Annotated in this window: 41 protein-coding genes, 1 tRNA gene, 1 other RNA gene, 27 pseudogenes and 1 other annotated feature (1 of these 71 running past the window's edge); of the genes and pseudogenes, 54 read left to right on the top strand and 16 right to left on the bottom strand. The window is 37.4% G+C overall.

Annotated features, from left to right (window positions below; translation table 11 throughout):
• Together rnpA and rpmH are read right to left on the bottom strand one after the other, a co-directional pair.
• Positions 1-172, bottom strand: a pseudogene (gene rnpA, locus JCM13188_RS11185) (ribonuclease P protein component); it reaches 175 nt to the left of the window's first position.
• Between the two features lie 141 nt (positions 173-313).
• The gene (gene rpmH / locus JCM13188_RS11180) at positions 314-448 is read right to left on the bottom strand and encodes a 50S ribosomal protein L34 (RefSeq protein WP_054754127.1); all 135 of its coding nucleotides are present in this window, start codon (positions 446-448) and stop codon (positions 314-316) included.
• Positions 449-980: 532 nt separating this feature from the next.
• Here rpmH and dnaA point away from each other — a divergent pair.
• The 16 genes and pseudogenes from dnaA (at position 981) to JCM13188_RS11105 (ending at position 17332) form a co-directional block, all read left to right on the top strand.
• Positions 981-2327, top strand: a pseudogene (gene dnaA, locus JCM13188_RS11175) (chromosomal replication initiator protein DnaA).
• Between the two features lie 173 nt (positions 2328-2500).
• Positions 2501-3643 (top strand): DNA polymerase III subunit beta, encoded by a 1143-nt coding sequence (dnaN, locus tag JCM13188_RS11170; protein ID WP_054754125.1) that lies wholly within the window; start codon positions 2501-2503, stop codon positions 3641-3643.
• Positions 3644-3971: 328 nt separating this feature from the next.
• Positions 3972-4195: pseudogene (gene yaaA / locus JCM13188_RS11165) on the top strand (S4 domain-containing protein YaaA).
• Positions 4196-4221: 26 nt separating this feature from the next.
• Positions 4222-5338 (top strand): annotated as a pseudogene (gene recF / locus JCM13188_RS11160) (DNA replication/repair protein RecF).
• Between the two features lie 9 nt (positions 5339-5347).
• Positions 5348-5638: an extracellular matrix regulator RemB gene (gene remB, locus JCM13188_RS11155; protein WP_054754123.1), complete on the top strand. Its 291-nt coding sequence runs from the start codon at positions 5348-5350 to the stop codon at positions 5636-5638.
• Between the two features lie 45 nt (positions 5639-5683).
• Positions 5684-7610, top strand: a pseudogene (gyrB, locus tag JCM13188_RS11150) (DNA topoisomerase (ATP-hydrolyzing) subunit B).
• Positions 7611-7727: 117 nt separating this feature from the next.
• Positions 7728-10187 (top strand): annotated as a pseudogene (gene gyrA, locus JCM13188_RS11145) (DNA gyrase subunit A).
• Between the two features lie 90 nt (positions 10188-10277).
• Entirely contained in the window at positions 10278-10622 is a 345-nt protein-coding gene (locus tag JCM13188_RS11140; protein WP_054754120.1) for a hypothetical protein, read from the top strand.
• A 29-nt stretch (positions 10623-10651) separates the two neighbouring features.
• The gene (locus JCM13188_RS11135; protein WP_054754119.1) at positions 10652-11383 is read left to right on the top strand and encodes an HD-GYP domain-containing protein; all 732 of its coding nucleotides are present in this window, start codon (positions 10652-10654) and stop codon (positions 11381-11383) included.
• A gap of 298 nt (positions 11384-11681) precedes the next feature.
• Positions 11682-12487 (top strand): annotated as a pseudogene (locus JCM13188_RS20975) (D-alanyl-D-alanine carboxypeptidase family protein); the annotation flags it as partial.
• A gap of 51 nt (positions 12488-12538) precedes the next feature.
• Positions 12539-13021, top strand: coding sequence for a hypothetical protein (locus JCM13188_RS20970; protein ID WP_369404970.1), 483 nt, complete (start codon positions 12539-12541; stop codon positions 13019-13021).
• A 26-nt stretch (positions 13022-13047) separates the two neighbouring features.
• Positions 13048-13932, top strand: a complete 885-nt coding sequence (gene pdxS / locus JCM13188_RS11125) for a pyridoxal 5'-phosphate synthase lyase subunit PdxS (RefSeq protein WP_054754116.1) — start codon at positions 13048-13050, stop codon at positions 13930-13932.
• A gap of 12 nt (positions 13933-13944) precedes the next feature.
• Positions 13945-14538, top strand: coding sequence for a pyridoxal 5'-phosphate synthase glutaminase subunit PdxT (gene pdxT / locus JCM13188_RS11120; RefSeq protein WP_054754114.1), 594 nt, complete (start codon positions 13945-13947; stop codon positions 14536-14538).
• A gap of 28 nt (positions 14539-14566) precedes the next feature.
• Positions 14567-14784: a binding site (T-box leader), on the top strand.
• Positions 14785-14831: 47 nt separating this feature from the next.
• Positions 14832-16109 (top strand): annotated as a pseudogene (serS, locus tag JCM13188_RS11115) (serine--tRNA ligase).
• Between the two features lie 139 nt (positions 16110-16248).
• Positions 16249-16341: transfer RNA gene (locus tag JCM13188_RS11110), tRNA-Ser, on the top strand.
• A 373-nt stretch (positions 16342-16714) separates the two neighbouring features.
• The gene (locus JCM13188_RS11105) at positions 16715-17332 is read left to right on the top strand and encodes a M23 family metallopeptidase (RefSeq protein ID WP_054754112.1); all 618 of its coding nucleotides are present in this window, start codon (positions 16715-16717) and stop codon (positions 17330-17332) included.
• Between the two features lie 40 nt (positions 17333-17372).
• On the opposite strand, the pseudogene JCM13188_RS11100 reads toward JCM13188_RS11105, so the two are convergent.
• Positions 17373-18043 (bottom strand): annotated as a pseudogene (locus JCM13188_RS11100) (deoxynucleoside kinase).
• Positions 18040-18686, bottom strand: a pseudogene (locus tag JCM13188_RS11095) (deoxynucleoside kinase). The pseudogenes JCM13188_RS11100 and JCM13188_RS11095 overlap by 4 nt, the downstream one beginning before the upstream one ends.
• A 197-nt stretch (positions 18687-18883) precedes the next feature.
• Here JCM13188_RS11095 and JCM13188_RS11090 point away from each other — a divergent pair.
• The 9 genes and pseudogenes from JCM13188_RS11090 to JCM13188_RS11050 all read left to right on the top strand — a co-directional run bounded on the left by JCM13188_RS11090 (position 18884) and on the right by JCM13188_RS11050 (position 24279).
• Positions 18884-19447 carry a CotY/CotZ family spore coat protein gene (locus JCM13188_RS11090; protein ID WP_279401747.1) on the top strand — a complete coding sequence of 188 codons (564 nt, stop codon included), beginning with the start codon at positions 18884-18886 and terminating at the stop codon, positions 19445-19447.
• Between the two features lie 143 nt (positions 19448-19590).
• Positions 19591-19851, top strand: coding sequence for a metal-sensitive transcriptional regulator (locus JCM13188_RS11085; RefSeq protein ID WP_054754109.1), 261 nt, complete (start codon positions 19591-19593; stop codon positions 19849-19851).
• Positions 19852-19951: 100 nt separating this feature from the next.
• Positions 19952-20179, top strand: a complete 228-nt coding sequence (locus JCM13188_RS11080) for a sulfurtransferase TusA family protein (protein ID WP_054754107.1) — start codon at positions 19952-19954, stop codon at positions 20177-20179.
• A gap of 105 nt (positions 20180-20284) precedes the next feature.
• Positions 20285-20763 (top strand): annotated as a pseudogene (locus JCM13188_RS11075) (DsrE/DsrF/DrsH-like family protein).
• Positions 20764-20780: 17 nt separating this feature from the next.
• A complete protein-coding gene (locus tag JCM13188_RS11070) occupies positions 20781-21080 on the top strand; it encodes a rhodanese-like domain-containing protein (RefSeq protein ID WP_054754105.1) in 300 nt (99 codons plus the stop codon).
• Between the two features lie 18 nt (positions 21081-21098).
• A pseudogene (locus tag JCM13188_RS11065) lies at positions 21099-21666 on the top strand (sulfurtransferase TusA family protein).
• 96 nt (positions 21667-21762) lie between these two features.
• Positions 21763-22891 (top strand): annotated as a pseudogene (locus JCM13188_RS11060) (MBL fold metallo-hydrolase).
• Positions 22892-22986: 95 nt separating this feature from the next.
• Entirely contained in the window at positions 22987-23769 is a 783-nt protein-coding gene (locus JCM13188_RS11055) for a sulfite exporter TauE/SafE family protein (RefSeq protein ID WP_054754103.1), read from the top strand.
• Between the two features lie 87 nt (positions 23770-23856).
• Entirely contained in the window at positions 23857-24279 is a 423-nt protein-coding gene (locus JCM13188_RS11050) for a YidH family protein (RefSeq protein WP_279401746.1), read from the top strand.
• On the opposite strand, the gene JCM13188_RS11045 is transcribed toward JCM13188_RS11050, so the two are convergent.
• The 9 genes and pseudogenes from JCM13188_RS11045 to dppA form a co-directional block, all read right to left on the bottom strand.
• Positions 24234-25244, bottom strand: a complete 1011-nt coding sequence (locus JCM13188_RS11045) for an ABC transporter ATP-binding protein (RefSeq protein WP_054754100.1) — start codon at positions 25242-25244, stop codon at positions 24234-24236. The genes JCM13188_RS11050 and JCM13188_RS11045 overlap by 46 nt on opposite strands.
• Positions 25241-26119 (bottom strand): C40 family peptidase, encoded by an 879-nt coding sequence (locus JCM13188_RS11040; RefSeq protein ID WP_279401745.1) that lies wholly within the window; start codon positions 26117-26119, stop codon positions 25241-25243. Before JCM13188_RS11040 ends, JCM13188_RS11045 begins: the two co-directional genes overlap by 4 nt.
• A gap of 71 nt (positions 26120-26190) precedes the next feature.
• Positions 26191-27281 (bottom strand): annotated as a pseudogene (locus JCM13188_RS11035) (mandelate racemase/muconate lactonizing enzyme family protein).
• Positions 27278-28208: pseudogene (locus JCM13188_RS11030) on the bottom strand (S66 peptidase family protein). The pseudogenes JCM13188_RS11035 and JCM13188_RS11030 overlap by 4 nt, the downstream one beginning before the upstream one ends.
• 63 nt (positions 28209-28271) lie before the next feature.
• Positions 28272-29940 (bottom strand): annotated as a pseudogene (locus JCM13188_RS11025) (peptide ABC transporter substrate-binding protein).
• Positions 29937-30944 carry an ABC transporter ATP-binding protein gene (locus JCM13188_RS11020; protein WP_054754098.1) on the bottom strand — a complete coding sequence of 336 codons (1008 nt, stop codon included), beginning with the start codon at positions 30942-30944 and terminating at the stop codon, positions 29937-29939. The pseudogene JCM13188_RS11025 and the gene JCM13188_RS11020 overlap by 4 nt, the downstream one beginning before the upstream one ends.
• A 13-nt stretch (positions 30945-30957) precedes the next feature.
• A pseudogene (locus tag JCM13188_RS11015) lies at positions 30958-31916 on the bottom strand (ABC transporter permease).
• Position 31917: 1 nt separating this feature from the next.
• Positions 31918-32856 carry an ABC transporter permease gene (locus tag JCM13188_RS11010; protein ID WP_279401744.1) on the bottom strand — a complete coding sequence of 313 codons (939 nt, stop codon included), beginning with the start codon at positions 32854-32856 and terminating at the stop codon, positions 31918-31920.
• A 12-nt stretch (positions 32857-32868) separates the two neighbouring features.
• Positions 32869-33692: pseudogene (gene dppA, locus JCM13188_RS11005) on the bottom strand (D-aminopeptidase DppA).
• 241 nt (positions 33693-33933) lie between these two features.
• Between dppA and acsA the strand changes: the two are divergent.
• The 8 genes and pseudogenes from acsA (at position 33934) to JCM13188_RS19095 (ending at position 39849) form a co-directional block, all read left to right on the top strand.
• Positions 33934-35651: pseudogene (gene acsA / locus JCM13188_RS11000) on the top strand (acetate--CoA ligase).
• Between the two features lie 40 nt (positions 35652-35691).
• Positions 35692-35895 carry a hypothetical protein gene (locus tag JCM13188_RS19100; RefSeq protein ID WP_279401743.1) on the top strand — a complete coding sequence of 68 codons (204 nt, stop codon included), beginning with the start codon at positions 35692-35694 and terminating at the stop codon, positions 35893-35895.
• Positions 35896-35989: 94 nt separating this feature from the next.
• Positions 35990-37039, top strand: a complete 1050-nt coding sequence (locus tag JCM13188_RS10995; RefSeq protein ID WP_279401742.1) for a purine/pyrimidine permease — start codon at positions 35990-35992, stop codon at positions 37037-37039.
• 31 nt (positions 37040-37070) lie between these two features.
• Positions 37071-37841, top strand: a complete 771-nt coding sequence (locus JCM13188_RS20965; RefSeq protein WP_369404962.1) for a SidA/IucD/PvdA family monooxygenase — start codon at positions 37071-37073, stop codon at positions 37839-37841.
• Positions 37842-37881: 40 nt separating this feature from the next.
• Positions 37882-38382, top strand: a pseudogene (locus JCM13188_RS20960) (SidA/IucD/PvdA family monooxygenase); the annotation flags it as partial.
• Between the two features lie 95 nt (positions 38383-38477).
• Entirely contained in the window at positions 38478-38984 is a 507-nt protein-coding gene (locus tag JCM13188_RS10985; protein WP_279401753.1) for a type 1 glutamine amidotransferase domain-containing protein, read from the top strand.
• A 99-nt stretch (positions 38985-39083) separates the two neighbouring features.
• On the top strand, positions 39084-39419 hold the full coding sequence (locus JCM13188_RS10980) for a DUF3891 family protein (protein WP_279401741.1): 336 nt from the start codon (positions 39084-39086) through the stop codon (positions 39417-39419).
• Positions 39400-39849, top strand: a complete 450-nt coding sequence (locus tag JCM13188_RS19095) for a DUF3891 family protein (RefSeq protein WP_369404968.1) — start codon at positions 39400-39402, stop codon at positions 39847-39849. Before JCM13188_RS10980 ends, JCM13188_RS19095 begins: the two co-directional genes overlap by 20 nt.
• Before the next feature lie 59 nt (positions 39850-39908).
• On the opposite strand, the gene JCM13188_RS10970 is transcribed toward JCM13188_RS19095, so the two are convergent.
• Positions 39909-41192, bottom strand: a complete 1284-nt coding sequence (locus tag JCM13188_RS10970; RefSeq protein ID WP_054754091.1) for a glycoside hydrolase family 18 protein — start codon at positions 41190-41192, stop codon at positions 39909-39911.
• Positions 41193-41298: 106 nt separating this feature from the next.
• Between JCM13188_RS10970 and tadA the strand changes: the two genes are divergently transcribed.
• Positions 41299-41748 (top strand): tRNA adenosine(34) deaminase TadA, encoded by a 450-nt coding sequence (gene tadA / locus JCM13188_RS10965; protein WP_279401740.1) that lies wholly within the window; start codon positions 41299-41301, stop codon positions 41746-41748.
• A 28-nt stretch (positions 41749-41776) separates the two neighbouring features.
• On the opposite strand, the gene JCM13188_RS10960 is transcribed toward tadA, so the two are convergent.
• A complete protein-coding gene (locus JCM13188_RS10960) occupies positions 41777-43372 on the bottom strand; it encodes a BCCT family transporter (RefSeq protein WP_279401751.1) in 1596 nt (531 codons plus the stop codon).
• 376 nt (positions 43373-43748) lie between these two features.
• On the opposite strand from JCM13188_RS10960, the gene ffs reads away from it, so the two are divergent.
• From ffs to rsmI, 19 genes and pseudogenes are all read left to right on the top strand, one after another.
• Positions 43749-44016, top strand: an RNA gene (gene ffs / locus JCM13188_RS19090) — signal recognition particle sRNA large type.
• A 167-nt stretch (positions 44017-44183) separates the two neighbouring features.
• The gene (gene dnaX, locus JCM13188_RS10955; RefSeq protein WP_054754087.1) at positions 44184-45875 is read left to right on the top strand and encodes a DNA polymerase III subunit gamma/tau; all 1692 of its coding nucleotides are present in this window, start codon (positions 44184-44186) and stop codon (positions 45873-45875) included.
• A 41-nt stretch (positions 45876-45916) separates the two neighbouring features.
• Positions 45917-46232 (top strand): annotated as a pseudogene (locus JCM13188_RS10950) (YbaB/EbfC family nucleoid-associated protein).
• A gap of 12 nt (positions 46233-46244) precedes the next feature.
• Positions 46245-46840, top strand: a pseudogene (gene recR / locus JCM13188_RS10945) (recombination mediator RecR).
• A gap of 78 nt (positions 46841-46918) precedes the next feature.
• Complete coding sequence (locus JCM13188_RS10940) at positions 46919-47185, top strand: pro-sigmaK processing inhibitor BofA family protein (protein ID WP_054754085.1); 267 nt, start codon at positions 46919-46921, stop codon at positions 47183-47185.
• A gap of 103 nt (positions 47186-47288) precedes the next feature.
• The gene (locus tag JCM13188_RS10935; RefSeq protein WP_054754083.1) at positions 47289-47777 is read left to right on the top strand and encodes a GyrI-like domain-containing protein; all 489 of its coding nucleotides are present in this window, start codon (positions 47289-47291) and stop codon (positions 47775-47777) included.
• A 67-nt stretch (positions 47778-47844) separates the two neighbouring features.
• Positions 47845-48036 carry a sigma factor G inhibitor Gin gene (locus tag JCM13188_RS10930; protein WP_279401739.1) on the top strand — a complete coding sequence of 64 codons (192 nt, stop codon included), beginning with the start codon at positions 47845-47847 and terminating at the stop codon, positions 48034-48036.
• A gap of 201 nt (positions 48037-48237) precedes the next feature.
• Positions 48238-49190: pseudogene (locus JCM13188_RS20955) on the top strand (aminotransferase class I/II-fold pyridoxal phosphate-dependent enzyme); the annotation flags it as partial.
• Positions 49173-49661 carry an Orn/Lys/Arg family decarboxylase gene (locus JCM13188_RS20950; RefSeq protein WP_369404967.1) on the top strand — a complete coding sequence of 163 codons (489 nt, stop codon included), beginning with the start codon at positions 49173-49175 and terminating at the stop codon, positions 49659-49661. The pseudogene JCM13188_RS20955 and the gene JCM13188_RS20950, both read left to right, overlap by 18 nt.
• 13 nt (positions 49662-49674) lie before the next feature.
• The gene (tmk, locus tag JCM13188_RS10915; protein WP_054754075.1) at positions 49675-50298 is read left to right on the top strand and encodes a dTMP kinase; all 624 of its coding nucleotides are present in this window, start codon (positions 49675-49677) and stop codon (positions 50296-50298) included.
• A gap of 85 nt (positions 50299-50383) precedes the next feature.
• Positions 50384-50713, top strand: coding sequence for a cyclic di-AMP receptor DarA (gene darA, locus JCM13188_RS10910; RefSeq protein ID WP_054754073.1), 330 nt, complete (start codon positions 50384-50386; stop codon positions 50711-50713).
• Between the two features lie 15 nt (positions 50714-50728).
• Positions 50729-50986 (top strand): DUF327 family protein, encoded by a 258-nt coding sequence (locus JCM13188_RS10905; protein ID WP_054754072.1) that lies wholly within the window; start codon positions 50729-50731, stop codon positions 50984-50986.
• A 19-nt stretch (positions 50987-51005) separates the two neighbouring features.
• Complete coding sequence (locus JCM13188_RS19085; protein WP_279401737.1) at positions 51006-51167, top strand: DUF327 family protein; 162 nt, start codon at positions 51006-51008, stop codon at positions 51165-51167.
• Between the two features lie 15 nt (positions 51168-51182).
• Positions 51183-51332 (top strand): hypothetical protein, encoded by a 150-nt coding sequence (locus tag JCM13188_RS19080; RefSeq protein WP_279401736.1) that lies wholly within the window; start codon positions 51183-51185, stop codon positions 51330-51332.
• Positions 51329-52173 (top strand): annotated as a pseudogene (locus JCM13188_RS10900) (DNA polymerase III delta subunit-related protein). The gene JCM13188_RS19080 and the pseudogene JCM13188_RS10900 overlap by 4 nt, the downstream one beginning before the upstream one ends.
• 10 nt (positions 52174-52183) lie before the next feature.
• Positions 52184-53010 (top strand): annotated as a pseudogene (locus tag JCM13188_RS10895) (PSP1 domain-containing protein).
• Positions 53011-53038: 28 nt separating this feature from the next.
• The gene (gene yabA / locus JCM13188_RS10890; RefSeq protein ID WP_054754151.1) at positions 53039-53377 is read left to right on the top strand and encodes a DNA replication initiation control protein YabA; all 339 of its coding nucleotides are present in this window, start codon (positions 53039-53041) and stop codon (positions 53375-53377) included.
• 89 nt (positions 53378-53466) lie between these two features.
• Complete coding sequence (locus JCM13188_RS10885) at positions 53467-54249, top strand: tRNA1(Val) (adenine(37)-N6)-methyltransferase (protein ID WP_054754069.1); 783 nt, start codon at positions 53467-53469, stop codon at positions 54247-54249.
• Positions 54224-55095, top strand: a pseudogene (rsmI, locus tag JCM13188_RS10880) (16S rRNA (cytidine(1402)-2'-O)-methyltransferase). Before JCM13188_RS10885 ends, rsmI begins: the two are co-directional and overlap by 26 nt.
• 32 nt (positions 55096-55127) lie before the next feature.
• Here rsmI and abrB read toward each other — a convergent pair.
• Positions 55128-55409 carry a transition state genes transcriptional regulator AbrB gene (abrB, locus tag JCM13188_RS10875; protein ID WP_054754067.1) on the bottom strand — a complete coding sequence of 94 codons (282 nt, stop codon included), beginning with the start codon at positions 55407-55409 and terminating at the stop codon, positions 55128-55130.
• Positions 55410-55682: 273 nt separating this feature from the next.
• On the opposite strand from abrB, the pseudogene metG reads away from it, so the two are divergent.
• Positions 55683-57635 (top strand): annotated as a pseudogene (gene metG / locus JCM13188_RS10870) (methionine--tRNA ligase).
• The last annotated feature ends 36 nt before the right edge of the window (positions 57636-57671 follow it).

Here is a 57671-nt window from a genome sequence, read left to right as displayed (position 1 = left end):
TGCGTTTAACCGCATTGCCAATTTTCTTTCCTACAGATAAACCTACTCGAAAATGACTTTGTTGTTCTTTCTCATAATAATAAAGTACCAATTGGCGATTAGCGAATGAATGTCCATGCTTTAAGATTTTTTGAAACTCTTCATTCTTTTTAATTCTATATTCTTTCTTCATATAATCCATTCATCCAATCTACGCTTGATCTATGTATATAGCATGACACGTTGCCATCTATTTTACACTATTAATCACGTTTAACTATTCTACTTCTATTTCTAAAAAGAGAAAAAAGACCACTGATATAATTTCAGTGGCCTAAGCAGATAGAACTTTTCTTCCTTTTTTACGACGACGAGCTAGAACTTTACGTCCGTTTTTTGTACTCATTCTAGCACGGAATCCGTGTACTTTATTTCTTTTACGTTTATTTGGTTGATAAGTGCGTTTCATTCTTAAACACCTCCTGATGATCTTGCACGTTCCTTCTAAAAACAGTCCAAATTAGTATATAAAATGTAACGCTTGTTGTCAAATCAATAGCGCACATTTCATTGTAATAAATTTTGATCAAAAACAAGTTCCTTTTATCCACAACTCCAATTAACAACTTTCTAACCAAAAAAATCTATCCACATTGTGAATTGACAAAATACCCACAAATTCGACCCTTGTGGACAAAAAATTTAAACATAGGAGTTCTTGGTGTGGATAAGTTTCAAATCGCATTGAAATAAACGACATTTTCTGCTATGATTATGTTGTTTAACTCGTGGATAACCTTTTTACAAAAGTAACCTTTTCCACAGGTTGTGAATAGTTTGTGGATAGTTAATCACATCTTGTTTAAACATTTATGCACATTTTTTTGTGGATTATGTCGATTCATGTACATAAAGCTTGTTACAATCGTTTATAATTATCCACATGTGCGTTTTTTATTTTGGCCTCTTATTGGAGTTTTTGAACTAAGGGAGTGAACTAGTTGGAGAATATATCAGAAATATGGACGAAAGCTTTATCAGAGATAGAGAAAAAGTCAGCAAACCAAGTTTTGATACTTGGTTAAAATCAACAGAGGCTAAGTTCATTGAAAACGATCAAATAGTGATCGCTGCTCCAAATGAGTTTGCGAGAGATTGGTTAGAAAACAGTTATTCTAAGCTCATCTCTTCAACCATTTATGACATCACAGGAGCAGAACTAGAGCCTAAATTTATTATTCCAGAAACAGAAGACATCGATGAACCGCAAAAACAACCGATTAAAAAAATGAATCAACTTAAGCAAAATGACTCATCATCAAAATCGATGTTGAATTCTAAATATACATTTGAGACGTTCGTCATTGGTTCTGGAAACCGTTTTGCCCATGCAGCATCACTAGCTGTAGCTGAAGCGCCTGCTAAAGCCTATAATCCCCCTATTCATATATGGTGGTGTAGGTCTTGGTAAAACACACTTAATGCATGCAATCGGTCATTATGTTCTAGAGCATAACCCATCAGCTCGTGTCGTTTTATACAACTTCAGAAAAATTTACAAATGAGTTTATTAATTCAATTCGTGATAATAAAGCGATTGATTTCAGAAATAAATATCGTAATGTAGACGTGCTCCTAATTGATGATATTCAATTTTTAGCTGGGAAAGAACAAACTCAAGAGGAATTTTTCCATACGTTCAATACCTTACATGAAGAAAATAAACAAATCGTCATTTCAAGTGACAGACCACCTAAAGAGATTCCAACATTAGAAGACAGGCTGCGTTCTCGGTTTGAATGGGGCCTCATCACAGATATTACACCGCCAGATTTAGAAACTCGTATCGCAATCTTAAGAAAGAAAGCAAAAGCAGATGGCTTAGATATTCCTAACGAGGTCATGCTTTATATAGCTAATCAAATAGACACTAACATCAGAGAATTAGAAGGTGCATTAATCAGAGTTGTTGCCTACTCTTCACTAGTTAATGAGGATATTGATGCTGCATTAGCTGCGAGTGCATTAAAAGACATTATTCCAAATAGTAAACCTAAAGAAATTACGATTAAAGGAATTCAAGAAATCATTGGCGAAAAATACCATGTACGTTTAGAAGATTTCGCTGCCAAAAACGAACCAAATCAGTCGCCTTCCCTCGTCAGATTGCTATGTATCTATCACGAGAATTAACTGATTATTCGTTACCTAAAATAGGTGAAGAATTTGGTGGTAGGGATCATACTACCGTCATTCATGCTCACGAAAAAATCTCTAAAATGATGGCTGAAGATCTACAATTACAGCGAGAAATTGATGATTTAATTGAAACAATTAAGTCTCATTAGTTGTGAACATGTAGATAAGTTATGCACATTCATAAACAGTTTATCCACATGTGAATAACTTGATTTCATGCTATTATCTAGAGTTATTCACAAATTCACAGGACCTATTACGATTACTACTAATTTTTTATTAAAAATAAATAAATATATAACTAACAAATCAGGAGGGCATTATGAAAATCTTAATAGAACGTGAACCATTAATGAATAGCATCCAAAATGTTATGAAGGCTATATCATCTAAACCAACTATCCCGATTTTATCTGGCATCAAAATTGAAGCCAACCAGCAAGGAGTCAAACTAACAGGTAGTAATTCAGATATTACAATCGAATCTACTATTCCGGTTGAAGAAGATGGTGTTGTTAACATTCACGATCTTGAACCAGGACAAATTGTTGTACAAGCTAAATTTTTACCTGAAATTATTCGTAAATTACCTGATCATCAAGTTGAAATTAATGTTGATAGTGATTTAAACATCCAAATAAAATCTGGTCATGCAGAGTTTAAGTTAAATGGTCAGGACACTGAGGAGTTCCCTCAATTACCAGTTTTACAGACTGATAATAGCTTTGATCTACAAATCGATTTATTGAAAATGTTAATTAGACAAACGAACTTTGCCGTTTCTGTGTCTGAAACTAGACCAATTTTAACAGGGGTCAATATTAAACTTGAAAATGATTTGTTAGAACTAGTCGCAACAGATTCTCATCGTCTAGCTTCTAGAAGGATTTCTATGTCAAATGCTGATCATCTAACCTTTAATAATGTTGTCATTCCTGGTAAAAGTCTAAGTGAATTAAATAAAATCCTTGGTGACACTCAAGAGACGATCCAGATAAGTGTAACGGATAATCAAATCTTATTTAGAACTAAGAACTTATTCTTTTTATCTCGTTTATTAGACGGTAACTACCCTGAGACATCTCGTCTAATTCCTAATCAAAGTAAAACAGTCGTTACTGTTAATTCAAAAGAACTTATCGATTCAATTGACCGTGCTAGTCTTTTAGCTAAGGATAATCGAAACAACATCGTCAAGCTTGTAACAAAAGATCAAAATACGATCCAAATTACGAGTCACTCCCCTGAAATTGGTCATGTAGAGGAGACATTAGTTACTGATTCAATCGAAGGTGAAGATTTAAAAATCTCTTTTAATGCGAAATATATGATTGATGCTTTAAAAGCTATTGACGCTGAACAAGTCGCAATTAATTTCACAGGTGCTATGCGCCCGTTTGTTATTCGTCCTAAAGAAGATGAAGATCAAATTTTACAGTTAATTACACCAGTAAGAACTTATTAATATAAAAATAAACCCGAGCCAAGATGTTTGAAAACTTAGCTCGGGTTTTAATTATGCTCTCATTAAAACTTTCCACAACCTCTCCTTGATTGAAATTATTTAAAATGATCCACTGTGGATGGCTTACCCCTTTTTGAATTATTCACATGTTAATAACTTTAAAGTAATAAGAAAATAATATTCTTTTGGTTAACGGGTTCATCATTCGGCCAAACTAGGGATAACACTATTTTTAATAAAGATATAAGGGTTTTCCTTGTACTTTTCTTAATGTGAAATATCTAGTAAAATAGATATATGATGTTAGATTGGAAAAGAAGGTGAAAAAATGCCTGAAATTATCGAAATAGATACACAAGAGATCACTCTTGGACAGTTTTTAAAATTAGCTAATATTATTGACTCTGGCGGCATGGCAAAATTTTTTTGAAGGAATTCAATGTATATGTCAATGGAGAATTAGATGATCGTAGAGGCAGAAAACTTAAAGTGAACGATGTGATTGAAGTTGAAGAAGTCGGGACATTTCAAGTTGGACAAGCATCGAATTAATGCATACACATTAGAGGAGTCACTTCATGTATATTGAGGAAATTACACTTACCCACTATCGGAATTACGATAAATTATCTGTTTCATTTGATCAAAAATTAATGTCATCATTGGTGAAAATGCCCAAGGGAAAACAAACCTAATGGAAGCCATTTACGTGTTAGCTTTCACAAAATCGCATCGTACATCAAGAGACAAAGAATTAATTCAATGGGACGCAGAGTATGGTAAAATAGAGGGTAGGGTTTTTAAACGAAATCAAAGTTTCCCGCTTGAAGTTGTTTTTTCAAATAAAGGGAAAAAAGCTAAGTTCAATCACATTGAACAAAAACGTTTAAGTGAATATATCGGAGCGATGAACATTGTGATGTTTGCTCCAGAAGATCTTAATCTAGTAAAGGGTAGCCCATCTGAACGAAGAAAATTTTTTGATATGGAAATTGGTCAAACACAGCCAGTTTACATCTACCATTTAGGGCAATTTCAACGAATACTAAAAGAACGAAATGCCTTACTAAAAGATTTACAAAGAAAGCAGCAGCCTGATCCGACTATGTTAAGAGTATATACGGACCAATTAATAGAGCATGCTTCAGTTATATTAAACAAACGTTTTCTATTCTTGCAAAAGCTAAGAAAATGGGCAAAACCAATCCATGAAGGAATTAGTAGAGGATATGAACAGTTATCGATTGATTACGATGCAAGTGTAGATGTATCAGAAGACATGGATTCGGAAAAAATAAAGATAGTTTTAGAGGAACATTTTTCTAAAATTGAAACTAAGGAAATTGAACGGGGTACTACTCTAGTTGGCCCTCACCGGGATGATTTAATCTTTAATGTCAATGACAAAAATGTGCAAACGTTTGGTTCGCAAGGACAACAACGAACGACAGCCCTATCACTTAAACTAGCTGAAATTGAACTAATTTATGAAGAAGTAGGAGAGTATCCAATTTTATTATTGGATGATGTCTTAAGTGAACTTGATGATTTTAGGCAATCCCACCTCTTGAATACGATTCAAGGGAAGGTGCAAACCTTTGTTACCACACGAGTGTTGATGGAATAGCTCATGACACCATAAGCCAAGCTGCGATTTATACAATTCATAATGGACAATTAGTCGAAGAAAGGTGAGGATCGAAAGTGTTTATACATATAGGCGATGAAAACGTTATTCAGTCTGAAGATGTGGTGTCAATTATTGATTATACGTTGTTTAACTCCTCATCAATTGTAGAAGAAATGATATTTAAACAAAGAGAAAAAGGTAATGTCTCGGATAATTCGTATGAAGAAGCTAAATCCATTGTCATTACCGTTGATCATATATACTTCAGTTCCCTATCAGTATCGACGTTAAATAGACGTGCGCAATTAGATTATAAGTTAGATAAGGTAGAAGATATAACAGATACCTATGAACTAGAAGAGTAACTGGCCAAGTGACTAGTAATTCAATAAGAAAATGAAGGTGAGATCATGGCGATGGAAGATAACTTAAACGAACAAACGGATTATGGTGCAAGTCAAATACAGGTCCTTGAAGGTTTAGAAGCGGTTCGTACGTCCGGGAATGTATATTGGTTCAACGAGTGGTAGAGGCTTACACCATTTAGTTTGGGAAATCGTTGATAACAGTATAGATGAAGCCCTAGCAGGATATTGTGACCATATTCAAATCATCATCGAGAAAGATAACAGTATTACGGTCATAGATGATGGACGTGGCATTCCTGTAGATATGCATAAAAAAGCTGGTAAACCAGCTTTAGAAGTTATTATGACGGTTCTACATGCTGGTGGTAAGTTTGATAGTGGTACATATAAAGTATCTGGAGGTCTTCATGGTGTAGGGGCTTCAGTTGTAAACGCGTTATCTGAACGTTGTGAGGTTTATGTTCATCGTGATGGTAAATTATATTACCAAAGTTACCAGCGCGGAATCCCTAATGATGAAGTGAAAGTTATTGGTGAGACGGATAAAACAGGTACGAAGACAAACTTTAAGCCAGACCCTGAAATTTTCACAGAAACAGAAGAGTATGAATATGAACAGCTACTGCATCGTACGAGGGAATTAGCATATTTAAATAAACAGCTTAAGATTTCGATTGAAGACAGACGTGAAGAAGAGCCTGAAGCTGAGCATTTCTACTATGAAGGCGGAATTGCCGAATATGTTGAGCATCTTAATCGTAAGCGTGAAACGTTACACGAACCGATTTACGGTGAAAGTGATATAGATGACATTACGGTTGAGTTTGCTATTCAGTATAATGACGGATTTGCTAGTAATATATACTCGTTTACAAATAATATACACACGGCTGAAGGCGGAACTCATGAAAGTGGGTTCAAAACAGCTTTAACTCGTGTCATTAATGATTATGCAAGAAAGAACCATTTGTATAAAGAAAATGATCCTAACTTAATCGGTGATGATGTTAGGGAAGGTTTAACGGCTATTATCTCGGTCAAACACCCTGACCCTCAGTTTGAAGGACAAACTAAGACGAAGTTAGGTAATAGTGAAGTTAGAACAATTACAGATCAAATCTTCTCTGATAAGTTCTCAACATTTTTAATTGAAAACCCTAAAGTGGCGAGACAAATTGTTGAAAAAGGCTTAATGGCTTCACGTGCTCGCATTGCAGCTAAAAAAAGCGCGTGAAGTAACAAGACGTAAAAGCGCACTAGAAGTATCAAGCCTACCAGGTAAGTTAGCTGATTGCGCCTCTAAAGATGCATCTATTAGTGAGATGTATATTGTTGAGGGTGACTCAGCTGGCGGTTCGGCTAAACAAGGGCGCGATCGTCATTTTCAAGCTATTTTACCTTTAAGGGGTAAAATTATTAACGTAGAAAAGGCTCGTTTAGATAAAATTTTATCTAACAATGAAATCCGTGCGATGATCACGGCTTTAGGCACAGGAATTGGTGAGGAATTTGATATTGAACAATCACGCTATCATAAGATTGTGATTATGACAGATGCAGACGTTGATGGCGCACACATACGAACACTATTATTAACTTTCTTCTACCGTTATATGCGCCCACTGATAGAGCGTGGTTATGTCTATATTGCTCAGCCACCTTTATATCAAATTAAACAAAATAAAATTTACAATATGCTTATAACGATAAAGAATTGGATCGTATATTAGCTGAAATCCCAGCAACTCCAAAACCTAACATCCAACGTTATAAAGGTCTAGGTGAAATGAATCCAACGCAGTTATGGGAGACAACGATGAATCCTGAAACGAGAACATTATTACAGGTTAATCTTGAAGATGCGATGGATGCGGATGAAATTTTTGAAACATTAATGGGAGATCAAGTAGAACCTAGACGTGATTTCATAGAACAGAATGCACAATACGTTAAAAATTTAGATATCTAAGTTGTGGTAAGAGCGCAAGTGTACGGCATTAGTTTCTTGCGCTCATTACCGTTAGGGAGGTAATGACGGTTGGATCAACAACGACCAAAAGTAGAAGAAATTAATATTAGTCAAGAAATGCGAACATCGTTTTTAGATTATGCAATGAGTGTCATTGTTTCACGTGCTTTACCAGATGTTCGTGATGGTTTAAAACCTGTACATAGACGTATCCTTTATGCGATGCATGATTTAGGAATGCATTCAGATAAGGCTTATAAGAAATCAGCACGTATTGTTGGTGAAGTAATTGGTAAGTATCACCCTCATGGTGATTCAGCAGTTTATGAAGCAATGGTACGAATGGCGCAGGATTTTAACTTCCGTAATATGTTAGTGGATGGTCACGGTAACTTCGGTTCTGTAGATGGTGACTCAGCCGCTGCGATGCGTTATACCGAGGCTCGTATGTCAAAGATTTCTATGGAGCTGCTTCGAGATATAAATAAAAATACGATTGACTACGATGACAACTATGATGGCACAGAAAAAGAGCCAGTTGTTTTACCTGCAAAGTTTCCAAACTTGCTTGTTAACGGTGCATCAGGTATTGCTGTTGGGATGGCAACCAATATTCCTCCGCACCAATTAGGGGAAGTTATTGATGCCGTATTAGCGATTAGTGAAAATCCAGATATAACAATTGAAGAACTGATGAACGATTATATACATGGACCGGATTTTCCAACTGGCGGGAGTATTTTAGGCAGAAGTGGAATTCGTCAGGCGTATGAAACTGGTAAAGGTTCTTTAACGATTCGCTCTAAAGCAGATATTATTGAAGAACCGAACGGAAAAGCAACGATCATCGTTAATGAATTACCTTTTCAAGTTAATAAAGCGAGACTGATTGAGAAAATTGCTGAACTAGTTCGGGATAAGAAAATTGACGGTATAACTGACTTAAGAGATGAATCTGACCGAGAAGGAATGCGTATTGTCATTGAATTAAGGCGCGATGCAAACCCAAATGTTGTATTAAATAATCTATACAAGCAAACCTCCTTGCAAACGTCATTTGGAATCAACATGTTAGCGTTAGTTAATGGACAACCGAAAGTGTTAAACATTAAACAAACGCTTGAATATTACTTAGAACACCAAAAGAAGTCATTATTAGACGGACAAAATATGACCTAGAAAAAGCAGAAGCTAGAGCTCATATTTTAGAAGGTTTAAGAATCGCGCTAGATCATCTTGATGAAGTCATTGAATTAATCCGTGGTTCCCAGACCACTGATGAAGCAAGAGATGGCTTAATGAATCGTTTTGGATTATCAGAAAAACAAGCTCAAGCTATTTTAGATATGCGTTTGCAACGTCTAACAGGCTTAGAGCGTGATAAGATAGATAATGACTACAAAGAGGTTAAAGAATTAATTGCTGAGTTAAAAGCGATCTTAGCTGATGAACAAAAGGTTTTAGATATCATTAAAGAGGAACTTCTTGAAATTAAAGAGAAATTTAATGATACTCGCCGCACTGAAATTACTATTGGTGGTACAGACTTTATTGAAGATGAAGACTTAATTCCAGAAGAAACGGTCATCATTAGTTTGACGCACAGGGGTTATATTAAACGCCTACCTGCCACAACTTATCGTGCGCAACGAAGAGGTGGCCGAGGTATACAGGGGATGGGGACGAATGATGATGATTTCATCGAACATCTATTATCAACATCCACCCACGACACTTTATTATTCTTTACAAATAAAGGTAAGGTGTACCGTGCGAAAGGTTATGAAATTCCTGAGTTTAGCCGTACAGCTAAAGGTATTCCGTTAGTTAACGTTCTTCAAGTGGAAAAAGATGAATGGGTCAATGCGGTCATTAGTGTTAAAGAATTCGATTCTGATTGGTTCTTATTCTTTACCACAAGAAAGGACTATCAAAACGAACATCTCTAGAGAACTTTGCTAATATTCGCCGTGGTGGTTTAAGAGCAATTAATCTTCGTGAAGATGATGAACTCATATCCGTTCGCTTAACGGATGGCGATAAAAATATGATGATTGCAACGAAGAATGGTTTACTGATTCGCTTCCATGAATCTGATGTACGCTCAATGGGACGTACGGCTTCAGGCGTTAAAGGCATCACGCTAAAAGAAGGCGATGAGGTCGTATCAATGGAAATCATTGATAAAGGGGTCGATCTTCTAACTGTAACGTCTAAAGGTTTTGGAAAACGAACGCACGAAGATGAGTATCGTCTTCAAAACGTGGTGGTAAAGGAATTATCACTTGTAAATTAAGTGAGAAGAATGGTTCAGTTGTAGCAGTTAAGCCTGTTACTGGTGATGAAGACCTAATGTTAATGACGGCAAGTGGGGTATTGATTAGAATGTCTTCTGAATCAATCTCACAAACGGGCCGTAATACACAAGGTGTTAAATTAATCCGTTTAGCGGAAGAGGAAGAAGTAGCAACTGTAGCACGAGTAGAGAAAGAAGAGCCTGAAGATGACATTGAAGATCAAGAGGCTACAGAAGAGCATACTGATTCAACTAATAGTGACGAGACAACTGAAGAATAAACATTTTACAACTAGAAAACTCGTCTTTAAGTAGGCGAGTTTTCTTCTCACTATTAAATATAAGTTCATTTGGGGAGAGGGGGAATTTGTTTGAAAGTTCTTCCGGAAAATTTGGTGCCAGGATGTCTGCTCCTTAAGGATGTTCAAGGTAAAACGATTCATCCAATCGTGCCAAAAAATACAGTGGTTGAACCAATCCATATTAAAGTTTTAAAAGATTTTGAGGTCCCTTACGTTGAAGTGGCCTCTAGACTAGTGAATGGCGATACTTTTCAAGCGCCTGAGGTTGACCCAAATACTATAAAACAGGAACAAAATCATTCAAAAATGCAAAAAGAACCAAAAGAATATACTTTTTTGATTATTATGTTCATGCCGTTAAACAAACAAAGCATCTGTTTGAAAACTGGGAGGAACATCCGCAGCTTGACTTAAATAAAATTCGTCAGATCGTAGCACCATTTATGCAAGAAGTGAATCTATCGATTGAAATGTTACTTGAATTGCATCACTACAATGACAAACATGATTATATTTATCACCATATGGTGGCCAATTCTATTATTTCAGGATTTATTGCTAAAAAACTGAACTACGATCATTCAGATTGCATGCAGGTTGCCCTTGCTGCTTATTTAAGTGACATCGGAATGATTAAGGAAGGTGCCTATTTTTATAAGAAAGATGGTGTTTTGACTGAGGCAGAGTATGAAAAAGTGCAGAAACATCCGATTGTCTCTTATCGTATGCTTGAACATGAGCCGTTCTTAAGCCGAAATATCAAACTAGCTGTATTGCAGCACCATGAACGATTAGATGGCTCTGGCTACCCACTTGGTGTCAAAGAAGACAAACTTCATTCTTTTGCGAGAATCATTGCAGTAAGTGACATGTACCATGCGATGACTTCAGAAAGGTTATACCGTAAAAAACAATCTCCTTTTAAAGTGATTGAAGAGATGATGAATGAATTTTTAGGGAAACTAGATTTAAAAATTATTGAAGCATTAGTTCAATCCATTGTTTATTTCTCGAACGGCACTAGGGTTAGATTAACCAATAATGAAATAGGTGAGATCGTATTTGTTGATGAACGTCATCCGACAAGACCTATGGTTAAAAGTGAGTCGAATGATGAAATTATTCAGCTTGTAAATCATCAAGATTTATATATCGAAGAAATTATAAGCTCTTGAATTCTTCATTTTTTCACTTGTAATATGAGTTACTGTTACTCTAAAAAGGTTTTCTATTGAACAGAACAGTTAATGTTTATTAAGTCAGGCATTTGAGCCGAATAATGAATCGGTTCAATGCTATTTTTTTGGATATCTTTAAAAACTAGAGTATTTTGTAAATAATGGATGATTAGAGAACTGAGATTCTACTTCATTAGGTAACAAGGACTAATTTATTTCAATTTAAATAATTTGTCTAAATTTCCAATGTGAACGTGCTAGAAATCATGTATAATAGGAACGTAAAAGAATTTCAATGGGGGAAGACAGAATGAAGAGAACGCTACACACGATAAGATTATGGATCATGATTGCTGTATTAGCATTAAGCTCATTATATATTGCACCAATTGCTTCAAGTGCAAGTTCATTTGATGTCAATGCTGAGTCAGCTATTTTAGTAGATTTTGAGACAGGAGATGTGTTATTTGCTAAAAATGCAGATACATCACTGCCTCCTGCTAGTATGACAAAGATGATGACGGAATATTTAGTATTAGAGGCAATTAAAATGGTGAGATTACTTGGGAGACTGAAACGCAAATTAGTGAATATGCTTACAGTATTTCAGCTGATAATAGTTTCTCTGGAGTTGGACTGCGCTTAGATCACCCATATACAGTTAAAGATTTATACGACGCAATGGTGATTAATTCAGATAACGCAACGACTATCGCATTAGCTGAATTAATTGCAGGTTCTGAAGGTGAATTTGTAAAAATGATGAATGCTAAAGCTAAAGAACTTGGCATGAAAGATTATGAATTTGTTAATTCCACAGGCTTAAATAATAGTTCATTAGGTGAAAATTACCCAGAAGGAACGGACCCTAATGGAGAGAACATGATGTCCGCTCGTGATACAGCTAAATTAGCTTATCATTTAGTAAAAGATTACCGAGAAGTATTAGAGGTATCTAGTATTCCTGTAAAAGAATTTGAAGGTAACACTATGATTAACTGGAACTGGATGTTACCTGGGCACGAAAGTCAGAACTTTAAACAATATTCTTATAAAGGTTTAGATGGACTAAAAACGGGACATACAGATTTAGCTGGTTATACATTTACGGGGACAGCTGAACGAGATGGTCAGCGTTTAATTTCTGTTGTTATGCGCACAGATAGTATTGGAGCGCGCTTTTTTGAGACAGCCAAATTATTAGATTATGGTTTTAATAACTTCAGTAAAACTACATTAGTTGAAGCAGGATACCAAGTTGAAGGTGAATCTTCTATTCCTGTAGCTAAAGGTAAAGAGGAATCAGTTTCTGTTGAGGCTGGTCAAGCTATTGAAAAAGTAATTAAAGAAGGCGAAGAAGAGAACTACTCGGCTAAATTCGAAGTTAGTGAAGAGGCTCTAAATGACAATGGTGAGTTAGTTGCGCCAATAGAAGCGGGTACTGAAGTAGGTAAGGTTGTTTTAACTTACGAGGGTGAAGAGGATTTTGGTCATTTAGTTGATGGCGATCAAATATCTGTACCGCTTGTAACTTCTGATGGGGTTGAAAAATCCAACTGGTTTGTATTAATGTTACAAGCAATAGGGGATTTTTTCGTTGATTTATTTGGTAGTATAAAAGGTTTATTTAACTAAAGATAAACAAATAGGGGGAGTTTTATATGAGTCAAATAGGTACAGACCGTGTCAAAAGAGGTATGGCCGAAATGCAAAAAGGCGGCGTCATCATGGACGTTGTGAATGCAGAGCAAGCTAAAATTGCAGAAGAAGCGGGTGCTGTTGCTGTTATGGCTTTAGAGCGTGTACCAGCAGATATTCGTGCAGCAGGTGGCGTTGCCCGTATGGCAGACCCAACCATCGTTGAGGAAGTAATGAATGCTGTTTCAATTCCTGTGATGGCAAAAGCACGTATAGGTCATATTGTAGAGGCTCGCGTCCTAGAAGCAATGGGTGTTGATTATATTGATGAGAGTGAAGTATTAACGCCAGCCGATGAGCTTTATCATATTAATAAACGTGATTATACCGTACCTTTCGTGTGCGGTTGCCGTAATCTGGGTGAAGCTGTGCGCCGTATAGGTGAAGGTGCATCCATGCTTCGTACGAAAGGTGAACCTGGTACAGGTAACATTGTTGAAGCAGTCCGTCATATGCGTGAAGTGCAAAAACAAATTAAAGAAGTAACGAATATGGCGGAAGATGAACTAATGGTTTATGCGAAAGAAAACGGGGCTTCATATGAAGTATTACTTGAAATTCGTGAAAGCGGACGCCTACCTGTTGTAAACTTTGCTGCAGGCGGCATTGCAACTCCTGCAGATGCGGCTCTTATGATGCAACTAGGTGCTGATGGTGTGTTTGTTGGTTCAGGTATTTTTAAATCGGATAACCCTGAACGTTTTGCAAGATCCATTGTTGAAGCAACGACTCATTATGATGACTACAAATTAATCGGTGAACTATCGAAAGGTTTAGGCACAGCGATGCCAGGACTTGAAATGTCGACACTAACGGATTCTGATCGTATGCAGGACCGCAGTGAATAGAGGAGAATCCTAATGCTTAAAATTGGTGTATTAGGGTTACAAGGTGCATTTAGAGAGCACAAACACTCGATTGAATCTTGTGGCCAGGAAGCATTAATCGTAAAGAAAAAAGAACAGCTAGATGAGGTTGATGGCCTAATCATTCCTGGTGGTGAGAGTACCACGATGAGACGTTTAATTGACCGTTATGATTTCTTTGAGGCACTGCAAGAGTTTGGAAAGTCTGGTAAGCCAATCTTTGGTACCTGTGCGGGATTAATACTCTTAGCATCAGAAATCAATGGTCAAAGTCATGCGCATCTAGGGCTTATGGACATGGTGGTCGAACGCAATGCATTTGGACGTCAGCGTGAGAGTTTTGAGACAAAACTTGAAGTAAAAGGTGTAGCTGAGGACTTTGAAGCCGTGTTTATTCGAGCACCCCACATTGTGAATGTGAAAGAGGATACCGAAGTGCTAGCAACTTATGATGGCCAAATTGTAGCCGCACAACAAGGACATTATTTAGCTGCTGCCTTTCATCCGGAATTAACGGATGATCACCGATTAACTCAATATTTTATTGAACTTGTGAAAAAAAGTAAGTTAAAACTTGCAGCCCAGTAAAAAAACAGTTATATTATAATACAAATAGTTAAATGCACAGACGGGAAATAGTAATTATAGATCTTTTTCCAGAGAGCTGGTGGTAGGTGCAAACCAGTAAAAGACGTTAATGAATCCATCCCTGAGCAGGTTAGCCGAAACAAAGAGTAAGCTAATCCGGTCATGCGCCGTTAAAGCTTCCGAGTTGGAAGAAGTGTTGGCTTTTTCAACAAGGGTGGTAACGCGGGTATACAACTCGTCCCTTTTCTTGAGGGACGGGTTTTTTATTTCGTTAAAACATAAGGAGGAGTATCATGCTTGATTTAAAGTACTTAAGACAAAATTTGATGACGTTAAAGCGAAGCTACAACATCGTGGTGAAGACTTAACAGACCTTGATCATTTTCAAGAATGGGATCAAAAAAAGACGTGAGTATATTCAAGAATCAGAAGAGTTAAAAGCACGTCGTAATGAGGTTTCTAAAGAGATTTCTCAAATGAAAAAAGAAAAACAAGATGCCGATCATTTAATTAAAGAAATGCGTGAAGTTGGAGATCGAATTAAAGAAATTGATACGAACCTAAAAGAGGTTGAAGAGAAATTAAACGAGTTATTACTATCAATTCCTAACGTTCCTCATGAATCAACTCCTGTTGGTGAAGATGAGGATGACAACGTAGAAGTACGCAAATGGGGAGAGGTTCGAGAGTTTAACTTTGATGAAAAACCTCACTGGGATGTTGCTACTGATTTAGATATTGTTGACTTTGAGCGTGCATCAAAAGTTACTGGAAGCCGTTTTGCATTTTATAAAGGATTAGGTGCTCGCCTTGAACGTGCTTTAATCAACTTTATGATGGACTATCAAGTGGATGAGCATGGCTATCAAGAAATGATGCCTCCGCAAATGGTTAACACCGAAAGCCTAAAAGGCACAGGCCAATTCCCTAAATTTACAGAGGATGTCTTTAAGCTTGAGGACTGGGATTATTACTTAATTCCAACAGCTGAAGTCCCTGTGACGAATTATCATCGTGATGAGATTTTATCTGTTGATGATTTACCTAAAAAGTTTGCGGCTTATAGCGCTAACTTCCGCTCTGAAGCAGGGTCTGCTGGACGTGATACGAGAGGATTAATTCGTCAGCACCAATTTAATAAAATTGAACTTGTTCATTTAGTCAAACCTGAAGACTCTTATGAGACATTAGAAGTGCTAACAGGACACGCTGAGAAGATTCTACAGCTTCTTAAATTGCCGTACAGGGTTATGAGTATGTGTACGGGGGACCTTGGTTTCACAGCAGCTAAGAAGTACGATATTGAGGTTTGGCTTCCTAGTAGTGATACGTACCGTGAAATCTCTTCTTGTTCTAATTTTGAAGCATTCCAAGCTCGCCGTGCCGGAATCCGTTTCCGCCGTGATGCAAAGGCTAAACCAGAGTTTGTTCATACATTAAACGGATCTGGACTTGCCGTAGGGCGCACGGTTGCTGCAATCTTAGAGAACTATCAAGAAGAAGATGGCTCTGTCACCATCCCGGAAGTATTACGTCCATATATGGGTAATAAAAAACGTATTGAACGTTAGAAGAAGAGGTGCGCGTTGAGCGCGCCTCTTTATTTATAAGGAACTCTTCATTTATTAAAATAACAGAAAATAAAAAAATCTATAGAAAAATGTTGCACGCTGTCGAATCGTATGATATATTTATTTTGTCAGCTTACACGGAGGAGTACCCAAGTCCGGCTGAAGGGAGCGGTCTTGAAAACCGCCAGGGGCTTCACGGCCCGCGGGGGTTCGAATCCCTCCTCCTCCGCCATATACATATTTCAAACAATCATGGTTACAGAGATGTAGCCATTTTATGCCTTCTTTTGGATAATTTAGCAGAAATATCAAACCCTAATATAAAAAAGTGCGTAGGGAGTATGAGAGTTTATGCATCCAAGAGAATGGCGTTCTGAAGAGCCTATATCATCAAAACAACCTATTATATGGTTGGCTTTAACTATATCCCTAATAATGATAGGGGTGATGGCTTTCTTTATGATTCAGAAAGCCAATGAAATGAAAGACTGCAATCCAGAGTAAATGAGCTAAATCAACAATTAAATACCCAGCAATTAACGTTTGAAAAAGACCGTCGTGATATTGAACGGCAACTCGCTGAATTAAGATCCATAGAGGAACAAATGATAGAACTTATTAATCAATTGAACGTGGACCGTGCAGCGTCTTTATCAAGCAATAATGTGCCGGACAAAGTGGGTCTCGTTAAATCTTCAGAACTTAAAATTAATCGTCCGTATTCAGCAATCAAGCAAGAGGTTTCTGGATTAGTGGCTAGTTATCAAATGGCCGTTAGTCAACTAGAAGAGGTTAATCGAGATCTTAAGAAGACACCAATCCACTGGCCAGCTGCTTCTGAAACCGTAAGTTCTCACTTTGGCTACAGAACTGATCCATTCACAAATACAGGTTCATTCCACTCAGGAATTGATTTAGCAGGTCCTTTAGGGACTGATATCTATGTGGCAGGAGATGGGATTATTGAATTTGCAGGCTATCAAGGCGCTTATGGTTATTCAATCTTAGTTGACCATGGAAATTCATATAAAACTCGCTATAGTCATCTTAATGAAGTAAAGGTTAAAAAAGGAGAGTCAGTCACGCAGGGCCAGCTGATTGGTTCAATGGGCACAACAGGTCGAAGTACAGGGGTTCATTTACATTACGAGGTCATTAAGAATGGTAAGCATATAGATCCCTTTCCTTTAATGACATTTTTACAAAATGCATTTAATGAATAAAAGAGCCGGTACGTGAAATAAACGTACCGGCTCAACTAGTTTATGCTTTAATATAATGGCGAGAAGTCTGAATGAAATGGCCAATTCTTTCTAGAATCGGCTCAATCGACTGTTCATTATTAAATAAATCATAGTCATTAATATTAATCCTCATAACAGGACAAGTATTAAAGTTATTAACCCATTCTTCATAGCGATCATACATTTCTCGCCAATACTCGATTGGTGTATCTTGCTCCATTTGACGGCCTCTACTTTTTAGACGGTCTAGTACATCTTCAAATGAACCTTCCAAGTAAATCAATAAGTCTGGATGCGGAAAGTAAGGAGTCATGACCATCGCATCGAATAGACTTTTATAAGTATTATAATCCGTCTCATTCATCGTACCTTTTTCACGATGCATTTTTGCGAAAATACCTGTATCTTCATAAATGGATCGGTCTTGGATAAACCCTCCACCGTATTCAAAGATTCTTTTTGTTCCTTGAAACGCTCAGCTAAGAAATAAACTTGAAGGTGAAAACTCCAACGCTCAAAATCTTTATAAAATTTATCTAAATAAGGGTTGCCATCAACTTTCTCAAAGGATGTACGAAAACCTAAAGTACTAGCCAGGGCATTCGTCATTGTTGATTTCCCTACTCCAACTGTTCCTGCGATGGTAATAACAGCATCACTAGGAATTCCATAACGGTCATAGACGTTCATGTAACAACTTCTCCTTTTTGTATATGCTTCTCAACAATCGATAATATATAAGCTAAATCCTCTTGATGTTTAACAAAGTCAAGATCATCACCATTTAAACGAATCACAGGAATTTCAGGGTTATTCCTTTCAAACTCGTCCATGAACTGATCATAATCCTTTGATAATTGACTTAAATAATCCGCTTGGATATTCTTCTCAACTTCTCTACCACGTTTTCTAATTCGTTCTAATAATGTATCAAGACTGGCATGTAAATAAATCATGACATTTGGTTTAGGCATATCATCCGTTAATGTGTGGAAAATCTGCTCATACTTATTAAACTGTTTGTCATTTAACGTTCGTTTAGCAAAAATCATATTTTTATATATATGATAATCAGACACAACTGGCTTGTCTTGTTGTAAATAATGCTTTTCAATATCTTCTAGTTGCTTGTATCGATTACACAAAAAGAACATTTCCGTTTGAAAACTCCACTCTTCAATGTTGTCGTAGAATTTACCTAAGAATGGATTTTCTTCGACAATTTCTTTAAGTAAGTGAAAGTAGAAATGTTGTGCAATTTTGTTTGACAATGAGTCTTCCCGACGCCGATGGGGCCCTCTACAGCAATAAAAGGTACATGGTATTCCCCCATGAAAACTCCTCCAATAACATATCTTTTCTATTATTCCATGATAACAAATTTCGACTCTAAAGTGGGTGTTTTTCTAGACATTTTAAAAATCCAAAAATATCTAGCAAAGACCTATACACTTTTATTTCATCGACATATTTTATAGTGTAACCAAGAAAAGAGAGGTGAGAATAATGTTTGAAGACAATTGCAATGAATTGGATTGTAAAAACAACAAATGTGTATGTAAAACTGTAGCTAAAATTGCTGCTGCACAAGATGAAGTAGCGGGAAGAGGTCAAGGATGTGAAACGGGATGTAAACAGTCAATCAATGACTTATTATCCCCAACTACTGGACCGAGTACTACTAACGATACAGTTCCATTCGTTTTATACTGTAAAGGAGATTGCAAAGAGTTTATTGGCAGAAGTGTAGTTGCTAATCCTTTTGGTAATAATATGGTAGCTTACAATTGTATCGAAACTCCAATTTTCCGAGTAAGCAAGGTGAAAAAGAATTGTTGTGCTGAATTAGAGTTATTATTACCAGTAAACGAAGGTGGTCAAACACCTGGATCGGGTGGAGAAGATTTATGTGATTTTGTTCCACCAACTGGAAATAGTATAAGAGACTTTCAACGCACAGGTATTTGTATCACTGTAGATTTATGTGAGTTTATGGCAATTGCTTGCTTAGATCCAGTAAGAGCATTACCTGTATCTGAGTGGAGACGTAATTCAGGTGGTGGCGGTGGCGCAAGTGCCCACTGCGACGATTAATCATCCATGACTGGTGCCGTTTTACGGTGCCAGTTTTTTATGTTTGACAAAATACCTATAGGGGTATATGATGAATACGTAACGTCATAAATGACAATATTCGTTTTGCGTTGTATCATTGTAATTGAGAGGAGGTAATCATGATGGAATACGATGCAAAAGTTAAAAATAGAGTGAAACGTTTGGAAGGTCAATTGCGTGGGGTTCTTCGTATGATGGAAGAAGGAGCAGATTGTAAAGACGTGATTACCCAGTTATCTGCAAGCCGAACAGCAATTGATCGGACCATAGGAGTAGTCGTGAGCAATAACTTAATCGAATGTGTTCAAGATGCAAATGAAAATGATGAGGACACAGAAGATAAAGTTAAAGAAGCTGTTAATTTATTAGTTAAAAGCCGTTAACAAAAATTTATACTAAGCTGTTGACGGATTTCATTTTATAAGTTAATATACCCCATAGGGTATTAAAAATACTAAAACAATTTCTTAGGAGGAATTATTTATGGATATTAATAAAACTTTAGATGCAAAAGGTCTAGCATGCCCAATGCCAATTGTAAAAACTAAAAAGGCAATTGAGGACGTTGAAAGTGGTCAGATTCTAGAAGTAGTTGCAACAGATGCAGGTGCTAAGAGTGACCTAACAGCATGGTGCAAATCTTCAGGTCATGAGTTAGTTGACATGAATGAAGATGACGGCGTATTTACTTTCTATATTAAAAAAGGATAATTTTTTAGTTTAACAAATACCTATACGGGTATAAGTAATGTGAGAGATGATCATCAGATTGATCATCTCTCTACAAAAAGCCAACAATTAGGGAGGAGTTATACAATGGCTGAAAAGAAAAAGACGAATATCATCCTATTCAGCGGTGATTACGATAAAACAATGGCAGCCTATATCATTGCCAATGGTGCAGCTGCTTATGATCACGATGTAACAATTTTCCACACTTTCTGGGGATTAAATGCGTTACGTAAAGATGAAAAAGTACAACCAAAAAATCATTTATGGAGAAAATGTTTGGTAAAATGATGCCTCGTGGGGCAGACAACATGCCACTATCTAAAATGCAATTTTTAGGTATGGGTCCAAAAATGATTAAAGGTGTTGTTAAAAAGCATAATGCTATGCCATTACCAGATTTAATCGATATGGCTAAAGAGCAGGATATTACGTTACTAGCTTGTACGATGACAATGGATTTATTAGGTCTTAAGAAAGAAGAACTTTTAGATGGTATTGAATACGGTGGTGTCGCAGCTTATATTGCTGAAGGTGAAGATGGCGCTATTAACCTATTCATTTAATCTTGGAGGTATGAACTATGAAAACAATTGATTCAAAAACAGTACAAGAGAAATTAGATCAAGGTGAAGATTTAAACTTGATCGACGTTCGTGAAGTTGAGGAAGTTCAGGAAGGTAAAATACCTGGTGCGGTAAACATTCCACTAGGTCTAATTGAATTTCGTGAGAATGAATTAGATAAGAATCAAGAGTATATTATGGTATGCCGTTCTGGTGGACGTAGCGGTCAAGCAACACAATTTCTAGAAAGCAAAGGTTATAACGTTACGAACATGGAAGGCGGAATGCTTAGCTGGGAAGGTCCAGTTGAGAAGTAATAATAGGAGGGATCTTGAATGACTAATATTAGTGCAGATCATGTGTTAGATGCAAAAGGCTTAGCATGCCCTATGCCAATTGTTAAAACACGTAAAGAAATTGAAAACGTAGAGCCTGGCAAAGTCTCTTAATTGAAGCTACAGATCAAGGTTCAAAAGCTGATTTAAAAGCTTGGGCAGAGCGTAGTGGTCATCAGTATTTAGGCACAGTTGAAGAAGGAGATGTCTTAAAGCACTATGTTCGCAAAGCTTCTGAAGGTGAATCAGGAGAACAACCTTCTTTTGACAATAAGGTTAATAATGATGATTTAAAACAAAAGTTAATTCTGATGGTGTAACGGTTTTAGACGTACGTGAATCAGCTGAATATGCATTTGGTCATATTCCTAATGCAATCTCAATCCCATTCGGTGAATTAGAGAATCGCGTTAGTGAATTAAGTCAAGACGATGAGATTTATGTTGTATGCCGTACTGGTAACCGTAGTGATATGGCAGCACAATTATTAAGTGAAAAAGGTTTTAGTAAAGTATATAACGTAGTCCCTGGTATGAGTGAATGGGATGGAGACGTTGAAAGTAAGTAATTAAGTAGTAGTTAGTGAAATTGTAGCTAAAGAGGACTTGGTCCGTTCCAAGTTCTTTTATTAACACAAAATTAATACCATAGGGGGTATAAAAAGATGTCAGTAAAAACAATGAATGTTCAAGATATTGCGAAACGAGTAGTCAACAAAGAAGATTTATTCGTATTAGATGTACGTAATGAGGATGCATTTGAAGATTGGAAAATTGAAGGCGACAACTTTGATTATCTAAACGTACCTTACTTCGATTTAATCGAAGGAATTGAACCTATTCAAGATAAAGTACCAAAAGATCGTGATGTAGCGGTTGTTTGTGCGAAAGGTGGTTCATCTGAATTCGTTGCGGATCAACTAGTTGAAGCTGGTTTTGACAATGTTTATTCAGTAGAAGGCGGTATGAAGGCTTGGAGTGAACACTTAGAGCCAGTTAAAATTGCTGACTTAAAAGATGGTGGTGAATTATACCAGTTCGTACGCCTAGGTAAAGGTTGCCTATCATATATGGTGATCTCTGACGGTGAAGCAGCAACGATTGATGCAGTACGTATGGCCGATGTGTTCATTAACTTTGCAGAAGAAAAAGGTGCTAAAATCACTCACGCATTTGACACACACCTACACGCAGACCACATCTCTGGTGGACGCGAAATTGCTGAGAAAACAGGTGCAACTTATTGGTTACCACCAAAAGATGCGACAGAAGTACAATTTGAATACAAACCTTTAGAAGACGGTGAAGATGTTAAAATCGGTTCTTCTAAGATCAGTGTTCAAGCATTATATTCACCTGGACACACAATTGGTTCAACATCATTTATCGTTGACGACCAATATTTATGTCAGGTGACATTCTGTTCGTAGATTCAATTGGTCGCCCAGACTTAGCTGGTTTAGCTGATGATTGGTAGGTGACTTACGTGAAACACTTTATAAACGTTATAAAGAACTTTCTGATGAACTAGTAGTATTACCAGCACACTATATGACAAATGATGAATTAAATGAAGATGGTTCAGTAGGTAAAAAATTAGGTGAATTATATCAAGATAACCACGGACTAAATGTGGACGATGAGCAAGAATTCCGTCGTATGGTTACAGAAAACTTACCACCACAACCAAACGCATATCAAGAAATCCGTGAAACGAACATGGGTAAAATTTCTCCAGAAACTGAAAAGAAACGTGAAATGGAAATTGGTCCTAACCGTTGTGCGGTTAAGTAATAAATAATAGGGGGATAAGGTTTATGACCTTATTTCCCTCATTATTTTTTTGAACTAGGGTAGTTTATGAATGAGATACCAAGGGGGGTTTTCCTGTGGAGTATAGTATATTGTTTTTATTAGTATTATTTCTTATTGGGTTTGCTGGATCATTCATCTCTGGAATGGTCGGAATCGGTGGATCAATAGTTAAATATCCAATGTTATTATATATACCACCACTATTAGGTTTTGCAGCATTTACGTCCCATGAAGTATCAGGTATAAGTGCTGTTCAAGTGTTCTTTGCGACCATTGGTGGTGTCTGGGCTTACCGAAAAGGTGGTTATCTAAATAAGTCCCTTATTTTATATATGGGGATTAGCATTCTAATCGGTAGCTTTATAGGCGGATTTGGATCTAGATTCTTATCCGAAGGGTCTGTTAATTTCGTTTATGCGATTTTAGCGACGATTGCCGTTATTATGATGTTTATGCCGAAGAAAGGTTTAGATGATGTTGCACTAGATCAAGTCACCTTTAATAAAACGCTGGCATCAAGCTTAGCATTTATTGTAGGTATTGGTGCTGGAATCGTGGGTGCTGCAGGGGCATTTGTGTTAGTTCCAATCATGCTGATCGTGCTTAAAATTCCAACACGAATGACGATTGCATCATCATTAGCGATAACGTTCATTTCTTCAATTGGTTCAACGGCAGGTAAGATCATGACAGGACAAGTATTACTTGTTCCGGCTATCATTATGATTGTCGCAAGTTTAATTGCCTCACCACTAGGAGCCAATGCTGGTAAGAAAATTAATACAAAATATTTACACATCATCTTAGCTGGATTAATCTTGGCATCTGCCATTAAAATTTGGCTAGACTTTTTATAGGAATCAGTTAAACTCACCTTTAGCCAGGTGGGTTTTTTATTCGTTAATTTAGGTTAAATTAATTAATAGTTAGAGTGAGGTGTAAATATGGAGAAAACCATTGATTCTAATTATATTCAACAACACTTAGCGAATGAAAGAACTTATTTAGCATGGATCCGTACAGCTTTAGCAATGGTTGGTATAGGTTTCTTAATTGTGAATATCCATTTTTCGTTGAATGAAACCTCTGCCGCAGCTGATCAATTTGCTCAAATGATTGGCATATTCTCGGTGGTTTTAGGGCTAATCATTATTGTGTTCGCGACTTATAGTTATTTAGTTAAAAAGAAGCAAATCAATGAACAAACGTTTCAGCCGTCTAATCGGGTCGTTTGGTTAGTGTCAATTTTTACGATCATTATTAGTATTTTATTTTTCTTATATTTTTTGTATATTAAAAGACCTGGCTACAGCCAGATCTTTTATGAGTTATGCATTTGTGTTAATTGTGTTGAATCCATTTCGTAAATGTCTGGGTCGTACAGGTGACAGGCAACGTGTCTGCCGTCCTCAACTTCTGTCAGTTTTGGCTTTTTATGAGCACAGATATCTTGCGCAAGCGGACACCTAGTTCTAAAAACACATCCTGACGGTGGATCAATTGGACTTGGTAATTCTCCTTCTAACACAATTCTTGAACGATTTTCTTCTATGTCAGGGTCTGGGATTGGAACAGCTGATAAGAGTGCATTGGTATATGGATGAAGCGGTTCATCATATAATGTTTTACTTTCGGTAAGTTCTACGATATGTCCTAAATACATAACAGCAATCCGGTCTGATATATGTCTGACCATTGAAAGGTCGTGGGCAATAAATAAATAAGTTAAACCTTTTTCCTCTTGAAGACGTTCTAACAGATTAATGATTTGTGCTTGTACTGAAACATCAAGTGCTGAAATAGGTTCGTCACAAATAATAAATTTAGGCTCTAACGCTAAAGCTCTGGCAATTCCAATACGCTGCCTTTGCCCACCACTAAATTCATGAGGATAACGGTTAGCGTGATCTCTGTTCAGTCCGACTTCTTCAAGTAATTCATATACTTTCTTGAGTCTTTCTTTATTATTTTTATAAAGGCCATGAACCTCCATTGGTTCTGAGATAATCTCCTTGACTGTTGACCTTGGATTTAGTGAGGCATAAGGGTCCTGGAAAATCATCTGCATATCCCTAAATAACTTAAAGCGTTCTTGTTCAGGGATATCGTGGACATTAACGTCATCATAAATCACGTTACCACCTGTTTTTTCATATAAGGTTAGAATCGTTCTTCCCGCTGTTGATTTTCCACAACCTGATTCGCCTACAACACCAAATGTTTCACCTTCTTTAATCGAAAATGTTACATCATCAACAGCTTTTAACGTTTGGTTTCGCCCAACTTTGAAATATTTTTTTAAGTTCTCTACTCTTAATAAATCTTTTGTCATGTAGACTCCTCCTGGTAGTACCTTCTTGCTTCACATAATTTAGATTCATATCTAGAACCTGCAAGCGAAATAACTTCAATACCAGTACTAGAAATAGATGAATGAATCATTTGTCCGTTTCCATAGTAAATACCGACGTGATTAATGTTACCTTTACCTATGTCACCTTCAAAAAATAATAAATCGCCTATCTTTAACTCATTAAACGCAACTTGCTTGCCTTGTAAGGCTTGGTCTGATGCATCACGGGGGATCCTGTACCCGTTCATCTTATGCATGGTGTAAGCAAATCCAGAACAGTCATAACCGAATGCACTCATCCCACCCCAAAAATATGGGAGCTTTAAAAATTGTTCTGCTGACTTAACAATCGATTGACCATTACCTTGAGGTAAATCTTTAATTGAATTGTAAACCTTTATGTTTTTTGCTTGAAACCAACCCTCGCCTTCAGGTGTTCGAACTTTAATCCAACTCTCTTGCTGCTTTAAAACAGGTAAATAGGTTCCGTAACTTAACTCTAGAAACGGTAATTTATTAGAATCGTATAAAATGGTTTGTTCATTGGTTACTAAAGCAATAGGTGGTTCACGCCAGTCTTGACTAACTAACTTGAGCTGAGTAAGAGGAACCCACCCAGGATAGCCCCGTTCATCCTTTTTAGAAGGTTGATTGACGGCAATAATTTTAGCCCATTTACCTTCAATTTGATCGACAATGACTTCTTCACCGTAGAGAAGCTGGGATTGTACTCGTTTCTCATAGCATAGATGATCTCTTTGTTTTTTGGTTAATTCGTCGTACCATTTTGTAATAATACAGGTTTTGTTAAGCCAACTTGATCGATGACTCTTGGTGATTCCGAATCTGTCCAAATCGTTGCCACAGAAACGTTACAAACCCATATATTAGCTTGTTGTTGGCTCATATTACATAATCCTTTCAGTTAAAGAATGTAGGCTTTATTAATCGTCTTAACCCCTAAACCAGGTTCATCAGGTAACGTCATAATATTTTGCGTATACTGGGCTCCACCATAAATCGTATCATCTGATAACATGAGCGGAGCATCAAAGTCGTACCTGGTGATATTAGGCTGGCTTGCAGCAAAATGTGCAGCTGCTGTGATGCCTAATTTCGTTTCAATCATACTTCCGACCATACAAGGAATCCCAAATGTTTCTGCCATATGGTTAATTTTAGTGCGTGGTAGATACCGCCTGATTTCATTAGTTTTATATTGATTAGATCACTACTTCTTGTTTCTAACACTCTTCTAGCATCAACCGGTGAGAAAACACTTTCGTCTGCCATGATCAGAGTGTGGGTTTGGGTTGTGACTTCTTTCAAACCTTCAATGTCATTAGCGATCACAGGCTGCTCAACTAGTTCAATGTCTAAGCCGAGCTCTTCCATTTTATTAATCGCATAAATGGCTTCTTTAACTGACCAGCCTTGATTGGCATCTAAACGAATGGTAGTTGAAGTGCCTATTCTTTCTCGAATGGCTTTTATTCGTTTAATATCTTGTTCTATTTGATCTTTACCAACTTTAACTTTTAATATTGAAAAGCCTTGGCTAACATACTCCTGAGCATCTTGAGCCATCTCGTCAGGACGGTTAACACTTACGGTATAATCTGTTTCAATTTTATTTCGATAACCGCCTAGTAATTGATAAAGAGGGAGGTTAGCTGACCTTGCTAAACAGTCAAATAACGCCATATCTATAGCAGCTTTAGCACTCGTGTTGCGTACGATCGCTCTGTGAATTTTTTCTAGTAATTGATGTATGTTTTTAATGGATTGCCCTATTAAAAGGGGTTTAAAGACCTCTTCTATACAATACTTAATACTTCTTAAACTATCGCCTGTAATGACAAGAGTTGGTGGTGCTTCCCCATAACCAATCGTTCCATCTTCTAAAGTAATTTTAACGTAAATGGTGTCCGCTTCAGTCACGGTTCTTAAAGCAGTTTTAAAAGGTTTATTTAATGGTATTCGAATTTGAAAAGTTTCGATTTGCTTTATGTTCAAGATGATCCTCCTATGACACCTGGCTCGATGGATAAACGTTTGGCTTCGGTTGATAGATTAGCTTGAACGCCAAGCGGTATGGCGTAATGTGGTTGACAATGGCCGATTTTAAAACCGCTTATGACCGGTTTATTTAATGTACTTAAGTAATCATTTAATACTTGTTCTAACGTAAAGGATGGCCGGTCTTTTTTCGGTTTAGCATTGTTAAAGTCACCAACAATAATACCTGCTGCATCATCAAGCTTTCCGGCGTGTTTAAGCTGAGATAAGAAAGAATCAATACGATAAGGTGGCTCATCAACATCTTCTATGAAAAGTAGTTTTCCATTCGTGTCTATTTCATAAGGGCCGCCTAATGAATTAACGATTAAAGATAAATTTCCACCAACAATTTCCCCGTTAGCATCACCTTTAGAAATTACTTTTAGTTCAGAATATGTATGATCATATATCATGGGTGTAGGTTGAGATAATTGATTGAAAGCTTGCTTTGAATGCTCGTGGAAATCGTCTTTACCTATATCTGATGCCAGCATAGGTCCGTGGAATGTAATAAGACCTGTTTGTTGCCTAATGGCTGTATGTAAATATGTAATATCACTATATCCCCAGAATATCTTGGGATGTTTTTTTATTAAATCATAGTCAATGGAAGCTGCTATTCGACCTGTTCCATAACCTCCACCAGCACAAATAATGGCTTTGATGTTGTCGTCTCTAAACATGTCATGCAGGTCTTTTAAACGCTGTTCATCTGTGCCTGCTAAATACCATGTACTTCTTCGACATAGTGACCTAGTTGAACCTTAAATCCAATGTTTTCAAAAAAGGAATGGCCTTTTTCAGATTCTCTATATTAGGTGGGCTAGCAGGTGCTATGACACCAATAGTATCTCCTGGTTGTAATGCCTTTGGTAGAATCATAGATTAAACTCCTTTAATTTGGATAAAGGGCATAGCTCGGTATGCCCTTTACCTTAATACATTTTATTTCTTATCTGCCCATTTAAGTTCTAAATAACCAACTGGGTGACGTACAATGCCAGATACATCTGGGTTTTGTAAATTGACTTGGTTATAGAAGTGAATTGGGAAGAGTGGCATCTCTTCAAATAAAATCTTCTCTGCTTCATATAAATATTCGAAAACGTTTTGCTTCGTCCGTTTCACTTTTTGCATTTGCGATTAGTTGATCGTATTCTTCATTTGACCAGCCTGTACGGTTCATAGATGAATCTGTCACAAAGCTTTCTAAGAAGTTAACAGGGTCTGCATAATCGGCTAAGAATGAACTACGTGAGAACTGGTGTTTTAGGTCTTTTTGATCCTGTAAGAAAACATTCCATTCTGTGTTTTCTAACTCAACTTGAACATCTAAAACCTTGTTATATGTTTCTTGTAAATATTCTGCAATCGATTTGTGAGTTTCACTTGTGTTATACGATAATGTCACTTGTGGTAACTCATCATAACCTTCTTCTTTCATACCTTCTTCTAATAATTGTTTAGCTTTTTCTGCGTTTGTTTCGATTAAATTTCCGTTTACCTCACGGAAATCTTCACCATTATGATCTGTAAAGCCGTATGATACGAAACCATATGCTGGTTTTTCTAAGTTCTTAGTAATGTAATCAACAATTTCTTGTTGGTTTACAGCTAAAGCAAATGCTTTTCTAATTTTCTTATTTTGGAACGGTTCTTCATTAACATTAAAGCGGTAGAAGTAGACACCTGCTTGTTCTTCATTTGTAACATCATCACCTTCTAAAAGTTGGTCAGCTAAATCAGAAGGAATGCCCGATGTATCTAGCTCACCACTTTCGTACATTTGGTATTCAGTATTAGTATCATTGACCATAGCCCAATGAACTTCATCTAACTTAACAGTATCAGCGTCCCAGTATTCAGGGTTCTTCTCAAAAACCATGTTTTGATCGTGGTTCCACTCTTTTAATGAAAAAGGTCCATTTGCAACAAAAGTATCAGCTTCTGCATGCCAATCAGGGTTTTCTTCCGCAACCTTATGGTTAACCGGGAAGAATGCAGGATTTGAGACTAAGTCTAAGAAGAAGCCAGTTGGTGATTCAAGTGTAACTTTAAATGTTTTGTCATCAACTGCTTCAACGCCAACATCTTCTGCAGATGCTTCACCAGCGTTAAATGCTTCACCGTTTTTAATGAAGTAACCTAAGAAAGCAGCTGATGAAGCTGTTTCAGGATCTAATAAATGTCTCCAAGCATAAACAAAATCTTGTGCTGTCACGGGGTCACCGTTTGACCAATTGGCATCCTCTCTTAAGAAGAATGTGTACTCTTGGCCATCTTCAGATACTTCCCATTCCTTAGCCATGGCAGGCTTAGGCTCATGGGATTGATCTAATCGTGTTAATCCTTCTAGTAAGTTGTTTAAAGTGTTCCAGGAAACGGAGTTAAACCCAACTGGTGGGTCGAACGATGTTGGTTCAGTTGCATTATTTAAATAGAGTATCTTTTTGTCACCTTCGTCTCCCTCATTTTCATTTGAACTTTCATTTTCTTCTGTGTTGTTTTCGCTATTGCTTTCTTCATCTTCACCTTCACCCGTTGATGTTGTACAGGCAACGAGTAGCATGGTCAGTAGTGTGACCATTAAAGCCAGTAACCACTTTTTATTCATTTGTATTCCTCCTTTGGTTTTATATTAATTTTCATATGTTGGACCCTCTCATCATAAAGCCAGCACTCCACGTAATGTGACTCGCTATTTTCATGACGGATAGGATAAACCTTTTCGCAAGCCACCATGGCATGTGGACACCTTGCTGTAAAAGGGCAGCCAACTGGTGGTGAAAATAGGTCTGGCGGCGTTCCATCAATAGGAATCAGTTTCTCATCTTTTTGATCTAACCGTGGAATAGAATGCAGTAGACCTTTTGTGTAAGGGTGTTTAGCTTCGTAGAAAATCTCTTTCTTAAAGCCAGTTTCAATGATTTTCCCTGCATACATGACCGCGATTCGATCTGCAACTTTTGCAACAACACCAAAGTCGTGTGTAATTAAAATTATCGCAACATTAGTTTGCTGTTGAATCTTATTAAATAGTTCTAGAATTTGCGCTTGAATAGTAACATCCAGAGCTGTGGTCGGCTCATCGGCAATGAGTAAATCAGGTTCACAAATAAGAGCAATGGCAATAACAATACGTTGCCTCATTCCACCACTAAATTGGTGGGGATACTGTTTTAACCGCTCTTCTGGACTTGGAATCCCTACAAGGTTGAGCATGTCAATGGCTTTTTCTTTAGCTTTGCTTCTAGATATTTTTTCGTGTTGAATCAAACCTTCAGTTAACTGATCACCTATCGTTAGAGTAGGGTTAAGTGCTGTCATAGGGTCTTGGAAGATCATCGAAATATCCACACCCCGAATTTCCTTCATCTGCCGTTCGTTATAGTGCGTAATGTCTTGATCTTTAAAAACAATCCGGCCATTACGAATTTTTCCAGCAGGTTTAGGGATTAATTGCATGATGCTATTGGCGGTTACACTTTTACCACAGCCTGATTCACCTACAATTGCTAACGTTTCCCCTTGATATAAATCAAAAGATACCCCGCGTACTGCTTTGACTTCACCGCCGTATGTAGAAAATGAAACATGAAGGTCATCAACTTCAAGTATTTTTTCATAGGTGTCACCTCCTTAGTTTTGGATCAAGGGCATCTTGAAGACCGTCTCCTAGTACGTTAAAAGCAAACATCGTTGCTGAAATGAAAAACGCTGGGAAGAACAAGCGCCACCAATGTCCAGATATAATCGTTGTTAGTGAATCATTGGCCATCACACCCCAGCTTGCAAAGGGGCTTGAGATACCAAGACCTAAGAAACTTAAAAATGCTTCGGCAAATATGGCAGTTGGAACCGTTAAGGTCATTTGGACAATAATAGGTCCCATCGTGTTGGGCAAGAGGTTTTTCCGAATGATTCGGCTCGTTTTAGCTCCAAATGATTTAGAGGCATGGACAAACTCTAGTGTTTTTAGTTGTAAGACTTGTCCACGAACAATTCTTGCCATTCCAACCCATCCAGTAAGAGATAGAGCTAGAATAATCGTAAATAAACTAGGACCTAAAACGACAAGTAACAGAATAACGATTAATAGATAAGGTAAACCGTAAAGGATCTCTACAATTCGCATCATAATATTATCGGTTCTTCCACCTTTATAACCTGAAATTCCTCCATAGATGACACCGATAAAGAAGTCGATAAAAGCCGCAACAAGCCCCACAAATAATGAGATTCTTGCACCATACCAAGTTCTAGTAAAGACATCTCTTCCCAAGTCATCAGTCCCAAACCAGTGATTAACAGATGGTGCTTGGTTTTGCACGGCAAGGTTTTGTCCATTTACCGTGTAAGGAGTCATATATGGACCAAAGATTGCATGATACCTAGTAAAACTAAGAAGAACAATCCTCCCATAGCCATTTTGTTTTTCTTTAAACGTTGCCACGCATCTTGCCAATATGATAAGGAAGGACGAACAACTTCTTCCTGATTAAGCTCTTTTTGTTCAAGAGGTTGTAACCATTCTACGGGGATTTCCTTAGGATTAAGCTGATTGTTTTGGTGTTTAACTTGTTGATCCATTCTAATCCCCTTTCTCATCGTGTATTTTAATTCTCGGATCTAAAATGCCGTAGGTAATATCGACTAAAAACAGCATGAAGATTAAAAAGGCACTGTAGAATACGGTTGTCCCCATAATTACGGGATAGTCACGTTCATTAATGCTTTGTACGAAATATTGTCCCATTCCAGGAATGGCAAAGATTTTTTCAATGACAAATGTCCCCGTTAAAACACCGGCAAGTAGCGTCCCTAAAATGGTTACAACTGGCATTAAAGCATTTCTTAATGCGTGTTTAATAATGACCTTATAAGGTGAAAGGCCCTTTGCTCGCGCCATTTTAATATAATCTTGTGTCAGCACTTCTAGCATGCTTGACCGAGTTAGCCTAGCAATAATAGCCATTGGTCCAGTTGCCAGCGCAATGGTTGGTAACACCATATGCATTGGAGATTTCCATGTCGCAACAGGAAAAATGTTATAATTTACAGCTAGTTGTTGGATGAGTAATGTTGCCAAAACAAAGTTAGGAATTGAAATACCTAAAACAGCAATTGTCATAGCCATATAGTCAATAATCCCGTTATGCCTTAAAGCTGCTAAAACCCCTAAAGCAATACCTGAAACTAAGGCAACTAGAACAGAAATAATCCCAAGTTCTGCTGAGATTGGAAACCCTCGGCCTAACAATTCATTAACTGTTGAATTGGGCTTTTTGATTGACGGCCCAAAGTCAAACGTAGCGATCGATTTTAAGTAATGCATATATTGAACGACTGGTGGGTCATCCAAGTTAAAGTGAGACTTTAAATTTTCTTGCACTGCTTCATTAGAAGTCTTATCTGCAACACTATTAAACGGGGAGCCAGGAATGGACATCATTAATATGAATGTCAGTGTGGCAATAATCCAAATAGTTAAAAGTGCCATTAAAAAACGCTTGATTATGTATCGAAACAACTTACTCCCCCCTTAATTAAATGTTGAATTCATGGCTAATTCTGTCATGACCACCATGGCACGGTATGCTTCTAATATATCTTTAGCCTCAAATTTTACGATACAACTATTTGGTTCGATTTCGGTACCGGGCATAATCGCAGCCCACTCCGCTTGACCATAGTTATTAAATTCAATTCTGAAAGTTGGTTGTTTTGGAGGAGTTAACGGGTCAATTCGATTTAATAGATTAATAGCTTCAATGGTTTTCTCTCTTAAAAGTTCTCCAGATTTCTTCGGTGTCAATGATTTTACGGCCTGTCTCGTAATTGAATACTTAACAGGTGCTGTTACGACATTAGGTATAAGCTGCTCTGCTTCATGAGATGCACAATCATCACCACCAACTAAGATGACAGGTACATCATAGTAACCAGCAACGTACGCGTTTAAACCTAATTCTCCAACGGCCGTATCATTGACGTAGAAATTACGCACACCAAAAGTCATCGAATGAGACATGACTCCAGGTTGTCCAGCACGGGCGTGATAGCCTAGAAAGATAGCTCCTTGATAAGAATCATCCAGGCTTTCCACCATAGAGTAACGCTTAACACCGCCTGTGATCAGCTCAGCTTCTTCATATAATTCATCAACAAGTAAATTATTCATTTTAGAGTGGCTGTCATTAACTAAAAATAGTCACAGCCATTATTAAAAGCGGTTTCAATAACGTGGTTAGCTTCTTGGGTCATAATCCGCCTTGCACGTTCATAGTTATGGAATTGAGGGTTTACAAACGTATAATCGGGTAAACCAGTAATACCTTCCATATCCACAGACATATACAATTTCATATATAGTAAGCTCCCTCCATGATGTAAAAATATTTATTTTAATGTATATAAATTTACCAAATATTTAGAAAAAATCAATTTTTTCATCAGATTATATGGTGGAAATTTTATCACTTTAAAAAAAGCGCTTTCTCATATACAATAGTTAGTAACAGAATTTTCACATAATATGAAAATTTTGTTTTAAGTTATGTGTTTAAGGAAATTGTTATTTAAATTAAAAAATAGTTGAGGTGATAGAATGGCAGAAGAAGTAAAAGAATTACAAGGATCAAATGGACAACACAACTTGGACAACTACAAACAAACTTATGAAAACTTTGACTGGGAAGAAGCAAAAAAAGCTTTCTCATGGTATGACACAGGAAAAGTTAATATTGCCTATGAAGCTATCGATCGACATGCAGAAAACCCTAATAAGAAAGATCAAGTTGCTCTTCATTATGTAGCACCTGATCGGGAAGAAAATTAACATTTGAAGAACTTAGCAAGCAGAGTAATAAATTCGCAAATGTATTGAAAAAGCAAGGCATTGAAAAAGGTGACCGTGTCTTCTTGTTTATGCCGAGATCACCTGAGTTCTATGCTAGTTTTCTAGGAATTCTAAAAGTAGGTGCAATTGCTGGTCCTTTATTCGAAGCGTTTATGGAGCAAGCTGTTCATGACCGCCTTGAAGATAGTGAAGCGACTATGCTTATTACGACACCTGACCTACTTTATCGTGTACCACAAGATCAGTTACCTGATTTAAAGAAGGTTGTACTAGTCGGTGATTCTAAAGATATTGAAGATGGTTATATTGACTATCATGAAGAAATGAAAAATGCTAGTGACGATTTCGATATTGAGTGGGTTGATCTAGAAGATGGAATGGTCATTCACTATACATCTGGATCACTGGTAAGCCTAAAGGGGTATTCCATGTTCATAACGCTATGATTCAGCACTATCAAACAGGAAAATGGGTTCTAGATTTACAAGAAGGTGATGTGTACTGGTGTACAGCCGATCCGGGCTGGGTAACTGGTACGAGTTACGGTGTATTTGCCCCTTGGTTAAACGGAGTTACTAACGTTGTAGTGGGAGGACGTTACGCCGGATGCTTGGTATAAAGCATTGGATCAATATAAAGTCACTGTTTGGTACTCTGCACCTACCGCTTTCCGTAAATTAATGAGTGCGGGAGAAGAGGTTGCTAAAAAGTATGATTTATCAACGGTACGCCATATTCTAAGTGTCGGCGAACCGTTAAACCCAGAAGTCGTTTATTGGGGCTTAAAAGCATTTGATCGCCGTATTCATGATACATGGTGGATGACAGAGACTGGTGCTCAGCTCATTTGTAACTATCCGACAATGGAAATTCGCCCTGGTTCCATGGGTAAACCAATTCCAGGAGTAGTGGCGTCGATCGTGGATGATCAAGGAAATGAATTACCACCTAATCGTATGGGGAACCTTGCGATTAAAGAAGGTTGGCCAGCCATGATGCGTGCGATTTGGAAGCGCCCTGAAAAATATGAAAGCTACTTCTTAAATGGTTGGTATGTATCTGGTGATAGTGCCTATCTTGATGAAGATGGTTACTTCTGGTTCCAAGGTCGTTTAGATGATGTTATTAACACATCAGGTGAACGTGTTGGACCATTTGAGGTCGAAAGTAAGTTAATTGAGCATGAAGCGGTATCAGAAGCAGGTGTTATTGGTAAACCTGACCCTGAACGTGGAGAAATTATTAAGGCGTTCATTTCATTAAATGAAGGCTATGAAGAATCAGATGAATTACTAGAAGATATTCGTCAATTCGTCAAAACAGGATTAGCAGCACACGCAGCACCTCGTGAAATGGATGTTACAGATTCAATTCCAAAAACGCGTAGTGGTAAGATTATGCGTCGTCTGTTAAAAGCTCGCGAACTAGGCTTGCCTGAAGGTGATACGTCTACATTAGAAGAATAAGATTATGTTAGGGTGTCCTAAAAAAATTAGGGCACTCTTTTTGGTTGATCACCGTAAATCGTTTATAATTCAATTAATGAACAACAAGATAGAAAGCAGTGATGTTATGTTTTCAATTATTCAGTGGTTTATATTTTTACTGGCCAATGCAGTGGCCATTCCAATCGTTATTGGATCAATCTTTCAAATGGATACAATGGCCATTATGCTACTTATGCAAAGAACCTTTTTGTCATTGGCATAGCGTGTTTCTTACAAGGGTGGCTAGGGCATAAGTTACCAATGTTGATGGGCCTGCAGGATTATGGGTAAGTACGTTTGCTGTATTTGCGGCGAGTGTGGGCTCTACAGGTGCTGCAGGGTTAGAGGCGTTACGAATGCTTGAGATGGGGATGATCTTAACCGGTGTTTTACTAATCTTATTTGGGGTATTTAAGATATCAGGTAAAGTTATTTCATATTTTACACCTTTAGTAACAGGGGTTTTTCTGACTTTACTAACATTTCAATTAAGTGGCACCTTCCTTCAGGGAATGTTTGGTTTATCTGACCAAGTGACGACGGCGCAATTAGATGGCTTTCTGATTGCAATGGTCACATTTATTGCAGTTTTAGTTTTTTCTAATTTCTTTAATGGCTGGGTTAAGAGCTATGCTGTGCTATTAGGCATTGGGTTAGGCTGGATTTTATTTGTCATGTTTAAAGATTCAACAACTAAGCTTACGACACAAAATTGGCTATCAATGCCTGAATGGTTTGCGTGGGGAACACCTCAGTTTGATTGGAGTATTGTACCAGTAGCGGTGTTAACCGGACTTATTTTATTATCCAATATTGTAGCTTCACTTTCAGCTGCTACGGAAGTCATTGAAGGAAAGTCAAACTTCTCTGTCAGCCAGATGAATCGTGGAAGTTTTATGCTTGGTGTGAACCATGGAATTTCAGGAATTTTTTCAAGTGTAGCAGTTGTTCCTTTAGCATCATCAGCGGGTTTTATACAATTAACAGGCGAAAAGCGTAAAAGTCCATTTATGTGGGCATCGATGTTATTAATTTTAGTTGCATTTTTCCCACCTATCATATCCTTCTTAGCTGGAATTCCATCGCCTGTAGCTAATGCTGCGTTACTTGCAACTTTCGTTCAATTGATGGGATTAGGACTAAGAAATCTATTCGCAGATGGACTTGATCATAGACGATTAACCATTATTACAATTTCTCTGCTTCTAGGTTCGGGGTTGATGTTTATTCCTTCTGAAGCATTTGCAGAGTTACCTGGAACGGTAAGACAAGTGATTAGTAACGGGATGTTAGTTGGTACAGTATTGGCCGTATTTTTAGAACAAATATGGAAAAATGAAGATAGAAATAAACAAGCAAGTACATAATATAAATATGCTGATATAAGTAGGTGATGGAGTGGAACAAAAGATCTATGATTTTATTGGGATAGGAGTAGGACCTTATAATTTAAGCTTAGCAGCTTTAACAGAAGATATGGAAGATCTTGATCGGATCTTTTTCGACCAGACACCTAAGATGGAGTGGCACCCTGGAATGTTAATTGAAGGGGCCGATTTACAAGTGCCTTTTATGGCTGACTTAGTAACATTTGCAGATCCTACAAGCCGGTTCAGTTATTTAAATTATTTAAAAGAGCACGATCGGCTTTATAAGTTTTTCTTTTTTCAAAAGTTAGAGGTTCCTAGAAATGAATACAATGATTATTTGCAGTGGGCAACGGATCAAATAAGCGGGGTCTATTTCGGTAAGAAAGTGGTTGATGCCATTGATCATTCAGACGACCATGGAAGTTACTATGAGCTCATTATTCTAGATACCGACACGAACGAAACGGATTCTTATTTTGCTAAGCATATTGTCACGGCGACTGGAAGTGAACCTTTAGTGCTTGAGTCCATGCAAGGTTTTCCGAATGAAGATGTGCTTCATACGAGTCGTTATTTATTTGAGAAAGAAGCATTAATGAAATCTGATCACATCACCATTGTCGGCTCAGGTCAAAGTGCAGCTGAAATTTTTTATGATTTACTAGAAGAACGTGAAAACTATGAGTTTCATTTGAGCTGGCTCACGAGATCAGAGGGGATTTTTCAATTAGAAGCGGCAAAATTGGCCAAGAATTCTTTGCGCCTGACTATGTCGATTATTTTCACCAGCTTCCACTAAAAAACGTAAAGAAGCCTTAGATACGCTAGACCCTTTAAGAAATGGGATTGATTATAGTACACTAAATGGCATCTATGAAATGCTTTATCATTATTCTGTTGGCGGTCATGACCCGAAAATAACGATTCAGCCATTAACTGAAGTAAAGCGCATTGAGAAAAACGATCAAGGCTATTTACTTAAAAGTAAACAATGGCAGGAAGAAACTGAATTTGATTATCAAACTGAAAAAGTGATTCTAGCAACCGGTTATAAACCTAATATTCCTGACTGGTTTATGAAACGATATGAAGATGAGGTTGTTTGGGAAGATGAAAAACTGTTCAAAGTTAAGCGGAATTATGAACTAACTTTTAAAGAACCTAAAGAGAATAAATTCTATATTGTCACCAACTTAGAACACTCTCATGGCACTGCCGCAACTAATTTAGGTCTTGCGGTTCAGCGCAATATGGAGATCATTAATGATCTAACAGGTGAGATGAGATTTAACACTCAAAAATCGCAGATCTTTCAGCAGTTTTTACCTAAGAACGATTAAATGTTTAATCTTATTTGTAGCGGGAATGCATAAAAATGTAAGCAACATTTGAATCCTATATTATGTCTAAAGGAGGCATTGAACATGGGTAAAAAATAGCATGCTTAATTACAAATATGTTTGAAGACAGTGAGTATACGGAGCCGGCTAATGCTTACCGTGAAGCAGGGCACGAGGTCGTAACCATTGAAAAGGAAAAAGGTAAAATTGTTGAAGGTAAACAAGGTGAGGCAGAGGTAGAAATCGATGCTGGAATAGATGAGGTTAAACCTGAAGAATTTGATGCATTGTTTATCCCTGGTGGTTTTTCACCTGATATATTACGTGGTGACGAACGCTTTGTCTGGTTTGCAAAACATTTCATGGAGAACGACAAACCTGTCTTTGCCATTTGTCACGGACCGCAGTTATTAATCACTGCAAAGACATTAGATGGTAGAATGGCAACAGGCTTTAAATCCATTCGTGTTGATATGGAGAATGCTGGTGTTAACTATAAAGATGAAGAAGTAGTCTCTTGCCATGATCAACTGATTACAAGCAGGCAACCAGATGACATTCCGGCATTTAATAAAGAAACGTTAAGAGTATTGGAAAAGTAATCTTATAAATATAAAAGGCTCAAACTTAAGGTTTGGGCCTTTTGCAATTATAAACTTTGTTTTACATACAATAATAAAAAGGTTAAAAGGGATGATATGATGATTGTTTCCACTCATGATGACAAATATCAATTATTTACTCAACATAATCATTCAATCTTAAGTGGACAGTTTGTACCGTATTGGCGCGATGATTTATTTATAGGTCATGAATGGTTTAAAGATGTGCAAATAGCTATAAGAGAACATGACAAGGCCTGGATTCCGCTTGATAAAGAACCTATTTGGAACGATGAAAAAGAAATTCCGCACTCTTTTATGGATTATCCAACAGAACCCAAATTAAAAGCTTATACAAATGGGGCCACAGAAGTGGAACAATTATCTCCTTATGCAGGCTACTTAAACAGCCTACATTTCCTGTCGTTTTTATAAACAAAAATCGACAGATTCTAATATTTCTCGGTTTATTTCCCGGGAAATTGACAGACAGAATCATCTAAGAAATAGTTTAGAATTAGAAGGTTTAGAAGAACAAGTCGTCGATTTCCATTTCAATTTACTTCAATTTTGTGATGACTTATCACTATACATCTGTTTAAATAAACCGAATACGTCTAAAGAGGATGAAATATTTATGTTTAAAGATGGCTTTAGGCAAAAGTTTTCGGGACTCCGCCAACAAATGAATGCCCACTGGATTAATGAAGAAATAATTAAGGTGAGTCCATTTCCATTTAAAGCTTCTTTTAAGGTATCAATTCCTTATGTTGAAATAACTCAAAATGAAATAGTTCAATTTGGGTTAGCAAGTGCATATGGGCGTGCTAAGGAACAAGTCCGAAACGTTACAATCTCTGACTAATAATTGTTAAAAAATAAAGCAGTTGAAATACACATAATTGTGCACTTCAACTGCTGTGTCTAATTTAATTTCCTAATATTAAACTGGTCATTAAGCATATACCAATTCTGAGGAAATGCTAAACCGAGTTTCCAGTAACTAATGCCTCTTAATTCTAATTCTTTTATAAGGTCAAACTTAGCTTGGATGGACCTTGCATCCTCAAACCATACCTCATGTTGATTACCATTTTCATCCCAGTAGAAAAAGTATGGTGCTTGAGCTTCTTGATCAAACTCAATTTCCTGATTATATTCCCTTGCTCGTTGAATTGCTTGGTTAGGACTTAACGCTTCTGCAGGATCTCCGCCTTCTTGAAATGGTAATGTCCAGTCATACCCATATAAATTTTGCCCGAGTAGAATTTTCTCAGCTGGCATTTCTGTTAAGGCATACTCAACCACACCTCTTACTGGTTGAATTGGCGAAACAGCCATCGGTGGTCCGTAGCTATATCCCCATTCGTAAGTCATTAACACGACAAAGTCTACAATTTCTCCATGTGCTTGATAATCATGAGCTTCGTACCATTGCCCGGTCTGTTCCGCGCTTGTTTTCGGAGCCAAGGCAGTTGAAATCATCAAATTATTGGCGCTCAGACGTTCTTTGGCTTTTCTTAGAAATTGGTTATATTGTTCTCTACTATCCGCTGGTAGAAATTCGAAATCAAAGTGAACATCCTGGTAACCGACTTCGTTAGCTGTTTGAATAATTTCATCAAGTAATGTGTTTTGTACATTCTCATCAGTGACAATCAATCTTCCTAAATCTTCACTAAATTGCCCGTCTTCAATATTAGTGACCGCTAGCATTAATGTTGCATTATTTTCAGCTGCGATTGCTGGAAAGTCATCTAATGGAGGGGGAATGAGCGTTCCATCACGATTAACTTGATAACTGAACGGAGCTAAATAAGTTAAGTATGGACTTCTGGCTCTTGCAGATTGCTGAAGGGTTTCGCTAACGGTATCTCCTATCGGCTCAATATACGCATTACTTGTAATGTCCGTCTTTTCAGGTTGTGGGATTTCTAGTACTTGGCCGATCTGTAATGGTGTATTGGGATTTAGATTATTATAGTTAGCTAGCTCTTGTGGTGTTGTATCAAAGCGGTTTGCTATTGAGTAAAAACTGTCTCCTCGTTGCACAGTATAAATGTCTGTTGGTATAACTAATGCCTGACCTATGACTAAATCCTCCGGTCGGTCTAAGCCATTAACTTGAACTAGTTCATCAATGGTTGTTTGATACTGATTAGCAATCGAGTAGATGCTATCGCCTTGCTCAACGATATGAATTAACAACGTTGTGCACTCCTTTCTAACTTTACCTAACTTAAATGTATGATTAAAAATTAGGCTTATGCTATCCATGATTATGGTATGATACTATTGGTAAGAGGTGACAATGATGCATGAAGAGTTTATGAAAGAAGCAATCAAAGAGGCTAAAAAAGCCGAAGAAATTAATGAAGTACCCATAGGTGCTGTGATTGTGTATGAAGGAAACATTATTGCTAGAGGGTATAATAAACGCGAGACTTTACAACGAAGTGATGCCCACGCTGAAATGATAGCGATCAAAGAAGCGAATGAGCATATCGGTAGTTGGCGTTTAGAGGAGTGCACCCTATATGTTACTCTTGAGCCTTGTCCAATGTGCGCTGGTGCGATTGTCCAATCGAGAATCCCTCATGTCGTGTTTGGGGCAAGCGATCCCAAAGCAGGTTGTGGTGGTACATTGATAAATTTAATGCAAGAAACAAGGTTTAACCACCAAGCAACTGTAGAAGAAGGGATTTTAAAAGAAGAATGCTCACAGTTATTAAAAGATTTCTTTAAAAAATTGAGAAACAAATAAAAGCTCCTGCAATAAATTTGCAGGAGCTTTATTCGTCTAATTTATTCTTTTTGTCTGATTTATCTGTACTCTGATCCTGGATGATGCCTTTTCGGATTTTCTTCTCTTCTCTAAGATCTTCTAAAGCTGCATAAATTCTAGCACGTTCTTGTGGTAAAGAACCGTCTTTTAGTTCTCGATTTAGTGCGTAAATTAAACAACCAATCATAAGGAACATGATTAGCATGAATGGGAAACCACCCACTACAGCAGCTGTTTGTAAGGCACCTAAACCACCAGCAAGTAGTAGAACGGCAGCGAACCCACCTTCAATTATACCCCAAATAATACGTAATCCTAGAGGTGGGTTTTCATTACCCTTAGATGTAAGCATTCCAATCACATACGTACCTGAGTCGGCTGATGTAATAAAGAATACCGTTAACGAAAGCATCGCAATGATAATTAGTACACTAGAGAATGGGAATGTATCAAGTAAAGCGAAGAAACCTTGTGCTTCGTCTTCACTAACTGCATTCCAGATACTTGATTCTTTAAAGTGTTCTAAGAATAAACCAGCACCACCAAATACACTGAACCAAACAATACTAATAACAGTTGGAACTAATAGGACTCCCATTGTAAATGAACGAATCGTACGCCCTCTAGACACACGTGCAATGAAAGCTCCTACGAATGGAGCCCATGAAATCCACCATGCCCAGTAGAAAATTGTCCAAGCATCGTACCAACCTTCAGTTCCTTCACCGGCAGCATCAATTCCAAATGACATCTTAAAGATGTTTTGAATGTAACCACCAGTAGAATGTGTTAATGCTTCCAGAATAAATAATGTTGGCCCTAAAATTAAAACGAATAGAAGTAGTAAACCAGCAACACCAATGTTTGCCTGACTTAACCATTTAATACCTTTATCGATACCTGAAGTAGTTGATAGAATCGCTAAACCTGTAACGACCAAGATAATCATTAACCAAAGTCCTGTGTCATTAGGTATTCCGAATAATTGTTCAAAACCACCACCGATTTGCATAACACCTAAACCAAGTGAAGTCGAAATACCGAATAGAGTCGAGATAACACCAATTATGTTAATCGTATTACCCCAGAACCCATTAAGCCTTTTTCGTCCTAGTAATGGTTCTAACGTTGAGCTTAATAGCATAGGTAAATTTTTACGATAAGAAAAGTAAGCTAATGCTGCTGCTACAATTGCATAGACTGCCCATGGGTGTAAGCCCCAATGGAAGAATGAATATTGCAATGCTTTATGAACGGCTGCAGGTGTTTCTGCTTCACCATGTGGTGGCCACATGTAGTGGTTAATAGGTTCAGAAACGCCCCAGAATAGTAAACCAATACCCATACCAGCACTAAATAACATAGCGAACCATGCAGGTGTGGAATAAGCTGGTTTTTCGTGATCATCCCCTAATTTAATTTCACCAAGAGGACTAATCATTAAGTATATGGCAACAATTAAGAAAATACTGCCACCTAAAATAAATGACCAACCTAACGTTTCGACGACCCAAGTAAAGGTCTTATCAACATACGTACCAAATTTATCATAAAAACGCCGAAAGCTAGGAAAATGAGAGCGATAATAACGGACACTATAAATGCAGGTGTCTTAATCGCTCCACTGAAAGAAGTAATTCCTTTAGGATTTTCTCTCATAAAAATTAAACTCTCCCTTTTTTAGATTTTGTAAAATTTTCATGACTGACATAATGACGTAAAAAAACATCTAAACGACTTAGATGTTCCACTCTCTTGAATAGAGTATATATGGTGGGTTTAAAAAAAGCACATTTGCGAATGTAACGTATTTAATAAGATTATGCAAGTCTAACAAACTACAGCAGCCTAGTATATTTGTCTTATACCCTATCTTTTAGCTTATAAACTTTTATAACATTTTTATTAGAGAAGTGTTACATAATATGGAACTAAATCATGATTGCATTTTAGATAAAAACGTACTATACTTGTAATTGCTGTGCTAGGTGGGGAGGTAGCGGTGCCCTGTAACCCACAATCCGCTAAAGTGGGGCTGAATCCCTATCTAAGGTGAAGTGATTTTAAGGTCTGCCGTAAGTGAGCAGTGTTGACATTTGGGTCCTATGCAACGAGAACCCGTGAACCCTGTCAGGTCCGGAAGGAAGCAGCAGTAAGCGGTCATTCTTGTGTGTCGTAGGATAGCCTAAATCGAGCTGTGATCTTACGTAACGCTTATGAATCACTTCATCGAAGATAGGTGCACAGTTACATATTATATTACCTCAAGGTATTTCCACTCTCAAACCAGATCTTTCGAAACCATTGCTTTCTTACTTCAATTCTATGTTTCATAATCTTCATTAATTAATTTTGAAATCATACTTCTGAATCGGTTATAATAAAATAGAGACTTTAGAAGGAGAAGTTTGTCCATGGCATATCAAGCATTATATCGTGTGTGGCGACCTCAGAAATTTGAAGATGTTGTCGGACAATTACATATAACAAGAACTCTACAAAATGCAATGTCCCAGCAAAAAGTCGCTCATGCCTATTTGTTTTCTGGCCCTCGAGGTACAGGTAAAACAAGTGCAGCGAAGATCTTTGCGAAAGCTATCAACTGTAAGCAAGCACCTGTCAAGGAACCTTGCGGGGAATGTGACGCTTGTGTGGGCATACAAGATGGTTCTATTTCGGATATTATCGAAATCGACGCTGCATCTAACAACGGTGTTGATGATATTCGTGAGATTCGAGATAAGGTTAAATATGCCCCGAGTGCTGTGGATTATAAAGTTTATATCATAGACGAGGTTCATATGCTGTCTCAAGGTGCCTTCAATGCCTTATTAAAAACACTCGAGGAACCGCCAAAGCATGTTATTTTTATTTTGGCAACCACGGAACCACATAAAATTCCACTAACCATTATTTCACGTTGTCAGCGTTTTGATTTTAAACGAATCACACATCAAGTTATTGTTGAAAGAATTAAGCATATATTAGATGAAGAAGATATTCAGTACGATGATCACGCTTTAATTCATGTTGCTCTAACAGCTGAAGGTGGTATGAGAGATGCACTCAGTTTGTTAGATCAAGCGATTGCCTACAGTGATGACACTCATATCGACATGGATGATGTGTTAGCTGTAACAGGTTCCATTTCTCAGGAAAGACTATTATCTATGGTAGATTCGCTTCGTCATGGAGAGGCTAAACAAGCGCTCAATCATTTAGAAGAAAGTATGCAAGAAGGTAAAGATCCTAACCGTTTTATTTTTGATTTTATCCATTTCTTGCGTGACTTATATATGTATTCAAGCTCGCAAAATATGCAAGATGTGTTAGTGCGCGCTATACCTGATGAACAGTTTAAAGATACTGCTAGGGAAATGACGAATGATTGGCTAGAACAGTCCATCGATATCCTGAATCAGACGCAGCAAGACATGAAATGGACAAACAGCCCAAAGGTACTACTTGAAATTGCATTATTAAATATCAATGAATTACAAGCTAAACAACATACTTCAAGTGACCAAGGTTCGGTGTCAGCTGAACTCGTACAACAAATTTCGCAATTAGAAAAAGAACTAAACAAGCTTAAAGAACAAGGTGTGACTGCACAAACTCAAGAGTCTGCACCTAAGCGTAAGGCGCCACAGTCACGAGGTAATAAATACAAAGTACCTTATGAAAAAGTGCGTCATACATTATCAGAGGCAACAAAAGATGATTTGAGAAATGTTAAGTCTAACTGGGCGACTTTTATGGATAGTTTAAAACAAACTAGTCCTCCTGCAAGGGCAAAGCTAGTTGATAGTACTCCAAGAGCAGCTTCGCCTAAATCACTCATTTTATCTTTTAAATATGAAATTCATTGTGCATTAGTTTTAGAAAATCAAGAGATGATTGAAAATGCTTTATCAGAGTTTATAGGAAAAAGGCTAACCATTATACCGATTCCAGATACTGAGTGGGAAAGTATTAGAGAGGATTTTCTAAGTCAACAATCTTCTGAGGAAACAAAGGAGTCTAATGCTTCTGAATCTGAAGAGGAGCCGTTTATCTCAGAGGCTCGAAAGTTAGTCGGTGATGAGCTTTTAGAAATAAAGGAATAAGCTAAGTTAAATATAATGATTATTTTTAGGAGGACTTAATTATGAAAGGAATGGGTAACATGAATAACATGATGAAACAAATGCAAAAATGCAAAAGAAAATGATGAAGGCTCAAGAAGAGTTACACGAAATGACGTTCGAAGCTACTGCTGGTGGCGGAATGGTAAAAGTCGTTGCAAATGGTAAAAAGGAAATTACAGATATTGAAATAAACGAAGAAGTGGTAGATCCTGATGATGTGGATATGCTTCAAGATTTAATCATCGCTGCAACGAATGACGTATTAGGTCAAGTTGATCAAACAACGAATGATAAATGGGGCAATTTACACAAGGGATGAATATACCAGGTTTCTAGGAGGCTTGCACCATGTATTATCCAGAACCGATCTCCAAACTGGTTGACAGTTTTACCAAATTGCCAGGTATAGGGCCGAAAACGGCAGTTCGCCTGGCTTTTTTGTGTTAAACATGAAAGAAGATGATGTGCTTGATTTTGCAAAAAATCTAGTTAATGCTAAGCGTGAATTGACTCACTGCAGTGTGTGTGGTCATATTACTGATACAGACCCTTGCCGTATATGTGGTGACACTGAACGGGATGGATCTGTTATTTGCGTGGTTCAAGATCCTAAAGACGTTATTGCTATGGAGAAAATGAAAGATTTTCAAGGTAAATATCATGTTCTGCATGGTGCTATTTCTCCAATGGATGGTATTGGACCCGAAGATATCAATGTTTCATCCTTAATTGAAAGGTTAAAAGATGACGAAGTACAAGAGTTAATTCTAGCAACCAACCCCAATGTTGAAGGGGAAGCAACGGCTATGTATATTTCTCGTTTGGTCAAACCTTCGGGGATTAAGATTTCGCGTATCGCACATGGTCTGCCAGTTGGCGGAGATTTAGAATACGCTGATGAAGTTACATTATCAAAAGCATTAGAAGGTAGACGATATTTATAAAGTAAAAATTCCTTTCCTAGTTCTACTATAACGCTTACAAGCATACGTTAAAGTAGGACAAGCGAAAGGAGTTTCGGTATGGATCCAATAGTTGTCATTTTAGCCGTTGTTGCTTTAATGGTATTATTGCTTTTCTTTGGTAGGCCTTTAAAAATTATACGATTAACATCATTCGGTGTTATCAAAATTGTGATTGGCGCATTATTTATCTTTTTCGCCAATGTATTTGGGGCGATGTTCGGTCTCCACATTCCGATTAACCTCATTACATCAGCGATTGCTGGGTTTTTAGGTTTCTTTGGGGTAGGAGCCTTAATCTTAATTCATTTGATGATTCTCCCATAATAAGTAGTTAAACCGTAGACAAAAGTCTACGGTTATTTTTGGCAGGAAAACTAACATTATATAGAGAAAAGATTAAAGATAGAAATATTAGGGAGATGATAGTATGAAAGAATGGAGCATTGTCACTAAACCTAGTTACCGTTCCGTAGGACTGAAATGGGAAGGAACGTTTCAAGAGATTCCAAGTTTAAAGCGTGTCATAGAGGACATGAAAGGTCGTGCTTATGAGTTAGAGTATAAGATCAATCCATCCGTTCAGTTGGGGTTATCCTATCATACAGTTGAAGATGGTTTTGCCCATTACTCGGTTTTTGAAGTTTCAGATGAGCAAGAGGTTCCAGTTGGAATGGTTGAGCTTCAAGTGCCTGAATGGTCTTACATGTACACAGCACATCACAAAGGTGATGATGTTGTACAAACTTATAACTATCTACATAACTGGTTGGCAGAAAGTGACTACGAAGTGTTAAAGGAAGAAGGGTGCACTTATTACGATCCTCATATGCCGATTAAACACGAATATTATCCAATCGACCAGGATCCAAACGACCCACATTTTGATATTTTTATTCCCGTAGTGAAAAAATCTTAGTTTTTTTCATAGATTTAAGTATAAAACTAGATTCATCTGTCCATCCTAGTTGATGGAGGTGAGAAACTTGGCACAAAAATCTATGAAACAATGTAAGGTTTGTGAAGAGTGGAAGGAAGACGGCATTTATTTACTTATTTCATTTATTTGTACGAGTTGCGAGAAGGAAATGTTAGAAACGGACCCACAAGATGAACGGTATCAATATTATGTGGATCGATTAAAACGTAGTCAGGTTTCAAATCTATTAATACAATAATTTAACTGAAGAGCGCCGGTTGGTTGCTCTTTTTTCTTTTAATAAGTGAAATGAAACTAACGCCCATAGGAAAGGGATATTCACCCATAGAAATAGAAAACACACTCATAGAGCTTGCATCATCATCTATAGAATCACTCCTCAGGCTTGCTTACCCTTTATGACCTAGCTCCCATCATGGTAAGATAATTGAAGAGGAGAATGATGATGGATCAAAATCAAGCGCCTTTATTTGAGGCTTTGAAAAAACATACAGAACATAATTCTGTGTCCTTCCATGTACCAGGGCACAAAAGCGGAAAGGTTTTTACTAGTGAAGCTGAGTCGTTTCATAGTTTATTACCTTATGATTTGACAGAACTTCAAGGCTTGGATGATTTACATCAGCCAGAGGGACCGATCAAACAAGCCGAATTACTAGCTTCAGACCTTTATCAAACAGATCAGACTTTTTTCTAGTAAATGGCTCGACGGTTGGGAATTTAGCTATGGTCTTAAGCGTGTGTAAGCAGGGGGATGCTGTTTTAGTCCAGCGAAATAGCCATAAATCAATCTTTAATGCACTAGAATTAGCAGGTGCAAGGCCGATCTTTATCTCACCAAAATTTGATCAGAGAACGGAGCGTTACTCTTATATAGATTCCAATGATATTAAACAAGCGATTGAAGGTTATTCTGAAATCAAAGCATTAGTCTTAACTCATCCGGATTATTTTGGAACGACTTATGATTTATCGTCCATTGTTGATATTGCCCATAAGAACTCGATTTCTGTCTTGGTTGATGAAGCGCATGGAGCGCATTTCCCGCTCAGTGATCAGTTCCCTAAATCAGCACTTGAAGCAGGAGCTGACATAGTTGTTCACTCAGCTCATAAATCACTCCCAGCTATGACGATGGGTTCATTTTTACATATTCAAAGCTCTAAAGTTTCACATGAAACAGTTAAAAATTACCTACAAATGCTTCAATCCAGCAGTCCATCTTATCCAATTATGGCTTCGTTAGATTTAGCTAGGCAATTTGTTTCTCAATTAACCGAGACGAACGTATCTACCATTATTAAAAATATCAACGAATTAAGAATCAAAATTAACGAACTGCCATATTTACGAACTAAAAAGGTAGAAAACAGAATGGATGATCCGTTAAAAGTAATTGTCTCATCGAATGAGTATAACCTTCACCATTTTGAAGGCATTTTAAATCATCATCACATCTTTCCTGAAATGGTTGAAAACAATCAAATGTTGTTTATGGCTGGTTTAGATCTTAATCCTATTCAGCTAGACTGGATTGACCAAATTAAAAATAGAGAAAATAACATCAGAAAACTTGATAAACGTGATACAATAACTTTGGAACAAGCGACTATAAAATCGTTAGATTATAGCTATAATGAACTGAAAAGTTTTAAGGCTAAGTGGGTGGACTGGGAGAGAGCTGCAGGTGAAATCGCGGCTCAAGCTGTGATTCCTTACCCACCAGGTGTTCCTTTGTTATTAAAAGGAGAACGTATTAATCAATATCATATCGCGGCGATTAAACAAGCTTTTAGTCGTGGACAATATATCCAGTATTCTGGTAAGGATTTATCAAAAGGGATTGAAATTTTATTAAAATAAGGGGTTTATCAACGTGTCAGGATTATTTGTTACATTTGAAGGTGTTGAAGGAGCGGGGAAATCATCCGTTTTGACATACGTTTATGAGTATTTAAAAGAAGAAGGGTATGATGTCATTCACACTCGCGAGCCCGGCGGTATTGAAATTGCAGAAAAAATTCGAGAAGTCATTTTAAATAAAGATCATACAGCAATGGATGGAAAAACAGAAGCGCTACTTTACGCTGCAGCTAGACGGCAACATTTAGTTGAAAAAGTCATCCCAGCTTTAAACAAAGGGACAATTGTGTTATGTGACCGTTTTGTAGATAGTAGTTTGGCGTATCAAGGGTATGCACGAGGCTTAGGCATTGATGAGGTTTACAAAATTAACGAATTTGCAATTGATGACTGTATGCCGAATTTAACTATTTTATTTGAACTAGACCCTCAAATTGGTTTAAAAAGAATTGCAGACAATAAGGGCAGGGAGCAAAATAGGCTCGACCTTGAGAAATTAACTTTTCACGAAAAAGTTGCTGAAGCTTACCAAATTCTTAAAGATCGGTTTCATGACCGGATTAAAACGGTAGATGCTGAACAGTCTCAAGAAGCTGTTCAATCAGAATGCTTAAAGATTGTAAAAGAATATCTTTAATAATTGTAGATTTTAGACTAAATTACTGCTAAATCGTCTGACAACTTGTTATAATAGTATAAAAGACGTTTGAAGGAGGAAAAGGATGAAACTAATCCTTGCTGTCGTACAGGATAAAGATGTGAACCGTTTGCAAGATGCTTTAACGGAGAAGGATTTTAAAACAACAAAGTTAGCATCAAGTGGCGGATTTCTTAAGGAAGGTAATACGACTTTAATGGTCGGTGTAGATGATGAGTACGTTGATGCTGCGCTTGAAATTATTCGTGATAATTGTAGTAAACGAGAGCAGATGGTGGCACCGATTTCGCCGATGGGTGGGAATGCCGATTCTTACATTCCAAAGCCGGTTAAAGTTGAAGTCGGAGGAGCAACTGTCTTTGTTTTACCAGTTGATGCCTTCCATCATTTTTAAAGAGGTGCACCTTTTATGAAGATTAATCAGGATGTTAAATCAACTATTGAACCTAATAAAATACAAACGCAAGGGCGAAAAGGCTCTCAAGTATCCTTTCAGCAAGCCGTTAATCAGGAGAAAGGTAAACTGAGAGAATCTCAGCTTCAGCAATTAATGAAAAACCTAACCGACCAAGGGGAGAAAATTGCTCGGTTTCGTTCTTTTGAAGATTTAGCAAAGTATAAGCGTATGGTACGCCAATTTATTGATGAAGCTGTGCAAACGGTTTAACTCTTGAGCAATCAAGAAATTGGAGCATGAATGGGAATCAACAAAACTAACACTAATCAAACAAATCGATGACAACCTCATTCAATTAACAGAAGATTTATTGAATGAGCAAAAATCTTCAATCGAAATATTGGATGTGATTGGAGAGATCAAAGGTCTTCTGCTTAATTTACAGGCATAGTTAGGATGAACGGCGATGACGTCATGGGCTCAATTAGAACAATCTCAACCAGTTGCGACGAAGATGCTTCAAAATAGTATAACGAGAAACCGAATTGCTCATGCCTATTATTTCATGGGCCACCAGGGACTGGTAAGCACGAAGCCAGTCTCTTATTTGCGATGAGATATTTTTGCGAGAATAAACATGAAGGTGAGGCAAACCCTTGCTATGAATGTGCATCTTGTAAACGAATTCAAACGGGAAACCATCCAGATCTGCATTGGATTGAGCCTGATGGGCAGTCCATCAAAAAGAGCAAATTGAGTATTTACAAAAAGAATTTACATACACGGGACTTGAATCAAACCAGAAAGTATATGTCATTAAAGAAGCGGAAAAAATGACTGTGAATGCAGCGAATCGATTGTTGAAATTTTTAGAAGAACCGAGTCGTGAAACAGTTGCCATTCTACTTACAGCACATATTGGACAAATGCTTGATACGATTGTCTCAAGGTGTCAGCGGATTCAGTTTCATAGCTTAACAGATCATCACTTGCAGCAACAGTTAGTTGAACAAGGTTTACCAGAATCGACTTCTAAACTGTTTGCAGCCATGAAGTTGGACTCACAGAAGGCACTTGAAATTCATGAGGATGATTGGTTTGCCGAAGCTAGAAAAATAGTGGTACAATTAATGGATAAGGTTATGAATTCTAGTGAAGAAGGATACCTTTATTTGCATCAAACATACTTAAAACATTTTCAGGGGCGAGAGTCACTAGAATATGGTTTGGAATTATTGCTCGTTTGGTTCCAAGACCTTGTATCGCTCCATTTAGATAAACGAGATTCAATCGTTTTGATTGACCAATTAGAACGATTAGAGAAGTTCCATTATGTTGTATCGTTGTCGGAAGCCAAAAGCCTAATATATGAAATTTTAAATACAAGACGAAGACTAGCACAAAACGTACATCCGACATTAGCAATGGAATATTTAATCCTTAAGTTACAAAGGTGAGGTGAACGTTTTGGTAGAAGTTATTGGTGTTCGCTTTAAAAAAGCGGGTAAAATATATTACTTTGACCCTTGTGAAATTCAGATGACGACAGATGATTATGTCATCGTGGAGACAGTTAGAGGGATTGAGTTCGGAAAAGTCGTCATTGCGAATAAGCAGGTAGACGAAGAGGATGTCGTCCTACCACTTAAAAAGTCATTCGGGTTGCAGATGAAAAGGACAAACTGACTGTAACTGAAAATAAAGAGAAAACAGAAGAAGCCTTTCAAGTTTGTCAGGATAAAATTAAGCACCACAGTCTAGATATGAATTTAGTTGAAGCAGAGTTTACATTTGATCGGAATAAGATTATATTTTATTTCACTGCAGAAGGAAGAGTCGATTTCCGTGAATTAGTTAAAGATTTAGCTTCTATTTTTAAAACTCGAATTGAGTTAAGACAAATCGGTGTTCGTGACGAAGCTAAAATGCTAGGTGGAATTGGTCCATGCGGTCGTATGCTTTGTTGCTCTACATTTTTAGGAGATTTCGAACCAGTTTCGATTAAAATGGCTAAAGATCAAAACTTATCACTAAATCCTGCTAAGATTTCAGGTTTATGTGGTCGTCTAATGTGTTGCTTAAAGTATGAAAATGACCAATATGAAGAAGCTAAACGTGAACTTCCAGATATAGGGGAAGTAATCGTGACAGACAACGGAAAAGGTAAAGTCGTTGGATTAAATATGTTAGAGAAACTCGTTCAAGTTGAACTTTTTGAGTTAGAAAGAGTTGTTGAGTATACATTAGATGAGCTAATTGAAGAAGGGGCGATTTCTGTTCCAGCCACAGAATAATGAGGTGGATGTTTTGAACAAGAAAGAAATGTTAGAACGGTTTTCATTATTAGAAAAACGATTCCAAGAACTCCAAGAAGACTTTGGGACGTTGAAAAAAGATTTGGTACAACTTGTTGAAGAGAACCATCAATTGGCGCATGAAAACCACCATTTGCGTCAACGTTTAGATGAGTTAACGCCAGATTCTGCTAAACAAGACCGGTCGAGTCATGACTCGAGCGAACAGTCCAATGACGCTTCTGTCGGAGAAGGATACGATAATCTTGCGAGAATATACGAAGAGGGCTTTCATATATGTCATGTCTATTTTGGGACTCCTCGTGAGGAAGAAGATTGTATCTTTTGTTTAAAATTCTTTGGTTAGGATAGAAACATAACAATTGGGGAAACGCACCGTCGCCTTAGAACGCACGGTGTGTTTCGTTTTATTTTATACTGAAAGGAAACACTATAATGGTAGAATTACGAGGCGATGAGCGAATTGATTACTTATTAGCAGATCATAAGCGCCGAATTATCCAAAGCGAGTCTGTTTTTGCCTTTTCTATTGATGCGGTTTTACTCGCGCATTTTACATATCTTCCAATAACAAAAGGGAAAATTATCGACCTGTGCTCAGGAAATGGTGTTATTCCATTATTTTTATCAAAGAAATCTAAAGTCCCGATGACAGGTATTGAGATTCAAGAGCGTCTTTATGATATGGCTGTTCGAAATGTTAAGCTAAATGACTTAGAAGACCAAATTAATATGATGAATGAAAACTTAATCGGATTAGCAAAAAAGATCGGCTATCATCGTTACGACTTAGTTACCTGTAACCCGCCCTACTTCAAAACAGAAGATTTGGATAAACGGAATGACAATGAGCATTTAGCGATTGCTCGTCATGAGATTTACTGTACACTAGATGATGTCTTAAAATCATGTAGTGAACTAGTTAAATCGGGCGGGAAGGTCTCAATAGTTCATAGACCAAAACGTTTAACGGAGTTAATTGAATTCGGCCGAAAGTATAAATTGGAACCCAAGAGAATACAGTTTGTACACCCTAAAAGTCACAAAGAATCCAACATTATATTAATAGAATATATTCGCGATGGAAAACCTGACCTAAAAGTCCTTCCTCCAATTTATATCCATGATGAAGATGGACATTACACGGAGAAGGTTGCGAAGATTTTATACGGTGAAGAAGGGAGCAGGGTTCATGGTTCAGATTCAAAAGAGCTTTGATTCAAAGGAGCCAGGCTTATACATTGTGCCCACGCCCATTGGTAATCTAGATGATATGACGTATCGAGCCGTTTCAATCTTACAAAGTGTCGATATGATTGCTTGTGAAGATACGAGACAAACAAAGAAGCTTCTTCATTATTTTAATATAGAAAAGCCACTCATCAGTTATCATGAACATAATAAGTTTGAGAGAGAAGAAAAGCTAATAAACCTTTTAAAAGATGGACAAACAATTGCACTCGTAAGTGATGCAGGAATGCCCATTATCTCTGATCCTGGGTTTGAATTAGTCAGGCGAGTGCGAGAAGAGGGAGTAAATGTAACTGCACTTCCAGGTGCGAATGCGGCCTTAACCGCATTAGTAGGTTCTGGGATCACCTCAGGTTCATTTACGTTTTACGGCTTTTTACCTAGAAAGAAAAAGGAATTAAAAGAGGTTTTTGAGGAACTTGGGAAAGCGAATCATACATTAATATTTTACGAATCACCACATCGAGTTAAACATACGATTGAGGTGATGAATGAGGTGTACTCTTCAGACCGAAAAGTTGTGGTTGCTAGAGAACTTACAAAAAAGTTTGAGGAATACGTTTACGGAAGCTTAGATGAGGTCAGCCTATATATGAAAAGCGAAGATGCTGAACTTAGAGGGGAGTTTTGCATCGTATTAGAGGGGCGACTAGAATTTGAAGATGAGCAGAATAACTGGTGGGAAGAGTTATCTGTAAAAGAGCATGTTGATCATTACGTACGTCAAGGGGATTCGCCCAAAGATGCTATTAAGAAGGTAGCTAAAGAGCGAGGGCAAGCAAAAACAAAGTCTATCAAGCTTATCATGAATAAAAGGTTACAGCATCAATGCTGTAACCTAGGTATTATTTAATATTAAATTTCTTTTGAAGTTCATCAATTAGTTGCTGCGCGCCTTCCTTACTTAAGACAATGTTGCCATTACCTACTGGTTCATTTGAATCAGAGATTTCCCCAGTAATGTCACATGCCATGTAAGGTTTGTACTTTTTAAGGATGATTTTATCGTCATCAACGTAAATTTCTAACGAATCTTTCACATTAATATCTAGTGTACGGCGAAGTTCGATAGGAATGACGACACGACCTAACTCGTCTACCTTTCTTACGATACCAGTTGATTTCATTTTTCTCTCCTCTCGATCATATAATTCGCTATCTTAACGATGATAGATTACCATTGATTATTTTGGAAGTCAATTTAATTTATTCCATTGTTACCATATTTTAATATCTCTTTAATATAGCTTGTAACAACAGAAATTTCCCTTACTTATGGAAATAATAAATTGATATCGTTACAATAGTATCTAGCATCTGTACAATAGTTTACCAAATATCTGAAAAATAGAAAACAAAAATATTTCAAAATACTACCACAAATTAAGGAGGATCTTACCATGCCACAAGAAAAGAATACGTTTTATATCACTACGCCTATTTATTATCCTAGTGGTAACTTGCACATAGGTCATGCTTATACGACCGTTGCTGGTGATGCGATGGCTCGCTATAAACGACTAAGAGGCTTTGATGTTATGTACTTAACTGGTACCGATGAACATGGTCAAAAAATTCAGCGTAAAGCTGAAGAAGATGGCGTTACACCGCAACACTATGTAGATAACATAGTGTCCGGCATTCAAGATTTATGGGAGAAGCTTGATATTTCCCACGATGATTTTATACGAACAACTCAAGATCGTCATAAAGAGATTGTTGAAAAGATCTTTGATCGCTTAGTGAAACAAGGCGACATTTATTTAGATGAATACGAGGGCTGGTATTGTACGCCTTGTGAATCGTTCTTTACGGATCGTCAATTAGAGGATGGTAATTGCCCAGATTGTGGACGTCCAGTAGAAAAAGTAAAAGAAGAATCTTACTTCTTTAAAATGAGTAAATACGTGGATCGTTTGGTTGAGTTTTACGATGAAAATCCAGAGTTCATTCAACCTGAATCGCGAAAGAATGAAATGTTAAATAACTTTATTAAGCCTGGACTTGAAGATTTAGCTGTATCGCGTACAACTGTTGATTGGGGAATTAAAGTTCCAGGTGACCCTAAACACGTTATTTATATTTGGATTGATGCATTATCTAACTATATTACGGCACTAGGGTACAACACAGACAATGACGAACGTTACCAAAAGTATTGGCCAGCTGACGTCCATTTAGTAGGTAAAGAAATTGTGCGCTTCCATACGATTTATTGGCCAATTATGTTAATGGCACTAGATCTTCCGCTTCCGAAGAAAGTGTTTGCGCACGGATGGTTATTAATGAAAGACGGTAAAATGTCGAAATCTAAAGGGAACGTTGTTGACCCTGTCGATTTAATTAATCGTTATGGGTTAGATGCATTACGTTACTATTTACTTCGTGAAGTACCGTTCGGGTCTGATGGTGTCTTTACGCCAGAAGCTTTCGTAGAACGGACCAATTATGACCTAGCGAACGATTTAGGTAACTTACTAAATCGTACGGTTGCCATGATCAATAAGTATTTTGATGGAAATATTCCATCAATTAAATTAGATGAAACAGAGTATGACCAGAACTTAAAGCAAATAGCGAAACAAACAAGAGATGATGTTGAAGAAGCGATGGAAAACATGCAGTTCTCTGTTGCGTTATCGACGTTATGGCAGTTTGTTAGCCGTACGAACAAGTATATTGATGAGAATGAACCTTGGGTATTAGCTAAGGATGAAGCGAAGAAAGACCGTTTAGGTAACGTTATGGCTCATTTAGTCGAATCATTACGTCAAATTGCGGTTATGCTTCAACCTTTCTTAACATCTACTCCTAAAAAATATTTGATCAATTAGGTGTAGAGGATCAAACTTACAAGGTTGGGATAGCTTAAGTGACTTTGGTGTCCTTACAGATGGGAAAGTTGTTAAGAAAGGAACACCAATCTTTCCGCGTCTTGATAATGAAGAAGAAGTTCAGGCCATTAAAGATATGATGGCGAAGACGGCAACGCCAAAAGAAAAGCCCGAAGAAAAAGAAGAAGAATCAAACGAAATAACCATTGATGATTTCTTTAAAGTAGACCTAAGAGTGGCTGAAGTGGTTAAAGCTGAGAAGGTTAAGAAGGCAGATAAGCTGCTTAAGCTTCAGCTCGATGTCGGAGATGAAAAACGCCAAGTTGTATCTGGCATTGCTCAGTACTATCAACCAGAAGAGTTAGTTGGACAAAAGTAGTTTTAGTTGCTAATCTAAAACCAGTTAAACTTCGTGGTGAATTATCACAAGGAATGATTCTAGCAGGTGAGGATGACAATGGAAACTTATCATTAGCATCTGTTGACCAAACACTACCAAACGGAGCAAAAGTTAAATAGTTTTTGAAGGAGGGGCGAGGAATTCGTCCCTTTTTT

The sequence above is a fragment of the Piscibacillus salipiscarius JCM 13188 genome, from assembly GCF_001311865.1.
Classification (GTDB): Bacteria; Bacillota; Bacilli; order Bacillales; family Alkalibacillaceae; genus Piscibacillus; species Piscibacillus salipiscarius.
The sequence above is the reverse complement of the archived record's forward strand: the minus strand, read 5'-3'. Positions and strand labels throughout refer to the sequence as shown.

Excerpts from the sequence above, each read along its gene's own strand:
- rpmH (WP_054754127.1), bottom strand. The coding sequence starts at position 448 with ATGAAACGCACTTATCAACCAAATAAACGTAAAAGAAATAAAGTACAC.
- JCM13188_RS11135 (WP_054754119.1), top strand. The coding sequence starts at position 10,652 with ATGCAAGAAGTGAATCTATCGATTGAAATGTTACTTGAATTGCATCAC.
- JCM13188_RS10885 (WP_054754069.1), top strand. The coding sequence starts at position 53,467 with ATGGTAGAATTACGAGGCGATGAGCGAATTGATTACTTATTAGCAGAT.
- JCM13188_RS11080 (WP_054754107.1), top strand. The coding sequence starts at position 19,952 with ATGGATATTAATAAAACTTTAGATGCAAAAGGTCTAGCATGCCCAATG.
- tadA (WP_279401740.1), top strand. The coding sequence starts at position 41,299 with ATGCATGAAGAGTTTATGAAAGAAGCAATCAAAGAGGCTAAAAAAGCC.
- JCM13188_RS11085 (WP_054754109.1), top strand. The coding sequence starts at position 19,591 with ATGGAATACGATGCAAAAGTTAAAAATAGAGTGAAACGTTTGGAAGGT.
- JCM13188_RS10980 (WP_279401741.1), top strand. The coding sequence starts at position 39,084 with ATGATTGTTTCCACTCATGATGACAAATATCAATTATTTACTCAACAT.
- JCM13188_RS20950 (WP_369404967.1), top strand. The coding sequence starts at position 49,173 with ATGGATGATCCGTTAAAAGTAATTGTCTCATCGAATGAGTATAACCTT.
- dnaX (WP_054754087.1), top strand. The coding sequence starts at position 44,184 with ATGGCATATCAAGCATTATATCGTGTGTGGCGACCTCAGAAATTTGAA.
- JCM13188_RS10935 (WP_054754083.1), top strand. The coding sequence starts at position 47,289 with ATGAAAGAATGGAGCATTGTCACTAAACCTAGTTACCGTTCCGTAGGA.
- JCM13188_RS10905 (WP_054754072.1), top strand. The coding sequence starts at position 50,729 with ATGAAGATTAATCAGGATGTTAAATCAACTATTGAACCTAATAAAATA.
- darA (WP_054754073.1), top strand. The coding sequence starts at position 50,384 with ATGAAACTAATCCTTGCTGTCGTACAGGATAAAGATGTGAACCGTTTG.
- JCM13188_RS20970 (WP_369404970.1), top strand. The coding sequence starts at position 12,539 with ATGCGCACAGATAGTATTGGAGCGCGCTTTTTTGAGACAGCCAAATTA.
- pdxT (WP_054754114.1), top strand. The coding sequence starts at position 13,945 with ATGCTTAAAATTGGTGTATTAGGGTTACAAGGTGCATTTAGAGAGCAC.
- JCM13188_RS11070 (WP_054754105.1), top strand. The coding sequence starts at position 20,781 with ATGAAAACAATTGATTCAAAAACAGTACAAGAGAAATTAGATCAAGGT.
- JCM13188_RS11105 (WP_054754112.1), top strand. The coding sequence starts at position 16,715 with ATGATAGAACTTATTAATCAATTGAACGTGGACCGTGCAGCGTCTTTA.
- JCM13188_RS10940 (WP_054754085.1), top strand. The coding sequence starts at position 46,919 with ATGGATCCAATAGTTGTCATTTTAGCCGTTGTTGCTTTAATGGTATTA.
- yabA (WP_054754151.1), top strand. The coding sequence starts at position 53,039 with ATGTTAGAACGGTTTTCATTATTAGAAAAACGATTCCAAGAACTCCAA.
- abrB (WP_054754067.1), bottom strand. The coding sequence starts at position 55,409 with ATGAAATCAACTGGTATCGTAAGAAAGGTAGACGAGTTAGGTCGTGTC.
- JCM13188_RS11050 (WP_279401746.1), top strand. The coding sequence starts at position 23,857 with ATGGAGAAAACCATTGATTCTAATTATATTCAACAACACTTAGCGAAT.
- JCM13188_RS19080 (WP_279401736.1), top strand. The coding sequence starts at position 51,183 with ATGACGTCATGGGCTCAATTAGAACAATCTCAACCAGTTGCGACGAAG.
- JCM13188_RS11045 (WP_054754100.1), bottom strand. The coding sequence starts at position 25,244 with ATGACAAAAGATTTATTAAGAGTAGAGAACTTAAAAAAATATTTCAAA.
- dnaN (WP_054754125.1), top strand. The coding sequence starts at position 2,501 with ATGAAAATCTTAATAGAACGTGAACCATTAATGAATAGCATCCAAAAT.
- pdxS (WP_054754116.1), top strand. The coding sequence starts at position 13,048 with ATGAGTCAAATAGGTACAGACCGTGTCAAAAGAGGTATGGCCGAAATG.